This is a genomic window from Pseudomonas sp. GW821-FHT02H09 (genome assembly GCF_059421425.1).
The window spans coordinates 90,467-147,306 of record NZ_JBWKVA010000018.1 but is presented as its reverse complement, the minus strand read 5'-3'; the positions used below and the strand labels follow the sequence as shown (position 1 = coordinate 147,306).

The window sequence follows — 56,840 nt, the reverse complement described above, 5'->3', positions numbered from 1 at the left end:
TGATGCTGGTCAACGAGGCCGCGCCGCGTATTCCACCTATCGAACTGTTCTGGCGCGTGCATTTCATGCTGGGTGCAGCGGCGTTCAGCATGTCGGGTATCAAGGCCCTGCGGGCAATTGCCGAGACCGATTTTGGGGTCAATACCTCGATTGAGCAGGTAATGCGTTTGATGGTGCCGTTTCTGGCGGCCGGTATGCGCGCTGAAACCGGCGTCACCGATGATGGCATGGCCACCGCACAGCTAAGACCGCGCAGTAAATCGACCCCAGCGGTCGCCAAGGTTTAGCCGCACACGGGTGGGCGCGACTGCTTACATCCGCTAAGCTAGCCGCCCATGCCGACTCCAGTTTTAGATCCGCTCCATATCCTCTGCGCCGGCCCTCTGTTGCCGGGCTTTGCCTGTGGCGATCCGGTCGTGCGTCTGCATCGGGCCGGGCTCATCGTTGATGTGCCGTGCGCGCATCCCGTTATTAAGGAATTTCTATGACATCTGGCCTGCAAGGCTCCTTGATGGTGGACGTCGCCGGTACCTGGCTGACGGCTGAAGATCGCCAATTGTTGCGCCAACCCGAAGTGGGTGGCTTGATCATTTTTGCGCGCAATATCGAGCATCCGCGCCAGGTGCGTGAGCTGAGTGCATCGATCCGCGCCGTGCGTGCGGACCTGCTGTTGGCGGTAGACCAGGAAGGCGGTCGGGTACAACGTCTACGCCAGGGCTTTGTGCGTTTGCCGGCGATGCGGGCGATTGCCGATAACCCCAATGCCGAGTATCTGGCCGAGCAGTGTGGCTGGATCATGGCGACTGAAGTGCTGGCGGTCGGCCTCGACTTGAGTTTCGCCCCGGTACTGGACCTGGACTATCAGCGCAGCGCTGTCGTGGGCAGTCGTTCATTTGAAGGGGATCCAGAGCGCGCGGCTTTACTGGCGGGAGCTTTTATTCGCGGAATGAACAGCGCCGGTATGGCTGCCACCGGCAAGCACTTTCCCGGTCACGGCTGGGCGGAGGCTGACTCCCATGTGGCCATACCGACCGACGAGCGCAGCCTGGAAGACATTCGCGCCAATGACCTGGTGCCGTTTGCCCGTTTGAGCAAACAGTTGGCGGCGGTGATGCCGGCCCACGTTATCTACCCTCAAGTCGATTCTCAACCTGCTGGTTTCTCTCGCCGTTGGTTGCAGGACATCCTGCGCGGTGAATTGCAATTTGATGGCGTCATCTTCAGCGATGACCTGTCCATGGCCGGTGCTCACGTAGTTGGCGATGCAGCGAGTCGAATCGAGGCGGCGCTGTCGGCCGGTTGCGATATGGGGCTGGTGTGTAACGATCGTGCGGCTGCCGAGCTGGCCTTGAGCGCCGCCCAGCGATTGAAGGTCACGCCGTCTGCGCGTATCGCGCGAATGCGCGGCAAAGCGTTCGCGACTAGCGAATACCGCCAGGATCCGCGCTGGCTGGCGGCCCTTGGCGCGCTCAAAGATGCCCAACTGATTGATTAAGGATTTTTGCAATGACGGTTTACGCGATTATTGGTGGCACTGGTCTCACTCAGCTTGAAGGCTTGAGCATTCGCCAATCGTTGCCGCTGGATACGCCGTACGGGACGCCTTCGGCGGACATCCAGTTTGGCGAATACGCCGGGCGTGAAGTGCTGTTTCTGGCGCGTCACGGCCATCCTCACCGTTTTCCACCGCATCAGGTGAATTACCGGGCCAATATCTGGGCCTTGAAACAGGCGGGTGCCGAGGCGATTCTGGCGGTCAACGCAGTGGGCGGAATTCATGCGGCAATGGGCACAGGGCATTTTTGTGTCCCCCACCAGCTCATTGATTACACCAGCGGTCGTGAACACACCTACTTTGCCGATGATCTTGAGCAGGTTACTCACATCGACTTCAGCTATCCCTACAGCGAACCACTGCGAGAGAAGCTGATCGCCGCGCTGGCGGCTGAGGGTTGTGCCTACAGCAGTCATGGCGTGTATGCCTGCACCCAGGGGCCGCGTCTGGAAACCGTAGCCGAGATCGCCCGACTGGAGCGTGATGGTTGCGATATCGTTGGCATGACCGGCATGCCGGAAGCTGCACTGGCTCGTGAGCTGGATCTGGCTTATGCCTGCCTGGCATTGGTGGTGAACCCGGCGGCGGGCAAGTCCACCGCGGTGATCACCATGGCCGAGATCGAGCAAGCGTTGCAGGACGGTATGGGTAAGGTTAAATCGACCCTGGCGCGGGTGTTGGCGGGCTGAGTTGTAGGAGCAGAGCTTGCTCCGGGCCGCGTTCCGACGATGACGATCTCAAGGACGCCATCGCCGGCAAGCCGTGCTCCTACAGGATGGCGGTATAACCGGCGCCGCTATCCTTTTGACTTATGCGGCAGCGGCGCAAACAACGCTTCAATATCCTCGCTCTGCAATTTCCAGTCCCCGGTCTTGCGTCCATCCAGCACTCCCGCCGCCAGGTCGGATTTTTCCTTTTGTAGATGCTGAATCTTCTCTTCGACGGTTCCGCGAGCAATCATCTTGTAGACGAATACCGGCTTCTCCTGACCGATGCGATAGGCGCGGTCGGTGGCCTGGTTTTCGGTGGCCGGGTTCCACCACGGATCGTAGTGGATGACGGTGTCGGCCTCGGTCAGGTTCAAGCCCACACCACCGGCCTTCAGGCTGATCAGGAAGATTTGCAGCTTGCCACTCTGAAATGCCTTCACCGGCGTGCGTCGATCCCGGGTTTGTCCGGTCAACAGTGCATAGGCGACGCCGCGGCGTTTCAGTTCCTCTTCGATCAGGGACAGCATCGAGGTGAATTGCGAAAACAGTAGAATGCGTCGACCCTCTTCGAAAAGCTCCTCGAGCATTTCCATCAAGCTGTCGAGTTTGCCGGACGAGCTGCCGCGCGCTGGTGGGGCCTCATTGACCAGTCGCAAATCACAGCAGACCTGACGCAGTTTGAGCAGCGCCTCGAGGATGATGATCTGGCTGCGGGCAACGCCTTTGCGGGTGATCTCGTCGCGGACTTTTTTATCCATGGCCAGGCGCATGGTTTCATAGACGTCACGCTGCGCTTCGTTGAGCTCGACCCAGTGGATGATCTCGGTTTTCGGCGGCAGTTCGGTGGCGACCTGTTCTTTGGTCCGGCGCAACAGAAAGGGTTTGATCCGGCCATTGAGATGCTGCAGCCGTACTTCACTGGCGCGCTTTTCGATCGGCACGCGGTAATCGCGATTGAAGGTCTTCACGTCACCGAGCCAACCGGGCAACAGGAAGTGAAACAGCGACCACAGTTCGCCTAAATGATTTTCCAGTGGCGTACCGCTCAAGCACAGGCGTTGCCGGGCATTGAGCTCGCGCGCGGCATGGGCAGCCTTGCTGTTGGGGTTCTTGATGTATTGTGCTTCATCAAGGATCAGAACATGCAGCGGCAGGGCGGCGAGACGCTCGACATCCTTGGGCAGCAGCGCATAAGTGGTCAGGATCAGGTCGTAATCCGTCAACTCGTCGAAGTGCTTTTTGCGCCCGGCACCGTACAGCGCCAGAATTTTGAGTTGCGGGGTGAAGTGCGCCGCCTCATCAAGCCAGTTGGGGATCAGGCTGGTGGGCATCACCACCATGCATGGCCGGTCCAGGCGTCCCGCGTTCTTCTCGCTCAGCACATGGGCCAGGGTTTGCAGGGTCTTGCCCAGCCCCATGTCGTCCGCGAGGATCCCGCCGACTTCCAGTTGCCGCAGCGACTGCATCCAGCTCAAACCTTCCAGCTGATAATGCCGTAGTGTGGCGTTCAGTCCGTCGGGTGCGGTCGTTGTGTAGTCTTTGATGTCCCGCAGACGCTGGGCGAAGGTGCGGATGTGGTCGCCACCTTCCCAGAGCAGCGGCAATTCCTCCAGTGGGTTCAGGCGCGTTGCATCGGCGCTGCTCAAGCGCAGGGTGGTTGTGCCGGGCTCTTGCAGATAAAACTCGCCAAGGGTCGCCAGCACCGGCTTCAAACGGCCGAACGGCAGGGCCACCTGTAATGGGCCGTGCTCGGAGTTGGGGCGGTTGGGGATGTTCACCAGAATCAGCTCGTCGTCGCGACGTTTGGCAAGCCGTTCCGGGTTGAGCAATTCGGTGTGCGAGCGCATCAGATTGAGCAGGATTGGCAGCAGGCTCAGCCGCTCGCCATTGACGATAATTCCCAGCTCAAGGTCGAACCAGTCCCGCTCAGGTGCTTCTTCAACTGTGGCATACCAGTCATCGACGGCCGTCAGATCAAAGCCGAAGTCCTCATCGATCTGCAGCTCCCAGCCTTGGCTGCGCAGCTTTGGCAGCTCATTGAGGGTGAGGGTCAGCCAGGCGCTGTCGTTGACCATCTCAAACAGTTCGCCGGCGCTTTCCGGGAGTGCCTTGCTTTGTCGGGTAGCGATCTTGAAACCCAGGATTCGAAGCTGTTCGCGATAGGCGTTTTCGACTTCGGGATGGCGTTTGATCCGCAGTGTTTGCTGCTCCTGGCGAATCAGGATGTCAGCATTCTTCTGGCCACTGACGTATTCATCCAGATAGTTGAAAGAGAGGGCGGCGCGATGCTGGATGTAGCGCTGCATTTTGCCGTTGCGCGGCTCGAAGGCGCTGAACTCAATGCTCGCAAGCCACAGACGCGGAACCGGTTGCACGTTATCCACTAACAGTTGTGGCAAGGCGGCCGGGCTACGGTTTTCCAGAACAGCCTGAAGCTTTTCCAGCAGTTCGGCATCTTGTGCGGCGGCCGGGTAAGCGAGGGTTTCCTGCACTTGCAGCAACACCGCCGCGCAGTGCTTGCAGTTGCTGCGGACCGGGCAGGTGCAGGTGGCATCGACCATCAGCAAGGTGCCTTTGGCTGACTCGCGCAAGCGAATGGTCTGACGGTAAACGTTGCCACCTGAGCCTTCGCAGCTGGCGGTGATCGTACTGTCGCCGGCCTGGATGATTCTGGCGCGCTTTTCCAGGGCGTAGCGGCGTCCACGCTCCAGGCTTTGTTCTTTGAATCGACTGACCCAGGAAGGTGCCAGAGGTTTGGTCAGGGTCGGGGACATAGGGACTTCAGTCAGTCCGGAATTTCAAGAGGGATTGGTGGCTTGGCCGGCGCCGAAAGCGAAGTGATCTTGATCAGCAGGCCCAGATGCCCGTTGTCGAGAAAGTTGAGTTGGCCATTTTTGGTGTGGCTGTTCTGCTTCAGTTGTTCGCTGGAGGTCACCAGGCCGTTGCTGTTGATCTGATTGATCCAGAACTCCGCGTCGACGTCGGTGAAACGTCCCAGTTTCAGGTTAAGCGTGCCCTCGATCGGGAATTGGCCGTATTGCTCCTTGCCAGCGCTGACCGCGATTTTGCTTGGCTCATCGTCCAGTTTTTGTTGCCAGGTTTTATGCAGCAGCACCGTGTAATCGCTGTTCGCCGCGAGCTTGGAGGCTTCGCTGTTGAGACTTGGCGAGCGTTCGTCTTGCGGTGCGATGCGCTGGGCGCCAGCTGCCCAGTCTTCCGGTGCGGCTCGGCTGGCGATCGCCGGCACTGCGTTCTGGCGGATCAGGATCATTTCAACCAGATACAGGTTGTCGGCAAACGCCATGGGTGCGACCAGTGCCAGAAGCAAGGTCAGTGAGCGAAACAGGCGCATTCGGCGTCCTTCAAGCAGTTTTCGGAATGAGGCGCTCGAACAGCGCCTCCAATGTATTGAAACGCTCTTGCGCAGTTTCCATCGGCACCATGAATTTGAACAGCGTGGCGCCTTCGAATTTGTAGCGGTTGGGTTGGCCCTGGATCAGCTTGATCAGCACCAGTGGGTCGACCGGAGTTTGCGCCGCGAACTCGATACGACCGCCTTGCGGGCCGCCGTCGACCTTTTTGATGCCGAGCTGTTCGGCCTGCAGTTTGAGCAGGGTCAGGCGCACCAGATTCTTGGTCGGCTCCGGGAGCAGGCCGAAGCGGTCGATCATTTCCACTTGCAGATCTTTCAGGCCTTCTTCGTCGGTGGCTGAGGCGATGCGCTTGTAGAGAATCAGCCGCGCGTGGACGTCGGGCAGATAGTCTTCGGGAATCAACGCAGGCAAGCGCAGGTTGATTTCCGGGCCGCCGCCTAGCGGCTGATCGAGGTTTGGCTGTTCACCCTTGCGAATGGCTTTGACCGCACGCTCGAGCATTTCCATATACAGCGTAAAGCCGACCGCTTGAATCTGGCCGCTCTGACCGTCGCCGAGCAATTCGCCGGCACCGCGAATTTCCAGGTCATTGGTGGCAAGCACGAAGCCTGCGCCGAGATCCTGGGTGTTGGCGATAGCTTCCAGGCGCTTTTCCGCGTCCGGAGTGATTTGCTGGCGTGGTGGTGTCAGCAAGTAGGCGTAGGCCTGGTGGTGACTGCGACCGACCCGGCCGCGCAGCTGATGCAATTGAGCCAGACCGAATTTGTCGGCGCGCTCGATGATGATGGTGTTGGCGCTTGGCACGTCGATACCGGTCTCGATGATGGTCGAGGCGATCAGGACGTTGAAGCGCTTGTGATAGAAGTCGCTCATCACTTGTTCGAGTTCGCGTTCACGCATCTGCCCGTGGCCGATGCCGATCCGTGCCTCCGGCACCAGCTCGGCGAGGTCGGCGGCGCATTTCTCGATAGTCTTCACGTCGTTGTGCAGGTAATAGACCTGGCCGCCACGCAGCAGCTCGCGGAGCAGGGCTTCCTTGACTGTGCTCTTGTTCTGCTCCATGACGAAGGTACGTACCGACAGGCGACGGGCCGGCGGGGTGGCGATGATCGACAGATCGCGCATGCCCGACACGGCCATGTTCAGCGTTCGCGGAATCGGCGTGGCGGTCAGGGTCAGGATGTCGACCTCACTGCGCAGGGCCTTGAGCTGTTCCTTCTGACGGACACCAAAACGGTGCTCTTCGTCGATGATCACCAGCCCGAGGTTTTTGATCTTCACGTCGTCTTGCAGCAGCTTGTGCGTGCCGATGACGATGTCGATCTTGCCTTCGGCGAGGTCGGCGACCGCGGCGTTCACTTCCTTGGTCGACTTGAACCGGCTCATCACTTCCACGCTCACCGGCCAGTCGGCGAAGCGGTCGCGGAAGCTGTTGTAGTGCTGCTGGGCGAGCAGGGTGGTCGGCACCAGGATCGCTACCTGACGACCGCCGTGCACGGCGATGAATGCCGCGCGCATCGCCACTTCAGTCTTGCCGAAGCCCACGTCGCCGCAGACCAGGCGATCCATGGGTTTGGGGGCGAGCATATCGGCGCGCACCGCGTCGATGGTGGTTTGCTGGTCCAGGGTTTCTTCGAACGGGAAACCGGCACTGAAGGTGACGTAATCGGCTTTCGGGTCAGCGAAGGCGTAACCCTCGCGCGCCGCGCGACGGGCATAGATGTCGAGCAGTTCGGCAGCCACGTCGCGGACTTGCTCGGCGGCTTTGCGTTTGGCTTTCTGCCAGGTTTCCGAGCCCAAGCGGTGCAACGGGGCCAGGGCATCGTCGCTGCCGGTGTAGCGGGCGATCAAATGCAGGTTGGCTACCGGCACGTAGAGCTTGGCACCTTCGGCGTAGGCGAGGGTCAGGAATTCGGCGACCTGATTATCGATTTCCAGCGTCGCAAGGCCCAGGTAGCGGCCGACGCCGTGATCGATATGCACGACCGGCGCACCGTCACGCAGCTCGGTGAGGTTTTTGATGACCGCGTCGTTGTTGCCGTCGGCGCGCTTTTCCCGGCGGCGACGCTGCATCACGCGCTGACCGAACAGCGGGCTTTCGGCAATCAGCGCCAGTGAAGGATCATCCAGCACCAAGCCTTCGTCCAACGGTGCGATAGTGATTGCCAAGCGATGTTTACTGGCGACAAAGTCCGGCCAGTTGTCGACGGTTTTCGGGCGCAGCTTCAGCCGTTCAAGCAGCTCCAGCAACACTTCGCGGCGACCGGCGGATTCGGCGGTAAACAGCACGCGGCCGGGAAACTCATCAAGGAAGCCGGCCAGCGCTGCCAATGGCTGATTGGCCTTGGCTTCGATAGCAAGATTGGGCAATGGCTGGGTCGGGAAGCGTTCGCGGCCGACTCCGGTTTCTATGTCCTGCTGGCTGGCGACGACGCGCGGCCAGTTTTTCAGGCGCGCAAAGCAGTCTTCCACCGGCAGGAACAGCTCGGCCGGTGGCAGCAATGGGCGCGACGGATCGACGCGACGCTCTTCGTAGCGGTTGCGCACATCGTTCCAGAAATTCTCGGCGGCCTGTTCGATGCCCGGCAGGGAAAACACCTGGGTGTCCTGGGGCAAATAGTCGAACAGGGTCGAGGTTTCGTCGAAGAACAGCGGCAGGTAGTACTCGATACCGGCCGGAGTAATGCCGCTACTCAGGTCCTGAAAGATCGGGCAGCGACGGAAGTCGACATCGAAACGCTCCCGGAAGCGCGCCTTGAAGCGCGTGACCGCATCCTTTTGCAGCGGAAACTCCCGCGCCGGCAGCAGCCGCACTGATTCGACCTTGTCGATGGAACGCTGGTTTTCCGGGTCAAAGGTGCGCAGGGTCTCGATTTCGTCATCGAACAAGTCGATGCGGTAGGGCAGTTTGCTGCCCATCGGGAACAAGTCGATCAGTGCTCCGCGGACCGCGAACTCGCCGTGCTCGTACACGGTATCGACGCAGCGGTAGCCACTGGCTTCCAGTCGTGTACGCATCTGCTCGACATCGAGCTTCTGGCCGATATCCAGTACCAGGCTGCTGCCGAGCAGGAATTTGGTCGGCGCCAGGCGATGTAGGGCCGTAGTGATCGGCACTACCAAAACGCCATGACTGAGCTCCGGCAACCGATACAGGCTGGCGATGCGCTGGGAAATGATGTCCTGATGCGGCGAAAACAGGTCGTATGGCAGGGTTTCCCAGTCCGGGAAATGCAGGACCGGCAAATCAGGCGCGAAGAAACTCAGCTCCTGTTCCAGCCGTTCGGCACTTTGGCTGTCGGCGGTCAGTAACAGGGTGAAGCGCTTGGCAGCGCTGGCAGCCTCGGCAATAGCCAGGCTCAGGGCCGCACCGGGCAGGTTGCCCCAGTGCTGTTTACCTGCGGCGGCAGGGAGTAGCGGTAGACGCAGAACGGGCACGGAAGGTTCAGCTCCAAGCGTTGCGACAAAGTCGACAATTGTAGCGGGCGAAGGTGCCAGCTGTCAGTTGCAGACTGCCAAACGAAGGGCGAAAACCACGTCGCGACAGGCGCGCATTGATCCGGCGGTGAGTCGGCGGCATAATGTAGCCCCTTTTTTCTGCCCCTACATGTGGAAGGTTCCCGTGACTCAGAAGCCCGACCAGTGTCTTGGTGAATGGATCGATCGTGAAGCGCTCGCTGAGGCGATGATTCCGCTTATCGGTCAGCTTTACCGCAATAACAACGTGGTGAGTTCGATCTATGGCCGCAGCCTGATCAATCGTTCAGTCATCGCGATTCTCAAAGCTCACCGCTTTGCTCGCCATCGCCAGTCCGACGACAGCGAATTGTCCGTCCACGAAACTTTCCCGCTGCTCAAAGCGATGAGCGAGCTCAAGCTCGGCGCCGCTTCGGTAGACCTGGGCAAGCTGGCCGTCAAGTTCAAGACCGAAGGCAATGGCCGTACTGCCGAGCAGTTCGTCCGTGACGAATTGGCCGATGTGGTTGGCAAGCAAAATGGTTCCGGGCGTAAAGGCACTGACGTTGTACTGTACGGCTTCGGTCGTATCGGCCGTCTGCTGGCGCGCATCCTGATCGAAAAAACCGGTGGTGGCGACGGCCTGCGTCTGCGCGCCATCGTTGTCCGCAAGGGCGCCGAGAACGATCTGGTCAAGCGTGCCAGCCTGCTGCGTCGTGACTCGGTTCATGGTCCGTTCGATGGCACCATCACTATTGATGAAGCCAACAACACCATCACCGCCAACGGCAACCTGATCCAGGTGATCTACGCGAAGAACCCTACTGAAGTGGATTACACTCAGTACGGCATCAACAACGCACTGCTGGTGGACAACACCGGCGTATGGCGTGACGCCGAGGGTCTGGGTCAGCACCTGTCCTGCCCGGGTATCGACCGCGTTGTTCTGACCGCGCCAGGCAAAGGCAAGCTGAAGAACATCGTGCACGGTATCAACCATGCCGAAATCACTGCTGACGACAAGATCGTTTCCGCCGCTTCCTGCACCACCAACGCCATTGTGCCGGTGCTCAAGGCCGTCAACGACAAGTTCGGCATCGTCAACGGTCACGTTGAAACAGTTCACTCGTACACCAACGACCAGAACCTGATCGACAACTTCCACAAAGGCGATCGCCGTGGTCGTAGCGCCGCGTTGAACATGGTAATCACCGAGACCGGTGCTGCCACCGCCGCTGCCAAGGCACTGCCTGAGCTGGCTGGCAAGTTGACCGGTAACGCGATCCGCGTTCCGACGCCAAACGTGTCGATGGCCATTCTCAACCTCAACCTTGAGAAAGCCAGCACCCGCGAAGAGATGAACGAGTACCTGCGCTACATGGCGCTGCACTCCGATCTGCATAAGCAAATCGACTACGTCAACTCGCAGGAAGTGGTTTCCACCGACTTCGTTGGCTCGCGTCACGCCGGCGTGGTGGATGCTGAAGCGACCATTTGCAACGATAACCGCGTTGTTCTGTACGTTTGGTACGACAACGAATTCGGTTACAGCTGCCAGGTAGTCCGCGTGATGGAAGACATGGCCGGTGTAAACCCGCCAGCGTTCCCGCGCTAAGCGATTGCACAAACAAAAACGCCCCGACTTGTCGGGGCGTTTTTGTTTGTGCGGGTTGCTTGGGGTTGAGATCGTCTGATCTGGCGTCTCGCGGGCAAGCCTCGCTCCTACAGGATTTGCGCAACCCATGCAGGAGCGAGGCTTGCCCGCGATCGATCTGTCAGGCGCCGCCGACTACAGACGCTTGCGCGGTGCGCAGCGCATGCTTGTTGCCACGGAACAACACCAGCGTTGCGACCAACCCAAGAACCGCTGCACCACTGAGCCAGATTCCCGGTGCCGCTTTGTTGCCCAGAACATGGATCAGGTAGGTGCACGCCGCTGGCGTGAATCCGCCAAAGGTCGCAGTCGCCAGGCTGTAGGCCAGGGAGAAGCCGGTCGTCCGTACTTCAACCGGCATGATTTCGGTCAGGGCTACCACCATGGCGCCGTTATACGAGCCATAAAGGAATGACAGCCACAACTCGACGATCAGCAAGTGGCTGAAGCTCGGGTTGGCCACCAGCCAGGACAGCGCCGGATAAGCCGTCAGCAGAGCCAGGATGGTCGCCGCCAACAGTAGCGGTTTGCGGCCGATCTTGTCGGAAAGCGCCCCCATGACTGGTAGCCAGAAGAAGTTCGATAGACCGATACAGACCGTGACCAGCAGCGCGTCCAGGTCCGACAGGTTCAGCTCGGCTTTGCCGAAGGTCGGGGTGTAGGCGGTAATCAGATAGAACGACACAGTGGTCATCACTACCAGCGCCATGCCACCTAGCACCAGTCCAAAGTTCTGACTGATCGAGCGAACAATGTCCTTTAGGGTCGGGCGATGTTGGCGTGCCTGGAACTCCGGAGTTTCTTCCAGCGAACGACGAATCACGAAGATGACCGGCACGATCATGCAGCCGATCAGGAACGGCACGCGCCAGCCCCAATCGCCCATTTGATCCGGGCTCAGCCAGTGGTTCAGGCCCACGCCGAGCAGACCGGCGAAGACCACCGCGGCTTGTTGGCTCGCGGATTGCCAGCTGACGAAAAAGCCTTTGCGGCCCACAGTGGCGATTTCTGCCAGATACACCGACACGCCGCCCAGTTCCACGCCGGCCGAGAAGCCTTGCAGCAGTCGACCGAACAACACGATCAGTGGCGCGGCGACGCCCAGTGTGGCGTAACCCGGCACACAGGCAATCAGCACGGTGCCCGCGGCCATCAGTGCGAGGGTGATGATCAAACCTTTGCGGCGGCCATGGCGGTCGATGTAGGCACCGAGGAAAATTGCACCCAGTGGGCGCATCAGGAAGCCGGCCCCGAAGGTGGCCAGCGACAGCATCAATGAAGCAAAAGCGCTATCGGCAGGGAAGAAGGTTTTAGCGATGGCCGTGGCGTAAAAGCCGTAGACCATGAAGTCGAACATCTCGAGAAAGTTGCCGCTGACAACGCGAAAAATCGCTTTGCCTTTGCCCGTATTCGAGGACATTTGAAGGTGCTCACTTTTGGCTGTCTTATTTGGAATCCCTGGTCTTGACGCTTCCTTTTGCCGAAGTCGGGCATTCGCCGTCCCATCGAGCAGTTTGTAACAATATGTGTATCCATGGAGGGAGGCAACAAATAGTTAGCTTGCTGCTTAAACGATAAAGCCACTTAAATGAGTTGATTAAAACGGGTTTAGCCTAAGCATGGTCTGGCGCAGGTGGGTATCTGTCGCATAATGCCCAGCCCTGAGAGGTGTGTATTTGCAGGGAGAGTCGATTCTCGGGAGGTGCAGGTTTGTTGCGCAAGAGCCGAATGCAGGTCGTCAGTCTTTTTGTGGTACTCGGCACGTTGTCGGGCTGTGGCAATGGCGACTCGCTGGAAAGTTTCGGCGGTCCGACCATGGGCAGTACCTATTCAATCAAATATGTGCGCCACAAGGGCGTCCCCGGGCCAGCCGAGGTCCAGCCGCAGGTCGAGAGGATCCTGGCCGAGGTCGATCAGCAGATGTCGACCTACCGCGGCGACTCGGACATCGAGCGCTTCAACGATTTGCCGGCGAACAGTTGTCAGCGAATGCCGTCCTCGATCCTGCAGTTGGTGCGTGTCGGCGAGCAGCTGTCGGTTACAAGCGATGGTTCGTATGATCTGACGGTGGAGCCGCTGATGAACCTGTGGGGCTTTGGTCCGCAAGCCCGCGAGGAGAAAGTCCCAAGTACCGAAGCGCTGGCTCGGGTCCGGCAGCGGGTAGGCCATGCTCATTTGCGAATCGAGGGGGATCAGCTGTGCAAGGATGCGCCGGTCGAGGTCGACTTCAACAGCATTGCCGCCGGTTATACCGTGGACCGGATCGCCGCGAAGCTGACAGCCATGGGCATCGACAGCTACCTGGCTGAAGCCACAGGCGAACTCAAGGCTGTCGGTAAAAAGCTCGACGGCTCGCCCTGGCGGATTGCTCTGGAAGAGCCTCGGGACGATCAACAAGTGGCTGAGCGAGTGATCGCGGTGGATGGTTACGGTGTTTCCACCTCTGGCGACTATCGTAATTACTTCGAGCAGGATGGGCGGCGTTATTCCCACACCTTCGACGCCCGTACCGGCGCACCGATCGATCACGCTCTGGCGTCAGTGACGGTGATTCATCCTTCGACGTTGATGGCCGATGGCTTATCGACACTGCTGCTGATTCTTGGCCCGCAACGAGGTTGGGAATACGCAGAAAAAAATGATATCGGTGCATTTTTTGTGATTCGTACCGATACAGGTTTTGTCACGCGTACCAGTCAGGCTTTTGATCGTCTGGTTGCCGGTAAAACCGAGTAATGGCGGTGGTGTCCGTGATTCGCGATAGCGATTTAGTGCAGGCAAAAGTAGCCTACGACGCGACCAAGGGTTAATGTGCGCGGCGTTGACGCTTCTATAGACTGTGTCCGGATTCGTAACCGACCCAAATTGTTCCTTCATGCCGCCGGCCGCGGCATGATTTAGCCGGAGACGCCAGAGTGGTGTCTCGGCCTGTTCTGAGGAGTACGCATGGCTGTCTACAACTACGACGTGGTGGTGCTGGGTTCCGGCCCTGCTGGAGAAGGTGCGGCAATGAACGCCGCCAAAGCAGGGCGCAAGGTGGCGATGGTCGATAGTCGTCGCCAGGTCGGCGGCAACTGCACCCACCTGGGGACCATCCCGTCCAAGGCTTTGCGTCACTCGGTACGGCAGATCATGCAGTTCAACACCAACCCGATGTTCCGGGCCATTGGTGAGCCGCGTTGGTTCTCTTTCCCTGACGTACTCAAGAGTGCGGAAAAGGTCATCTCCAAGCAGGTTGCTTCGCGCACCGGCTATTACGCGCGCAATCGGGTTGACCTGTTCTTCGGCACAGGCAGCTTCGCCGACGAGCAGACGGTCGAAGTGGTGTGCGCCAACGGCGTGGTCGAAAAACTGGTGGCCAAGCAGATCATCATTGCCACCGGCTCGCGCCCGTATCGTCCGGCCGACATCGATTTCCACCACCCGCGTATCTACGATAGCGACACCATCCTGAGCCTGGGTCACACGCCGCGCAAACTTATCGTTTACGGCGCCGGGGTAATTGGTTGCGAATACGCCTCGATCTTCAGTGGCCTGGGTGTGCTGGTAGAGCTGGTGGATAACCGCGAGCAGCTGCTCAGTTTCCTGGATTCCGAGATTTCCCAGGCGCTGAGTTACCACTTCAGCAACAACAACATCACTGTGCGCCACAACGAAGATTACGATCGGGTCGAAGGCGTGGACAACGGCGTGATCCTGCACCTCAAATCCGGCAAGAAGATCAAGGCCGACGCCTTGCTCTGGTGCAACGGTCGCACTGGCAACACCGATCAGCTGGGCCTGGAAAATATCGGGATCAAGGTCAACAGCCGTGGCCAGATCGAAGTGGACCAGACCTATCGCACCTGTGTGGCGAACATCTACGGTGCTGGCGACGTGATCGGCTGGCCGAGCCTGGCCAGTGCCGCCCATGACCAGGGGCGTTCGGCAGCCGGCAGCATTGTCGATAACGGCAGCTGGCGCTTCGTCAACGATGTGCCGACCGGTATCTACACCATTCCGGAGATCAGCTCGATCGGCAAGAACGAGCAAGAGTTGACCCAGGCCAAAGTGCCTTACGAAGTGGGCAAGGCGTTCTTCAAGAGCATGGCGCGCGCGCAGATCGCCGGTGAGCCCCAGGGCATGCTCAAGATCCTCTTCCACCGCGAAACCCTGGAGATCCTCGGGGTGCACTGCTTCGGCTATCAAGCTTCCGAGATCGTCCACATCGGTCAGGCGATCATGAACCAGAAGGGTGAGGCCAACAGCCTCAAGTACTTCGTCAACACCACGTTCAACTACCCGACCATGGCCGAAGCCTATCGGGTCGCTGCTTACGACGGCCTCAACCGGCTTTTTTAAGCGGCTCCGGCCGGTGGCCTGAGCCGGCCGGGGAGACCGATTTCAGCAATTCTCGAGAGTGGCGCTGGCCAAACCGGGAAAGTCTGTAATCAGGCTATCTACGCCGAAGTCGGCGAGCCTGCGCATCAGCGCGGGTTCGTTGACTGTCCACACCGACACATGCAGACCCTGGCGCTGGGCTTTCTGCAGGCGCTCGGGCGTGCACAGCGTCCAGTTCAACGCCAGAATCTCACAGCCATAGCTCTGCGCGACCTTCAGTGGGTCGAGCCAGGCGTATTCGGCTACCAGTCCGCGTGACACATCCGGTGTCAGATCCAGTGCAGCTTTCAGTACTTCCCTTGAGCTCGACGTGATGGTGACTTTGTCCAGCAGCCCGAAGCGCTGAGCCATCTCTCGAATGGCCAGCACGGTGGTTGCTGCGCGGGTTCGCGAAGCACTTTTGACTTCCAGTTGCCAATGCTCGAAGTCGCATTTTTCGAACAGCTCTTCCAAACGCGGAATCGGGCATGGTTTGATCCATCCCGGGCCGCCCTTGCGTGCGTCATAGGTCACCAGGTTGGCGGCCGAATGTTCGACCACCTTGCCGCGCCGGTCGGTGGTGCGCTTGAGCGTCGGGTCGTGAATCACCATCAACTCGCCGTCCATGGACAAATGCAGGTCCAGCTCGCAGCGTCGTACCCCGTGCTTGAGGCATTGTTGAAAACTGGTCAGGGTGTTTTCCGGTGCTTCGCCTTTGGCGCCGCGGTGGCCGTAGATAAGGGTCACGGTTGTTCCTTAATGATTGCCTGGTTCGTTCTGTTCGCGCGCAAGGCGTCGTTCTTGAGCCTGTTTGTGCAAGATATAGCGGGCCAGCAATTGGCGTTGCGCATCGGTGAGGGATTCGAACTCGGTGCCAATCTGGAAAGTGCCGAAGCTTTCCGGTTCACAGTGAGTGACCTTGGCCCGTAACAGCAGACCCAGCGCTTGCGGCATCAGCAATAGCTTGATCGCCAGATGGCTGCCGGTCGGGTAGGCGAGGTGATGCTCGAACTCGATACCGCCTTCGGACAGCACCACATGCCGTGGCTCTTCGAACTTGCCGAGCACGGTCTGCGCAACAACCTGGCCGAGCAGGTCGATACGCTTGTTCATGACTTTCAGGTAGCTGGCGGTGTTTCGATCACGCTCGCTGATCTGTCTGAGCAGGTGTTGCGACTCGAATTCGCTCAGATGCAGTTCACTGAGCAGATTGAACAGCGGTGACTCATCCTGCAACACTTCCTGGCCTGCGGCTTCGTGGGCAGACAGGGGCCTAATTTCCAGTGCGATCGTGTCCTTGATACGGTAGTATTCGCGGCGATCTTCTTCATCTAATGTCGACATGGCGAACCCATGGTAGCGGCGGTGGTCTGAGTGTAAAGCTGGTTACCGACCCCCGCCACAAGGACGTTCCTCTTTCCTCCGAACAAGCCCCGACATGTTCAGACCTCTCTTCGTATTTATCGGCACGCGTTATACCCGTGCAAAACGCCGCAATCATTTTGTGTCATTTATTTCCCTGACCTCGATGATCGGACTCGCCCTCGGCGTAGTCGTGATGATCGTCGTGTTATCGGTGATGAATGGCTTCGATCATGAGATGCGCACCCGTGTATTGGGCATGGTGCCTCACGCGACCATCGAATCCGATGAACCCATCGGCGACTGGCAAAGCCTGGCCGCCAAGGTCAAGCAAAACCCGCAGGTGCAGGCGGTTGCGCCGTTCACCCAGATGCAGGGTTTGCTGACCAACAACGGTCAGGTGCAGAAAGTCCTGCTCAATGCCGTCGACCCAGCCCAGGAGCGGAAGGTCTCGATCATTGACAACTTCATGACGCAGGGCAAGCTCGACGACCTGGCGCCGGGCAGCTTCGGCATTGTGATCGGCGACAAGGCCGCGACCAAACTCGGCGTGGGCCTTGGCGACAAGCTGACCTTCGTCGCTCCGGAAGTCACCGTGACCCCGGCCGGGATGTTCCCGCGGATGAAGCGCTTCACGGTGGTCGGCATTTTCCATGTCGGCGCCGGTGAGCTGGACGGTTACCTGGGTTTGACCAATCTTGACGATCTGGCACGCCTGCATCGCTGGAAGCCGGATCAGGTACAGGGTCTGCGCTTGAAGTTCGACGACCTGTTCCAGGCACCGCGCACCGCGTGGAACATCGCCCAGAAGCTCGGTGAGAACCATTACTTCGCTCGTGACTGGACCCGCACCCACGGCAACCTGTATCAGGCCATCCGCATGGAAAAAGCCATGATCGGCCTGCTGTTGTTGCTGATCGTGGCCGTTGCTGCGTTCAACATCATTTCCACGCTGGTGATGGTGGTGAATGACAAGAAAGGCGACATTGCGATTCTGCGCACCCTCGGCTCCACACCGGGACAGATCATGGCGATCTTCATGGTCCAGGGCACGGTGATCGGCGTCGTTGGTACGGCAATCGGTGCCGTGGTCGGCATGTTCGCCGCGTTGAATGTCAGTGCCGCGATTTCCGCCCTCGAAGGCCTGATCGGGCACAAATTCCTTAATGCTGACGTGTACTTCATCGACTACCTGCCGTCGCAACTGATGGCCGAAGACGTGTTGATGGTCTGCGGCGCGGCGTTGGTCCTGAGTTTCCTCGCCACCCTGTATCCAGCCTGGCGTGCTGCGCGCACCCAGCCTGCGGAGGCGCTACGTTATGAGTGATTTGGGTATGAGTACTAAAGCAGTCTTGAGTTGCCGCGATCTGGGTAAGTCCTACGAGGAAGGCCCGGAATCGGTGGTGGTGCTGTCCGGTTTGCAGCTGGAGCTGCACCCGGGTGAGCGTGTGGCAATTGTCGGCACCTCCGGTTCCGGCAAGAGTACCTTGCTCAACCTGCTTGGCGGCCTCGATACACCCACCAAAGGCAGCGTCTGGCTGGCCGGTGAAGAGCTGTCGGCACTCAACGAAAAGTCCCGCGGCCTGTTGCGCAACCGTTCGCTGGGTTTCGTTTACCAGTTCCACCACTTGCTGCCCGAGTTCACCGCTCTGGAAAACGTCTGCATGCCGCTGTTGATCGGTCGCACGGCGATTCCCGAAGCCCGTCAGCGGGCCAAGGCCTTGCTGGATCGCGTCGGTTTGGGCCATCGCCTGGAGCACAAACCGGCCGAATTGTCCGGTGGCGAACGTCAGCGCGTGGCCATCGCCCGTGCTCTGGTGAACAAGCCGGGGCTGGTGATGCTCGATGAGCCGACCGGCAACCTCGACTCCCACACCGCCCAGGGCATTCAGGATTTGATGCTGGAACTCAGCACCTCGATGCGCACCGCGTTCCTGGTGGTGACCCACGACATGAACCTGGCCCGCCAGATGGATCGCGTCCTGCACCTGCAGGAAGGTCGCCTGACGCCCATCTGATTGGCCGAAACCCGGCACGCCTGAAAAGCGCGTCGGGTCTTTTATTTTTATACGGTGCCCCAGCGAATGTTCAGACCGTTATCGATCTTTATCGGCACGCGCTATACCCGCGCCAAGCGCCGCAATCGCTTTGTTTCCTTCATCTCGATGACCTCGATGATCGGCCTCGCCCTGGGTGTGTTGGCGATGATCGTGGTGCTGTCGGTGATGAACGGCTTTCAGCGCGAAATGAGCTCGCGCATCCTCGGTATGGTGCCCCACGCGACCATCGTCGGCGTCAATCCGATCAATGATTGGCAGCCGGTGGCGGCTGCCGCCATGAAGAATCCCGAAGTGACGGCTGCGGTGCCGTTCACTGAGATGGAAGGCATGCTGTCCTACAAGGGCTCGATGCAACCGATCCAGATCAGCGGCGTCGATCCGGCTCAGGAAGGCAAGGTGTCCATCGTTGCCCAGCACATCGTGCAGGGTCGTCTGGACGACCTGAAGCCCGGTGAGTTCGGGGTGGTGGTCGGTGAAATCACTGCGCGCCGTTTCCGCTTGAACGTCGGCGACAAGATCACCCTGATCGTGCCGGAAGTCAGCACCGCGCCGGGTGGCATCACACCGCGCATGCAGCGGCTGAATGTGGTCGGCGTGTTCAAGGTCGGCGCGGAGCTGGATGGCTCCATGGCGCTGATTCACGTCGCCGACGCCGCGCAAATGCAGCACTGGGAGCCCAATCAGGTACAAAGCGTTCGTCTGGCGGTGAAGGATCTGTATGCCGCGCCACAAGTGTCGACGGACATCGCCACCGGCCTGGGCGATAGCTACAAGGCCGATGACTGGACCCACACCCAGGGCAGCCTGTTCAGCGCAATGAAGATGGAAAAGACCATGATCGGCCTGCTGTTGCTGATGATCGTCGCCGTGGCTGCATTCAACATCATCGCCACCTTGATCATGGTGGTGAACGACAAGGGCGCGGACATCGCGATCCTTCGCACCATCGGCGCTACGCCACGGCAGATCATGGCGATCTTCATGGTTCAGGGGACCGTGATCGGGATTGTCGGCACCTTGATCGGCGGCGTTCTTGGGGTGATCGCGGCGTTGAATGTGAGCGAGCTAGTGGGTTGGCTGGAGCGGGTCAGTGGCCAGCATATCTTTAGTTCCGATGTGTACTTCGTCAGCAATCTGCCGTCCGAACTGCAAGGCGTGGATGTGGCGCTGATCTGCACAGCCGGTTTTGCCCTGAGCTTTCTGGCCACGGTGTATCCCGCCTGGCGCGCGTCGAAGATCCAGCCGGCGGACGCGTTGAGATATTCGTAAGGGCATCTGATCGTTCCCACGCTCTGCGTGGGCATGCAGCCCGTGACGCTCTGCGTCACAAGCGGACGCAGAGCGTAGGAACGATCAGATTCTCGGCAACTCAATCACAAACCGGGTCCATCCCTTATCCGACTCGCAATGAATCTGCCCGCCATGGGCGCGGATGATCGACTGAGTGATCGCCAATCCCAATCCCGCATGTTCGCTGCTGCCCTCACGGCGAGCCGGATCGGCCCGGTAAAAGCGATCGAACAAACGCGGCAATAACGCCTGGTCAATTGCGCTTCCGCTGTTCTCGATGCTCAGGCTCAAGCCCTTGGGTCGATCAACAACTCGTACCCGCACCTCTCCGTTCGCCGGGGTAAAACGTAGCGCATTGTCCAGCAAGTTGGAGAGGGCGCGGCGCAGCATGCTGCGGTCCCCGGTAAAGCGTGCGTTGCCTTCGCGGGTCAGACTGATTTGCGTTTCTTCTGCAAGCGGCGCGAAGAACTCCAGCAACAGGTCCGCCTCATCCCCCAGTTCCAGGGGCTCGCGTTTCGGGATCAGCAAGCCATGATCGGCTTTGGCCAGATACAGCATGTCGTTGACCAATTGCGCCATCCATTGCAGCTCTTCCAGATTGCTGTGCAACGCCTCGCGATAGTCCTCCAGCGGCCGTGGTCGGGTGAGGGTGACCTGAGTATGGGTGAGCAAATTCGACAGCGGTGTGCGCAGTTCATGGGCGATGTCGGCGGAAAACGCCGAAAGTCGCTGGAACGAATCGTCCAGGCGCCCGAGCATGGCGTTAAACGTGTGGGCCAGTTCGGCGAGTTCGGCTGGCATCTGATCGTGGGGCAGGCGCTTGGTCAGCGAACTGGCGGAAACACTGGCGGCGACTTCACTCATGCGTCGTAGCGGGCGCAAACCGCTGCGTGCGGCCCAGGCACCCAATAACGCCGTGGCGAGCGCCGACAGGCCAACGGTCAACCAGATCAAATGCTGCATGCGTTGCAGGAAGTGTTGATGGTGGGTGATGTCGAGCATCAGCGTCAGCTGTGGGGAGCCCGGCTTGCCCGGCTCCAGCGCCGCGTTGTAGACCCGGTAGGCAGTGCCAGCGCTTTGCAGGCTGTGCAAACCGGGCTCGGTTGGCAAGCCGGAGGGCAGGGTGGTTGAGCTATCGAACCAGACGCTGCCATTTGCAGTACTGACGCGCAGCGCCAGGTCTGGTTGATGATTGAGTTCATCCTGCAACGAGGCTTGGCGATCAGCGAAACGGGCCGGGTCATCGGCACCTTGCAAAGCACTGCGCAATGCGATCAATTTGCCATCGAGCAATTGCTGATCGAGTTCGATGAAGTGTCCTTCGCTGGCGCGACTGAAGAGCACGCCAGCCAGTAACGAAACCACTGCGGTGCAGGCGGCAAACAGCAAGGCCAGGCGGCTGCTCAGGGAAAGACAGCGCATCAGACAGGACGCTCTTCGAGGACGTAGCCCATGCCGCGCACGGTATGAATCAATTTGTTCGTGTAGTCATCGTCGATCTTCAGGCGCAAGCGGCGAATCGCCACTTCAATCACATTGGTGTCGCTGTCGAAATTCATGTCCCACACTTGCGAGGCGATCAGCGATTTGGGCAGCACTTCGCCCTGGCGCCGCAACAGCATCTCCAGCAGGGCGAACTCCTTGGCGGTGAGGTCGATGCGCTGGCCGCTGCGTTCGACCCGGCGACGGATCAAGTCCAGGCGCAAGTCGGCCAGTTGCAGGCTGGTTTCTTGAGGCGTGGCACTGCCTCGGCGCAACAGGCTTCGTACACGGGCGAGGAGTTCGGAGAAGGCGAAGGGTTTGACCAGGTAGTCGTCGGCGCCGAGTTCGAGGCCATGCACGCGGTCTTCCACAGCGTCGCGGGCGGTCAGAAACAGCACCGGCATGTCCAGGCCCGCGCTGCGCACGGCTTGTAGAATTTGCCAACCGTCACGACCGGGCAGCATCACATCCAGGATCAGCAGCGCGTAATCACCGGTCAGCGCAAGGTGCTGACCGGTGGTGCCATCGGCCACCAGTTCGGCGTTAAAGCCGGCTTCACTCAGCCCTTGGCGCAGATACTGCCCGGTTTTCAGTTGGTCTTCGACGATCAGCAGTTTCATGGGCGACTCATGGCAAACGGACGGGAGCTTTATACCGCGGGCGGTGGCAATGCGGCGTAACCTGACAAAGTTGTAATCTAGCAGTCAGCTGGCTGGCAGCGATGCAGCTTTAGAGTTTCCCACAGGCTGAACCTCATCTTGTGGGAGTGTGACTATGTTTTTGGGAAAACGGTTTTTGCGAAATCGACTGGTGCTGGCGGGTTGTCTGCTGGTATTGAGCTTCCCCGTCTGGGCCTCACCACCGGCACAGACCTACGCCTTCGGCGCGCCTGCGCCTGCAGCGAAAGCCACGCGGACAGTCGAAGTGGTAATGGACGATATGTCCTTCAGCTCCAAGTCACTGGATATCAAGGCCGGTGAGACAGTGCACTTTGTGCTGGTCAACAAGGGGCAGCTGCTGCACGAGTTCAACCTGGGCGACGCGGCGATGCATGCCAGGCACCAGCAGGAAATGCTCCAGATGCAGCAGAGCGGCATGCTGACTCCGAGCGCAATGAACAGCGCGCCGGTGTCGTCTGGCTCCATGGATCACGCAGCGATGGGCCACGGTTCGATGGCTGGTATGGATCATGGATCGAGCATGAGGCACGACGACCCGAACAGTGTACTGGTAGAGCCGGGTAAAACCGCCGAATTGACCTGGACCTTCAGCAAAGCGAGCAATCTGGAGTTCGCCTGCAACATCCCCGGTCACTATCAGGCAGGGATGGTCGGCAAGATTAGCGTCGCCCAGTAAGCGCTTCACACTCAAAGGCGGGAGCAAAGGCTGGTAGACTTGTCGGGTTTATTCAGTCAGGTTTCCGCCATGCATCCCGCAGCCGAACACTCGCCGCTGGGCAAGTCCAGTGAATACATTTCTACCTACACCCCGTCTTTGCTGTTTCCGATCCCGCGCGCGGCGAAATGGGCCGAGCTGGGCTTGAGCGCCGAGACCCTGCCGTATAAGGGCGTGGACTTCTGGAATTGCTTTGAGTTGTCCTGGTTGCTGCCGTCCGGTAAGCCGGTGGTGGCGATCGGCGAGTTCAGCATTCCGGCAGATTCGCCGAACATCATCGAGTCGAAGTCCTTCAAGTTGTACCTCAACTCGCTGAACCAGACGCCGTTTGCCGATCGCCAAAGCCTTGAAGCAACCTTGCAGGAAGATTTGTCCATTGCGGCCGGCAAGCCGGTGGGCGTGCGGATTCGCAGTCTGAGCGAAGTCCAGGCTGAAGGCGTGGCCGGGTTGCCGGGCGTTTGCATTGATGAGCTTGATGTCAGCGTCCGCGACTACGAGCAGCCGCGGCCAGAACTGCTGCGCTGCGACGATTCGCAGGTGATCGAGGAGAGTGTGCACAGCCATCTGCTTAAATCCAATTGCCCGGTGACCGGTCAGCCAGACTGGGGCAGCGTTGCCGTGCACTATCGCGGCGCAGCGCTGGATCACGCGAGCCTGCTGGCTTATCTGGTGAGTTTCCGTCAACACGCGGACTTTCACGAGCAGTGCGTGGAGCGGATATTTCTCGACCTGCAACGCCTGTTGAAACCGGAGACACTCACGGTCTATGCGCGTTATGTGCGCCGTGGCGGTCTGGATATCAATCCGTACCGCAGCACTGAGGCGGTGGAGCTGCCCAACCTCAGACTGGTTCGCCAATAAAGATCTGGTGTGGGTTGGCGGTGTTCGCTAGACCGCGTTCATTACCGCAAAATGAAAAAGCCCCGCTTTAAAGAGCGGGGCTTTTGTATGTGGGGTGTCTAGATTCCCATGTTACCTAGCGCGAGCACGATATTGCGCAAGGTGCCGGCGATCGCGGGATGATCAACTTCGAAGCGTTCTACGGCGAGGTTTACGCCATCGGCCAGGTTGGTGCCCTGAGTTTTTTTCTCAAGTTCGAGCTCAAGCTCGATCTGTTGCATCAGCAATTGCAGATCGGCGCGTTCTGCTTCCGAAAGCGGTGGGTTTTGCTCCAATTGCTCGCGCAGGGTATTGAGCTGTTCTTGCAATTCGCGGGCAGGCATGGCGTTCTCCCTTTATTGATAGGCACAGGTATGGATCGCGGCACAGGCCTAAAGATCCATACCCTGACCTTAGAGTAATCCACTCCATCGCCGCGTGCATGATCTCGATCAAGATCGCTCGATCAGGGTTTTTCACCCTTGAGTCGCCGCAGGCCGATGTCCGCCAGGCAGGTGGTGAGTTCGCCCAGGTGATCAATCACCGAATGTACGCCGAGACTGAACAGTTGCAGCGTTGCCTTGCCGCGTTTGCGCTCGCGCTCTTGCTGGCTCAAAGCCTGCCATTCGCTGGGTGCCAGCCCGCACAGTGAGCCGCATGATGCCAGGCCGATAGTCCAAAGCCCGGCGTTGAGTCCTGACTGCAGCAAGCGTGGTTCACCGCTGACCAGTACACAGCCATCCAGGCGACTGACATTCAGCGTCATCAACGCCTGCCAGCAAGCGTTAGGGGCCGGCCATTGACGGGCTGCTTCGGTGTTGTGGGTGGGTTTGATCCAGTCCGGCAGCGATGCCGCGAGGGAGTGGCTGACCCCGGGCGGCAGCTCATCCAGCCAGGCGCAGGGGACGCCCTGGCGTTGCAAGCTGTGCAGGATATCCAGTGCTCCCGGGGTGGCATTGGCGGGTTCGTGGGGCGGCTGGTCGGCGCTGTGTTGGCGCGTCCGGGCGCCGAAATCGACCAGGCAGCCACTGAGGCCAAAAAGTACGGCAGTCAGGGCTGGAGCAGCTACGGGTAAGGCTTCAGCGTGCGGCATATCAACGTCCCTGAAATAGCATCGCAGGCTAGCCGTTGCCGATGACAGTTGAGTGACATCCGTATGAATGGGAAAAGGCAAAACCGAGTCCTGTTGCAAGACTCCTCTGGAGGGATGCTGCCTAATCAGGCAGTTCCACCTTATACTAGCCCGATTACCGCCAGGGCATAGCGCCCGCGACAGAACCATCCAAGGAGTTTTTGCTATGCGCTGGAGCAATCGTCTAGCTCAGCTTTGTGTGTGTACCAGTATCATGTTGGTTCCATTTGTGGCTCAGGCCTCGGAAGAAGACCCTTGGGAAAGCATCAACCGGCCGATTTTCCGGTTCAACGATTTTCTTGATACCTATGCCCTTAAACCCCTGGCGCAGGGCTATGAGGCAATCACGCCGCAGTTCCTCGAAGACGGCATCCACAACATGTTCCGCAACATCGGTGACGTTGGCAACCTGGCCAACGACGTCTTGCAGGCCAAGCCTCGCGCCGCTGGCGTCGACACCGCGCGCTTGTTGATGAACACCACGCTTGGCGTGGCCGGGTTCTTCGATCTGGGCACCAAAATGGGCCTGCAGCGCAACGATGAGGACTTCGGTCAGACCCTCGGCCACTGGGGCGTGGGCAGCGGTCCATTCGTGATGCTGCCGTTCTTTGGTCCGAGTACTCTGCGTGATGCACCCTCCAAGTACGTGGACAGCTACACCAAACCCTACCGTTATATGAATGACATTCCGGCGCGCAATATGGCATACGGCCTGGATGTGATCGATACCCGCGCCAGCCTGCTGTCGGCCGAGAAGCTGATCAGTGGCGACAAATACGTGTTTATCCGCAATGCCTTCCTGCAGAACCGCGAGTTCAAAGTCAAGGATGGCAAGGTCGAAGACGATTTTTAAGCCTGACTCTGCAAACACAGAAGGCGGCCACGTGGCCGCCTTCTGTGTTTGTGTCCCGGATTAACTCATCTCCAGGATCGTAAAACCAAGTTTCTGACTGCCGCCGTCCTGTTCTTTAATCCAGACGACCTCTGTGTCGGCTTCCAGACCTTTGAGGGCGGCATGTTCAGAGTCAATCCGTACCTTCAGCCTGTCGCCCACCTTGAATGAGCGTGGAGCCTGGACTTGCATACCGCTGCTGGAAAGGTCCACGCAGACCGCTGGAATCACCTGGCCAGCGTGGATCAGGGTGACCTCGGCATCCACCCGCATGCGGATGTAGTCACGTTTTTCGCTGTAGTCACGGTCATTTTGACTCATGGGCTCTGTCCTTCGATTCTGTTACGGATTTGCTTGTTCTTATAACTCCCGGTGATTTGCGGTGTAAAGACGTCAAGCGACCATCCGCATGAGCTTGAAACGCCCCGCGGATGGGAGTACCGTCTGCGCCTTAGAAGGGCACCTCTGATTAACGCGCGAGTAGGGCAACAGCTCAAAAGTCTGCGACCCGGAGAGGCTAGAAAGCGAATCCAGTAGTGTGAGCCCGGCCAATGCCTCGCCACCTACGCCAACCTAATTCTGGCGCCGTTTGCCCACATGCAAAAAACCAGTGCCACGCTGCTGATAATCGATGACGACGAAGTAGTACGCGCGAGCCTCGCGGCCTATTTGGAAGACAGTGGATTCAGCGTCCTTCAAGCCAGTAATGGCATGCAGGGTCTTAAGGTATTCGAGCAAGCAAAGCCCGACTTGGTGATCTGCGATCTGCGTATGCCGCAGATGGGCGGACTCGAGTTGATTCGTCAGGTGACTGACCGTGCTCCCCAAACACCGGTGATCGTTGTCTCGGGCGCCGGCGTCATGAACGATGCTGTCGAGGCCTTGCGTCTCGGGGCGGCGGATTACCTGATCAAGCCCCTGGAAGATCTGGCAGTGCTCGAGCACTCAGTGCGCCGGGCACTGGATCGCGCGCGTCTGTTGCTGGAAAACCAGCGCTACCGCGAAAAGCTGGAAGCCGCCAATCGCGAGCTCGAAGCCAGCCTGAATCTGCTGCAGGAAGACCAGAACGCCGGGCGCCAGGTGCAGATGAACATGCTGCCGGTCAGCCCTTGGTCGATCGACGAGTTTCAGTTTGCGCACCAGATCATTCCGTCCTTGTACCTATCCGGTGATTTCGTCGACTACTTTCGGGTCGACGAGCGTCGGGTAGCGTTTTATCTGGCAGACGTTTCCGGTCATGGCGCGTCTTCAGCATTCGTGACGGTGCTGTTGAAATTCATGACCACGCGGTTGTTGTTCGAGTCCAAGCGCAACGGCACCCTGCCGGAGTTCAAGCCTTCGGAAGTCCTTGGTCATATCAATCGAGGCCTGATCAGCTGTAAGCTGGGCAAACATGTCACGATGGTCGGTGGCGTCATCGACGAGGAGACGGGTTTGTTGACCTATAGCATTGGCGGTCACCTGCCATTGCCTGTGTTGTACACCCCAAACAGTGTTTGCTATCTGGAAGGGCGTGGTCTGCCGGTGGGCTTGTTCAATGAAGCCACCTACGAAGATCGCGTACTGGAATTGCCGCCGACATTCAGCCTGACGTTGATGTCCGATGGTATTTTGGACCTTTTGCCCGAGCAGACACTCAAAGAGAAAGAGGCCGCCTTACCTGAAAGGGTGAGAACGGCGGGCGGCAGCCTGGATGGTCTGCGGCAGGTTTTTGGATTGGCCACGCTAGGGGAGATGCCGGATGATATCGCCCTGTTGGTGTTGAGCAGGAATCTTTAATGAGTACCGGTAGAATCCAGTTCGCCGAGCAGGACGGCACCTTCGTCCTGAAGTTCATCGGTGAAGTTCGCCTGACCCTTTGTTCGGCGTTGGATGCGACTATTGAGAGGATCTTCACCGCGCTGAATTTTTCAGCGATCGTGATCGATCTGACCGAAACCCGCAGCATCGACAGCACGACACTTGGCCTGCTGGCCAAACTGTCGATCCTTTCGCGGCAAAAGGTCGGCCTTTTGCCGACTGTCGTTACCACCCACGAAGACATCACCCGGCTCTTGCAGTCGATGGGCTTCGATCAGGTGTTCAACATCGTTGATCGCCCGATTCCGTGCCCGGAATGCCTGACCGACCTGCCATCCCAGGATCAGTCGGAAGAAGTGGTGCGGATCAAAGTGCTCGAAGCGCACAAGATCCTCATGGGCCTGAACGACTCCAATCGCGAAGCTTTCCACGACTTGGTGAACGCCCTGGAGCGTCACTGATCCCCTGAAGCGGTGAGCGCTGGTCCGGCCCCGTCGCAAGCAAGCCCGCTCCCACACGAGTCCTGCGTCGATCACACCAGCGCGATCCGACACCGATCCCCTGTGGGAGCGGGCTTGCCCGCGATAGCGGCATAACACTCGACAAATCCCTCAGCGCGAAGCCAGCAGTCTTCGCCGCCAAACCGCATAAAAAAGGGCGAACCCACCAGGGTTCGCCCTTTTTGCATCACGCTGAATCAGATCAAAGCTTGGCTTGCAGCAGCGCTTCGAGCTTTTCCTGGTCGCGAGCGAACTGACGAATGCCTTCAGCCAGTTTTTCGGTGGCCATGGCGTCTTCGTTGGAAGCCCAGCGGAACTGCGCTTCGGTCAGGCTCTGACGCGCTTCGCCAGCATGGCTCGGCGCCAGTTTGCGTTCCAGCTTGCCGTTATCGGCGGCCAGTTTCTCGATCAGGTCAGGGCTGATGGTCAGGCGATCACAGCCGGCCAATTGCTCGATCTGGTTCAGGTTACGGAAGCTGGCGCCCATGACCACCGTCTTGTAGTCATTGGCTTTGTAGTAGTTGTAGATGCGGGTGACCGACTGCACGCCCGGATCATCGGCGCCGGTGTAGTCGTTGCCGTTGGCCTTCTTGTACCAGTCGTAGATGCGGCCTACGAACGGCGAAATCAGGAACACCCCGGCCTCGGCACAGGCAACGGCCTGAGCGAAGGAGAACAGCAGGGTCAGGTTGCACTGAATGCCTTCGCGTTCCAGCTTTTCGGCGGCGCGGATGCCTTCCCAGGTAGAAGCGATCTTGATCAGTACGCGATCGCGGCCAATGCCAGCCTTTTCATACAAATCGATCAGACGGTGCGCGCGTTTCAACACAGCGTCGGTATCGAACGACAGGCGCGCATCCACTTCAGTGGAAATACGCCCTGGAATCACTTTCAGAATCTCTTGCCCAACCGCCACGCCAAAGCGATCACTGGCCAGACCGACATCGCCCTTGCAGTCGCTGACGCAGTCGTTCAGCAACTGGGCATAACCTGGAATGGCCGCGGCTTTGAGCAGCAGCGAAGGGTTGGTGGTAGCGTCCACCGGTTTGACGCGAGCGATAGCTTCAAAATCGCCAGTATCGGCAACAACGGTGGTGAACTGCTTGAGTTGATCCAGCTTGGAAGTCATTGGCGTGCTCTGTCCTGTGAGTCTGTTGACATTACCCGAGCGCTGACAGCCACTCAAGGGCAGTTATGCTTAACGACGGCCCCGACCGCAACAACCTGAAAACAGATGTTTGAATAGCGGGGCATCATTCAGATAATTTCGATGCCAAATCAGCCGGCAGGTTCAACATGCCTGAGATCTACCGACCTTCGAGCAGCTGCGCAGCCTGATCCAGCAACGCCAAAGGCTCCTTGGCCTTATGGATATCTACCGACAGCAACTGCCGAAAACGCCGGGCTCCCGGAAAGCCCGTGCCCAGCCCCAGCACGTGCCGAGTGATATGGTGCATCGCCCCGCCAGCCGCCAGATGCTCAGCAATATAAGGACGCAAACGCGCCAAAGCCTCAGCCCGGGAAATCACCGGTGCCGTACTGCCGAACAACTGCTGATCCACCTCAGCCATCACATAAGGGTTGTGATACGCCTCGCGCCCCAGCATCACCCCGTCGAACCGCTGCAAATGCTCGTGACACTGCGCAAGGGTCTTGATCCCGCCGTTGAGAATAATCTCCAGCTCCGGGAAATCCGCTTTCAACTGTGCCGCCACGTCATACCGCAAAGGCGGAATATCGCGGTTCTCCTTCGGCGACAACCCCTCCAGAATCGCAATCCGCGCATGCACGGTAAAACTCGTACAACCGGCATCCCGCACCTGACCGACGAAATCACACAACTGGGCATAACTGTCGCGACCATTAATCCCGATCCGATGCTTCACCGTCACCGGAATCGACACCGCATCGCGCATCGCCTTCACACAATCCGCCACCAAAGCAGGATGGGCCATCAAACACGCGCCGATCATATTGTTCTGCACCCGGTCGCTTGGGCAGCCCACGTTGAGATTGACCTCGTCGTAACCGTGTTCCTGAGCCATGCGAGCGCACGCCGCCAAATCCGCCGGGACGCTGCCGCCCAGTTGCAGGGCGAGCGGATGTTCGGCTTCGTTGTGACGCAGAAAACGGTCATGGTCGCCATTGAGGAGCGCGCCGGTGGTGACCATCTCGGTGTAGAGCAGGGCATGCCTGGAGAGCAGGCGTAGGAAAAATCTGCAATGGCGATCGGTCCAGTCCATCATCGGCGCAACGCTGAAGCGGCGGGAGAGGGACTGGGGTGTGGCTGGCGTGGTGTGTAAGGGCATGGGTATCTGGATGGGTGGGGCGAGGCAGCAGTTTATCAGGAATGGAGTGGGATGGCTGAAAGGGGTGAGCTGAGTCAGGTGTCTCGGTGAGTCTTCAGCTCTAGACTATTATGAACTGTCAGGAAGGCAGTCTTGGTTGACCAATGCCTGCGTGCTCAATATCCCCGACCTCGTTCAAACCGCTCTGAGGAGAATACGATGAACAACAAGCTCGCAGCGTTATCTGTTGTCCTCGCGATGGGGTGCCTCGGGTCTTCAATGGGTTGGGCTGAGCCTGGCGATTACATCATGGTTACCCCAAATGACATCAAATGGGCCGATAACCCTGCTTTACCAAAGGGGGCACAAACCGCCGTCCTCCAGGGCAACCCCAACGTTGGCCCCTATATCGTGCGAGTAAAACTCCCGCCGAACTATATTATTCCCGCCCATACTCATCCCGACGAGCGCACAGTCACGGTGATCTCGGGTACGTGGTATCACGGCGATGGGGATAAGTTCGATGCGACAAAATTGCATGAATTTCCGGCCGGAAGCATTTTTGGCGAGGGTCACGTGAGGCACTTTGGGGCAAGCAAAGGCACAGAGGTAATCCTTCAGGTGCAGGGCCCCGGCCCAATCGGGATTGACTACGTCAACCCTGCAGACGATCCAAGAAAAAAATAGCGTTCACTCTGACCGGTTGCCCAGTCTAGTGGGGGGGTTGTTAGGGGTAAAAAAAAAGACCTCCGCACTGCGGCGGGTGGCAGGTGACTGCCATTCCTGCCGCGACCTTTAGTCGTATCCAGACGCTCCTACCAACGCAACTCGAAGGCATTTTTCGCGCCTGGCTGGATGCTGCTGCCCAAGCGTGCGCACTCGCGAGAAAGGGTGTCGTGCAGCCATTGACGGTCATCCCCTTCGGCGCGACAGAGACGAAAGCGACGCAGGCGCATGGGTATCAGGTCCAGCGACTGCAGGTGCCCGCCCGGGTCCAGCGAGGTAAAATATAGAAGCCCCAGGTCACCGCGAAAGGCTGCGTGGTCCTCGATGCCTTCGTAATCGTTCAGGAGATCACCGCAGCCATAGAGAATCAGGCGTTCGCGGTACACCTCGATGCCCTTGATGTGGTGCGAGGAGTGCCCGTGCACCAGGTCAACTCCGGCCTCGTCGATCAAGGCATGGGCGAACCGGACCTGCTCGCGCGGGATCTCGAACCCCCAGTTGCCGCCCCAGTGAATGGAGGCGACCACCAGGTCCCGCGGATTTTTGCCCTCGAGAATCCGTTTGGCGACAGGGCGCAGGCTTTGCATCGACAGATCCTCCAGCCGCGCGACGCCCGCGCGCCTATCCGTGGCGGCCCAGTCCGGCGCAATACCGCTGTCGGGTGCGCCGAGGCCAAACACCAGCAAGCGCCGCCCACCTGGCTGCGGCAGCACGGCGGGCGCTTCGGCAGATTGCCGGTTGTGCCCGGCGCCGGCGCTGCACATACCGTTGCTCGATAGGGTATCCAGCGTATCGGCCAGGCCGGCTGCCCCCCAGTCCAGCACATGGTTGTTGGCCAGCACGCAGCAGTCGATGCCGGCTGCGCTGATGACCGGGAAGTTCTCCGGGCTCATGCGGTAATTGATGCCCTTTGGTTCCGGTCGTCCGCGGCGGGACACCGCAGTTTCCAGATTGATGATGCGTGCGTCTGGCTGGCGAAGTTCGAACTCATCCAGCGCAGCGCCCCAGACATAGGTGAAATCGACTGGGCGGGGAATCGAGCCATTGAGTCTTTCTGCCAGCCGGACGTAATCGCCGGCATTCTTGACGTAAGCTTCGTAAAGCCGCGGATCGCCAGGATGCGGCAGTACTGAGTCGATGCCGCGGGCGGTCATGATGTCGCCGGCGAGAAACAGCTTCAGCGTATCGGTAACAGCTGCCATGGCACCCTCCCGGATATCCCGAATAACGTAAACCGGGGACAGGCCCCGATCAGCTCACCTGCGGCCCCATCACAACCATCATCACGCCTCGACAATAGCCAGGTGGTGTTCTCAATCAGGCCAGCCAGATGACGGCTGACACCAGGCTCGGCATCGACTGATAGTTTCTTGCCAGTCGTTCATACCTTGTTGCGATCCGGCGAAATTGCTTCAGCTTCTGGAAAAAGCGCTCCACCAGGTTGCGCGCTTTGTAGAGATGCCGATCCAGCCGGCGAGGTTTCAGGCGATTTCTTTTCGAGGGGATGACCGCTACCGCGCCCCTGCACTGGATAACCTCAATTATGCGTCCTTTTTGTGCGGTCTTGTCAGGCGCGGAGGCGGGCCTGGGAGTTGGATGTTAAAAAATGTTATTCTAAAAAAATACTTCACATAATGTGATCATTGGTGGATTATCTCTCCAGCCGGTATGACCGCCTGATAACAAGACAAAAGCAGGATTGTCTCGATGTTTGACAAGATCCCGACTCAGGTGCCGAGCGATAGCGCCGCTCAACCGGGTGATCCGTTTGTCATGCCCGCGCTCATTTCTACAACGCGGTCCGCCTTCTGCACCTTGCTTGCATGGAATCGGCCGCTGCTTTCCTCTGGAGTACCCCATGAATAACAAGAATGTCGGTGTTGTCGGTCTGGGCGCGATGGGCCTGGGCATTGCCCGTTCACTGTTGCGCAGCGGTTTCAATGTGCATGCCTGTGATGTGCGCGCGGCGGTGACGGAGCAGTTTGCCAGCGAGGGCGGCGTGGCTTGCTCTTCGCCCGCGCAGATGGCTGGCGAGTGTGACGTGATCATTACTGTTGTGGTGAATGCCGAGCAGACTGAAACCGTATTGTTTGGCGAGGGTGGTGCCGTGGCGGCTTTGCGTCCGGGCAGCCTGGTGATCGGCTGCGCCACCGTGGCCCCGACCTACGCCGTAGACCTGGGGCAGCGTCTGGCCGAGCAAGGCCTGCTGTATCTGGATGCGCCGATCTCCGGTGGCGCGGCCAAGGCTGCCGCTGGCGAGATGACCATGATGACTTCGGGCCCGGCCGATGCCTACGCCAAAGCCGAAGCGATCCTTGCGGGCATGGCCGGCAAGGTCTATCGCCTGGGTGACGTCCATGGCCTGGGTTCGAAGGTCAAGATCATCAACCAGCTGCTTGCCGGGGTGCACATCGCTGCATCCGCCGAAGCCATGGCGCTGGGCCTGCGCGAAGGGGTCGATGCCGATGCGCTGTATGAGGTTATCACTCATAGCGCCGGTAATTCCTGGATGTTTGAAAACCGCGTGCCGCACATTCTCAAGGCCGACTACACGCCGTTGTCCGCGGTGGATATTTTCGTCAAGGACCTGGGCCTGGTGCTGGATACCGCACGAGCCAGCAAATTCCCGCTGCCACTGTCGGCCACCGCCCACCAGATGTTCATGCAGGCTTCCAGCGCCGGCTTCGGCCGCGAGGACGACTCGGCGGTGATCAAGATTTTCCCGGGCATCGAGTTGCCAACTGCCAAGCCTGAGTCTGTTTGAGGAGCGCTCCATGACTACATCCACCGCCCGCCCGCTGCTGGGCTGCATCGCCGACGATTTCACCGGTGCCACGGACCTGGCCAACATGCTGGTGCGCGGCGGAATGCGCACCGTACAAAGCATCGGCATCCCGAGCAGTGAAGTGGCCGCAGGGCTCGACGCCGATGCGATCGTCATTGCCCTTAAGTCGCGCACCATTGCGGTCGCCGACGCAGTCGAACAATCCCTCGCGGCACTCGCCTGGCTGCGCGAGCAAGGCTGTGAGCAGATCTTTTTCAAGTACTGTTCGACGTTCGATTCCACCGCGGCCGGCAATATCGGCCAGGTCAGCGAAGCGCTGCTGAGCGCACTGGGCAGCGACTTCACCCTCGCATGCCCGGCGTTCCCGGAAAATGGTCGGACGATCTTTCGCGGCCACTTGTTTGTTCAGGATCAGCTGCTGAGCGAGTCGGGCATGCAGCATCACCCGCTGACGCCGATGACCGATGCCAATCTGGTTCGGGTTCTGCAATCGCAGACCCGCCTGAATGTCGGCCTGTTGCGCTACGACAGCATTGCCCAAGGGGCCGGGCAGGTTCGTGCGCGAATCGCCGAATTGCGGGCTCAAGGCGTCGGCATGGCGATCGCCGATGCCTTGTCCGACAGTGATCTTTACACCTTGGGTACCGCCTGCGCCGATCTGCCGTTGTTGACCGGTGGCTCGGGGCTGGCCCTGGGCTTGCCGGATAATTTCCGGCGCGCTGGCAAGCTGCGTGATTTCGATGCCTCCAGGCTCCCAGCGGTGTCTGGCGGCGAAGTGGTGTTGGCCGGTAGCGCCTCCGTGGCCACCAATGGCCAAGTGGCGGCCTGGCTCGAAGCCGGTCGGCCCGCGCTGCGGATTGATCCGTTGGCCCTGGCTGCTGGCGAGCCGGTCGTTGCGCAAGCCATGACCTTCGCCCGTGAAAATGAACAAACCGTATTGATCTACGCCACCAGCTCGCCGGAGGAGGTCAAGGCCGTGCAACAAAAGCTGGGTGTCGAACAGGCCGGCAGTCTGGTGGAAAACGCCTTTGGCGAAATCGCCCAGGGTCTGCGCCAGAGCGGCGTGCGTCGTTTCGTGATCGCCGGTGGTGAAACCTCGGGCGCCGTGGTTCAGGCACTGGGCGTGCAGTTGTTACAGATCGGTGCGCAGATCGATCCTGGTGTGCCGGCGACGGTCAGCAGTACTGATGAGCCTTTGGCGCTGGCACTCAAATCGGGCAACTTCGGTGGCCGGGACTTCTTCAGCAAAGCCTTGAAGCAACTGGCCCAGGCCGGAGGTGCACAATGAGCTGCGCAATGAGTCGCGAAAACGCCTTGCGCGAAGAAATCTGTGAGGTTGGTCGCAGCCTCTACCAGCGCGGTTACACCGTCGGCAGCGCCGGCAATATCAGCGCCCGCCTGGACGACGGCTGGTTGATCACGCCGACTGATGTCTGCCTCGGTCGCCTCGACCCGGCGACGATTGCCAAGGTCAATCTGGCCGGCGAATGGGTGTCCGGTGACAAGCCTTCAAAGACCCTGGCGCTGCATCGCCAGGTCTACGACCGCAACCCGAGTGTCGGTGGTGTGGTGCATACCCATTCCACCCATCTGGTGGCGTTGACGCTGGCGGGTGTCTGGCAGCCAGACGACATTCTTCCGCCGCTGACGCCGTATCAGGTCATGAAAGTCGGGCACATCCCGTTGATTGGCTACCAGCGACCCGGCTCGCCAAAGGTCGCCGAGCAGGTCGCGCAACTGGCCAACAGCGTTCGCGGCGTGATGCTCGAACGGCTTGGCCCGGTGGTCTGGGAGAGTTCGGTGTCCAGGGCCAGCTACGCCCTGGAGGAGCTCGAGGAAACCGCACGGCTCTGGCTGATGAGCAATCCCAAGCCCGAACCGCTCGATCAAGCAGCGCTGGACGAGCTGCGAGAGACCTTCGGCGCGCACTGGTAGAACGCATTTTCGAGCACGATAGAACACAACAGATCGATTACGCAGGCCCGGTCCGGGAGACGCGCAGCGACTCTCGATAGCCGCGGCTTGCCTAAAAATACAATAACAAGAGGAAATCCAGGCATGACTCACGTTCACTGCGGCATTTTCAGAAGAACCGTTTCGTTCACCCGGCGTGGAGGGTTTCTGAAATGAGCCCGTTAATCCTGATGGTTACCGCAGGGGTGGGCATCGCGCTGTTGTTGTTCCTGGTGCTCAAGTACAAGTTCCAGCCCTTCGTGGCCTTGATGCTGGTGAGCATTCTGGTGGCACTGGTGGCCGGGGTGAAACCGGCCGATCTGGTTGCCACCATCGAAGGCGGCATGGGCAAGACCCTGGGCCATATCGCGATCATCATTGCCCTGGGCGCGATGATCGGGCGGATCATCGAGCTCTCCGGCGGTGCCGAGGCTCTGGCCAAGACGTTGATCACCCGTTTCGGCAACCGACGCACGCCGCTGGCGCTGACGATTGCCGGCTTCATGGTCGGGGTACCTGTGTTCTTCGAGGTCGGTGTGATCATCCTCATGCCGCTGGCCTATGGCGTCGCCCGCAGTGCGCGTAAGCCGTTGCTGGTGTTCGCACTGCCGATGTGCGCTGCCTTGTTGACCGTACACGCCTTCCTGCCGCCACACCCGGGCGCAGTGGCTGCTGCCAGCCAGTTGGGCGCCGACCTCGGTCGCGTGCTGATGTTCGGTCTGCCGATCACCGCGCTGCTCTGCTATGTCGGTTATCGCGTGGCCGGGCGCATGACCCGCCGGGTGTACCCGATGACCGACGATATTCGTGCCGAGGTCTACGGCCCGCATGTCACCAACGAAGATCTGGCTGCCTGGGCCAATGGCAACGGCAAGAGCACTGAACAAGCCGCTGTGGCGGTGTCACACATGGGCCTGGAAGAGGCCACCAGCAGCATTGTCGCGAAGTTGCCGCCGGCACCCCCACCGGGTTTCGGTCTGATCGTCAGCATGATCCTGCTGCCGATCATTCTGATTTTGCTGGGGACTCTGGCCACCTCGTTGCTGCCGGCTGAATCGACCCTGCGCAGCATCATGACCGTGCTCGGCGCGCCATTGGTGGCGCTGCTGATCGACACCTTGCTGTGTGCCTGGTTGCTGGGTTCGCGTCGGGGCTGGAGCCGTTCTCAGGTGTCCGACGTGATCGGCTCGGCGTTGCCCGGCGTGGCCATGGTGATCCTGATTGCCGGCGCTGGCGGTGTATTTGGCAAGGTGCTGGTGGATACCGGTATCGGCGCCGTGGTCTCCGACATGCTGCGCACCACCGGTCTGCCGGTGCTCGCGCTGGGCTTTCTGCTGACTATGCTGTTGCGCGCGGTCCAGGGCTCGACCACTGTGGCGCTGGTGACCACCGCCGGCATCATCAGTCCGCTGATTGCTACCCTCAATCTGACCCCGAACCACATGGCCCTGCTGTGCCTGGCCATGGGCGGTGGCGGGCTGGCCATGTCCCATATCAATGATGCCGGTTACTGGATCTTCACCAAGCTGGCCGGGCTGAATGTGGCCGACGGCTTGCGCACCTGGACGGTACTGACCACCTTGCTTGGTACATTGGGTTTCGGTATTACGTTGCTGATCTGGCCGTTTGTCTAACGAACTGTCGACCTGTAGGAGCACGGCTTGCCGGCGATGGCGTACTTGAGATCGCCATCGTCGAAACGCCGCCCGGAGCAAGCTCGGCTCCTACAAAAAGCCATCTGTTTCAATGAACTATTTTTAGTTCTTATAGGAGCTAACATGCCTCGTTTTGCTGCCAACCTCAGCATGCTCTATCCCGAACATGAGTTTCTGGATCGCTTCGCCGCCGCTGCCGCCGATGGTTTCGAAGCGGTGGAGTATCTGTTTCCCTACGACTACAGCGCTCAGGAACTCAAGCAGCGCTTGAGCGACAACGGCCTGGTACAGGCGCTGTTCAACGCACCGCCCGGCGATTGGGCGGCTGGCGAGCGGGGCACGGTGTCGTTGCCGGGCCGTGAGAGTGAATTTCGCAGCGGTTTTGATCGCGCCCTGGAATACGCCGCCGTGCTGGGGAACTCACGAATCCATGTCATGGCAGGCCTGCTGCCCCGCGAGAGCGATCGGGCACGGCATCACGGCATTTACCTGGAAAACCTCGCTTACGCTACCGCTCAGGCGGCCAAGGTCGGGGTCACGGTATTGCTCGAACCGATCAACACGCGGGACATGCCGGGCTTTTTCCTCAACCGGCAGGATCAGGCCCAGGCCATTTGCAAGGAGGTGGGCGCCAGTAACCTGAAGGTTCAGTTCGACTGCTACCACTGCCAGATCGTCGAGGGTGACCTGGCCAGCAAACTGCGTCGGGACTTCGACGGTATCGGCCATATCCAGATCGCTGGCGTACCGGATCGCCACGAACCGGACCTGGGAGAAATTAACTATCCTTATCTGTTCGAGCTGATCGACCAGTTGGGGTATGACGGCTGGGTAGGGTGTGAATACCGGCCGCGTGGCAATACCTCGGCAGGCTTGCAGTGGTTGCGGGACTGGAAGAGCCGCTAGCGCTCAAAACCCTGCGCGCCACTATCGGAAGGCAACAGCAGTTCCACACCCTGCTTGCGGATGCTATCGACCGCGGCAGGGGTCAGCGCATCGTCGCTGAGGATGATATCGAACTGCTCGAGCCCGGCGATCTTGTACATGCTGAACGTGCCGTACTTCGAACTGCTGGCCACCAGCACCACTTGCGAGGCCGATTGCATCGCGACTTGCTTGACCTCAACCTTCAGTGCCGAAGGCGTAGTGAGGCCGCGACGCAAATCCCAGGAACTGGTCGATATGAAGGCGATATCGGTGACGACCTGGCGCAAGGTGGCAACCGCCAAACCGCCCACGCACGATTGATTGGAGTGATCCAGCTGCCCGCCGGTATGAATCACCGTGACATGGGGCGCCTCGATCAACGCCTGGACAATGCCGAAGTCGTTGGTCACCACCGTCATGCCCGACAGCGCCTTGATGTAGGGGACGATCTCCAGCGTGCTGGTTCCCGCATCCAGATAAATCGTCATGTCGGGGTGCAGTAAGCGCGCGGCGAGTTTCGCCATCGCCTGCTTCTGCGGCAACTCGACCACCGCCTTGAACTGATGGCTGGGCTCACTGTGGAGCTGGCTGGCGATTCGCACCCCACCGGTTACCGAGTAAGCACGTCCTTCCTGTTCAAGCAGCGCGATATCGCGGCGTATGGTCATGTGCGAACAGTCGAACATTTCCATTAACTGATGAACGCTCAGCACCTGATGCTTGCGCAACTGTCGCAGCATCAATTCACGGCGCTGCTCAGGAATCATCGGTGCGCCGCTTTGCGCGGCGATGTCCTTTTGACTAGGCATTCAGGCTCCAAAGTGAGGAAAGCTGAGGGTAAAGGTGCGGTCAAACATAGTAGCGAATCTGTGACTGGATCAGTAGCGCAACGCTGTAATGGATCCAGGGACCACGGCGGTCATTCAGGTTTGATGGCCAGCCCGCCGGCCGACGAGAGCTATGACAACACTGAGGCGATTCTCGCTCGATTGGCCGATGACCCGGCCGGGGTCGCGGTCGCTGCCGTCGGCCTGTCCAACGAGCGGATCAAGCGTCCTCTCCCGCGAGGGACAGACGATCATCAAGGCGCAGAAGGCTACGGTCGAGGGTTATGTGCCGTTGAGTCCGTCGGGTCTGGCGCTGGAAAGGTCCAAATTGAACGTGTTGTAACCCTGCTGGCTCTGGCTTTTTCTGCAAAAAAAACACATCCGCGAAAAGAGCTTGCCTCTTGAGGGGATGTGTTCTTTTTTGAGGGCCGCACGTAAATGGCCTCTGGTACGAAAATGGTACAAAGAAAATTTTGAGGCTTTTGCTTCTACTGGGTGGAGCGAATCGCCCCGCCGTCAATCAATAGATTCTGTCCCGTCAGGTAGCTAGCGTGAGCGCTGCAGACAAAGGCGCACAATGCACCGAACTCTTCAGGCGTGCCGAAGCGTTTGGCCGGAATCTCTCGGCGGCATTCGGCGAGGAAAGCCTCGCTGTCCTGCCCCAGATCCTGCGCGGCGGCGACCAGGTTGTTGCGCAGCCGATCGGTGTCGAAGGAGCCCGGTTGCAGGTTGTTGATGGTCACGTTGCGGCTGGCGATGTTGTCTTGTCGGGCCAGCCCAGCGATGAATCCGGTCAGCCCGCTGCGCGCACCATTGGACAGGCCCAGGCTCTCGATGGGGGATTTGACCGCGCTCGAGGTGATGTTGACGATACGGCCAAACCCGCGTTCGGCCATGCCGTCCACCGTTGCCTTGATCAGCTCGATGGGGGTGAGCATGTTGGCGTCCAGGGCCTTGATCCAGGCCTCCCGGTCCCAGTCGTGGAAATCCCCCGGAGGCGGCCCGCCGGCGTTGTTGATCAGGATGTCGAAATGCGAGTGAGCCGCCAGCGCAGCGGTTCGACCCGCTGGCGTCGAGATGTCGCCCACGACCGCTATCACGGTTACAGCGGGGTTCAACGCGCGTAGCTCAGAGGCCGTAGCCTTGAGCGTGTCTTCGCCGCGAGCGGTGATCACAACGTTCACGCCTTCGCTGACCAGCGCTTGCGCGCAGGCTTTGCCAAGCCCTTTGCTGGCGGCACAAACCAGTGCCCAACGCCCCTCGATGCCGAGATTCACAAGCGGTCTCCTTCAGTGGTGTTCAATAGGAATGTAAAAAAACTGGCGACAAGGTAAGGCCGGTATGACTCACCCACATAGCTAACAAAACAGTTCAAGCACATAGGTAACAGTTTTTAACTGGCACTGGTCGATTCCGAGGATCTGACCATGCTGTGGCGGGTCGCAGAGAGTCCATTAAGGTGCAGGAATATAGCAGCTCCGCAGTTTGGCTTCGAGCCGGTCCCGATCCGGAGTTTGCCTTGGGCCCGGCCGGGTCTGGCTGCCACCGCCAGCGTAATTTTCGAGAAATAAAAATGCCGACAGCATGACTGTCGGCACTATTCAGACACCCATGCCCCCGGCGCTGCCGAAGGCACACAGGTTTATGTGATCAGGCCTGGGCGAGGAGCGCTGAATTGATCTTCCCGCCGGCAGAAGTCGTGGCCAAGGTCGAGAAACAGGCCGAAGTCTTCAAGAGTGGCGACGGTCCGGTCTTGCACGGCATCGGGACGCGCTGATCCGGCAGCTGGAACGCACCGATACGGCCTATAAAGAGTGAGTTGAAGGGTTTCTCACATGGCGACTTTCATCGGTGGCTTCCAGCCGCCGCCCAAGGCCTTGTACAGGTTCACCTGATTGATTTCCCGCGCCAGTTCCAGTGCGAACCACTGCTGTTGCGCAGAGAATAACGAACGCTGGGCGTCCATGGTGGAGAAATAGCTGTCCAGACCCGCTTCGAAGCGAAGGCGAGACTGGCGATAGGCTTCTTGATAGTCAGCGACCAGGTGTTTCTGATTGTCGACCTGGGTCAGCATCTCCTGGCGCGCATTGAGCGCGTTGGCCGCTTCGCGAAAGGCATTCTGCACGGTTCCTTCGTAAGCGGCGGTTTGTCCATCGTAGCGGGCATGGCTGGCATCCACCTGAGCGCGTCGAGCCCCGCCATCGAACAGCGTCAAAGACCCGGCTACCGCGACTGACCATAACTCGGCCGGGCCGCTCATCAGATTGGCAAACTCTCCAGACAGACTCCCCAACGCAGAGGTGAGTGAAAGTCTGGGGAAGTAGGCGCTGCGCGCAGCGCCTATATCAGCGTTGGCGGCCCGCAAAAGCGCTTCGGCTGCCATGATGTCCGGCCTGCGCTCGATCAGCGATGACGGCAGCCCGGCAGGTACATCGGCGGTCGCAAGGGTTTTGCCCAGTTCGCCTTCCGGTAACAGTTGGGTGGGCACGGGTTGACCCACCAACACGCGTAACGCATTCATATCCTGCGCCACTTGCATGCGATAGGTGTTGATCTGTACTGCCGCGGTGTTGGTTTGGGCATCGGCCTGGTGGACATCGATCCGTGCGGTAGAGCCATAGTTGTAACTGGTGCGCAACAGCTGTCCGTAGTGATTTTGCGAGTCGTAGGTGTTTTGTGCCAACGCCAACAGATTCTGGTTGGCTTTCAGGCTCAGCCAGGTGCTGGCGACTTCACCGATCAATGCCAGTCGGGCCGTCTGGTAGTCTGCTTCGGAGGCTTCGAAACGGGCCTGCGCCGAATTTCTCTGGCTGCGGATACGGCCGAACAGGTCCAACTCGTATGAAGTGAAACCGGCCGTGGCCTGAAAGGTGTTGGCCACGCTGCCTGTGCTGTCGCCTCCGGTGGGCGTCCTGACGATCGATGGCATCTTGCTGCGCCCGGCATAGGTGTCGATGCCAATGGCGGGAAACAGCTTGGCCCGGGCTCCGGCATAACCCGCTCTGGCTTCCTCCATGCCGGCGGCGAACTGACGCAAGCCACGGTTGTTATTCAGGGCCAGCTCGATCAATTGCCGGAGCCGGTCGTCAAGAATGAAGCCGCGCCAGTCCTGTTCGAATGCCTTTTTGGCGCTGCAACAATCGGCTGACGCGGATTGCGGCCACTGTTGATCGATCGGTGCGTCCGGCCGCTCATAAGTGGGTTCCATCGAGCAGCCGCTCAGCATGAGCAGGGATGCCAGACAGGTCGTGGATAAGGAGTTATTCATGATGGCTCTCCTAAAGGCGTTGACCGAGCAATGCTCGCAGCTGGGAAACAAGGAGGGATAACAAGCTGCCTCTGCTGCCGGATCCTTCAGGGCCGGACACCTGCGGCACAGGCTTTTTTATCAAACTGCCCTTAAAGGACTTGAAGCGAACCATAGAAGGCCTGGACGGTTGGCTGGTGCGTCGTGGCAGTACCGGTCTGGCTGCCTTTTCACCCAGTAACGAGCGGCGCAACAGGCTATTGAACGCCATCAATGGCCTGGCCTTGCCGGCAACATTGGCCGTCGCGTCGCTGAACAGCCGCGCGATGAGCCGATGGCGAAGTGCATCGGACAGGTCGATGAATTGCAGTCCCAACTGATCAATGCGGGGGTGGCGCATGACTTCCACGCCGATCCAGCCAACCTTGTCGACCCATATTTCACCGCGCATTCCCTGCTTTATCAATTTCGCTAACGTGCAGGAGAAAGCGGCCCCGCTAATGGAAATGTCGACCATTCGGCCCGGCAAGGTCACCCCGGCGATACGCAAGCCGGCGGGCTTGTCGAAAGGGAATCGCTCTTCACCGTGCAGGCGGGGCCTGTCGACGCAGGCCACCAGGGTCGCGAGGTTGTAGACCAATGCGACCACGGTCCAGCAAAGATTGAACAGCATGTTGCCGTCGAATGCGGCAGCAGTCGAAATGGCGGTATAAGCGCCGATCTGTGAGAGCAAGGTCAGCGCACAGAAGAACCCGAACAACTTCCAGTGAATCACCGTTCTGGAGCGATCGAGTCCTTTTGCCGTCACTTTGAACGGCCGGCCGAAGGGGCGGATCATGGCGCTGATGAGGGTGGCAGTCACCGCCAGCGAAGCCACGATTTGGGTGACTTCGGTAAAAATCGGTAGCGTTCGCCGGTCGGTGACCCAGGTGCCGTAACCCCAGAAGGCAATCAGCGCGGGCATCCCGTGGGCGAGAAAATCAACAGGGTTGGCATAAAATCCGGCGATACCGAAGTACCAGTACAGCACCGGTGAGATCAACAGCATCAAGATGAATGGCTTGGACGCCCAATGCGTCAGGCCGTGCAGGAAGTGCAGACGATCATTGAGCGTGTAGCCCTTGCCACGTAAAGGACCGTCCTTGAGCAGTGCGACCTGAATCGTACCCAGGCACCATCGCCCACGCTGATTGATGTACTCGGTCAAGCCCTCGGCCGACAGGCCGATGGACAAGCGTTCGTTCAGCCAGCGAGTGACATAACCTTGTTGCAGTAACCGGTAAGTGGTGTTGATGTCTTCGCAAATCGACTCGGTGGGAAACCCGCCGAACTCGGTGATGAGGTCGCGGCGGATGACGAACGACGTACCGACGCAGAACGCAGAATCCCAGCTGTCCTTCGCCGGTTGGTAGACGTCGAAGAATACCCGCTGTTCGTCTACCCAGCAGGTCGAGGAACCGAGGTTGTGCTGGATTGGATCGGGGTTGTAGTAAAACTGCGGTGTCTGCACCAACCCGACTCGAGGGTCTTCAAACAGCCCCAGGGTGCGCAACAGAATGGGTCGCTGCGGTGCGAAGTCCGCGTCCAGCACCAGAATGTAGGGCGCATTGGTGCTGGCAGCCGATTGCCGTAAACCATTGTTGAGATTACCCGCCTTGGCGTGCGAATTGTCCCCACGACGTGCGTAATTCACACCGACCTCGCAGCAATAGTCGCGCAACCAGTCACGCCGGGTATCGTCCAGCACCCAGACAGCGAAGTTGGGGTAGTCGATGGCTTGAGCGGCGGCGATGGTTTTCTCCAGGATATTGAGCCCCTCGTTATAGGTCACGATGAGCACATCTACTGCGGGCACATCCTGGCCCGCGGCTCGCAGGCGACGCTCCCCGGCATCGGCGCTGGCGTGGTGATCCGAGCGACACAGCATCACAATGATTGAAAACAGCGTGTAAACGATCGCCAGCAGCTCAAAGAATAGAAAGCTGTATGACCAGACCGTGGCAGCACCGGCATGGGCGTCAGGCAGGGTGTCGCGGATCCGCCAGACGGCATAGTTGATCAGCAGCAGCGCGGTCATTGCGCCGAAAGCGCTTCGCGCCGCCCATTGGTCGCGGTGCGTCAGACATCCGAACAGGATGACCATGGCCAGCGTCCAGAAATTGATTTGCAGCAGTTGTAACGTGTCCAATGTATGCATGTCAGTTCGCCTCGCGAGAACCTGTGAAGGGGTTGATGCCGGTTGCGGCGATCGCCGCCCATGCGGTGGCTCCCAAATGAGGTAGGTGGTAATAGTAAAAATCATCGATGACCGAGTCCGGACCTATGGCCAGTCCGGTACTGATGCGCGCCTGGGGTGTTGCAAACAGCCAGCCGTCGCCGGTTTGCTGCGCGGCCAGAACCGCCCATAGCGGCTGTGCTTTTTCCGGTGCTCCACTCAGCCGAGCAACCGCAGCAGTCTGCGCAGTTCCTTCGGTCCACAGACCATCCGGATTGCGCTTGAAGCCGTAACCGGCCCCGGAACGATGCGCCTGATCGATGAAACTGAAGACCCGCTGCCAATCGGCAGGGGGATGGTGCAAGGCAATCAACGGCCAGATCTGCGCGTCCAGCCCTGAGCGCGAGCGATCGGATGTTCGCCCGTCGCCCAGTGTGCCGATCAGAAAGCGGCCTTCACGTGCGTCCCACTGACTGAAGACGAACTGGCGCGCAATCTTCGCCTGGCGCGCCGCATGTTCATCCGCATGTAACTGGTCAAGCGCGGTCCAGGCGGCAGCCAGATCGGCATTGTGTTCGGTGGACTTCCAGTCCTGCCTGGCTTGCTCCGGGGGATAGCCGTAGTAGCCGCCGATGAATCCTTCGGGAGGCCGACTATCGTAGGTTTTCTGTTCGGTCCAGCGCAGAACCCTTTGGGCCGCCTTCAGATAAGGCTCCTCGCCGGTTTGGCGAAATGCCTCCAATAGCGCCAGTGCCCCCCAGGCTTGATTGCCGGTAGCGCTACTGATCTGGTACGCATCCTGATTCCAGGCGTTGCGTTGCGTGCTCCAGTAGCCAGGTAGCGTCATCGGTCCGCTTTTGAGTGGTCCGGCAGCGTAGGCGTTGCGCAATCGGCCGTCCTGATAGTCAGGGTCGTGCAAGGTCGCGTATGCCAGCGCATCCGCGATCCGGCGTGCCGATTGCGCTTTGCCGCAGGCGAACAGAGCGATGCTGGCCAAGGCGTTATCGTAAGTGAACGCGACCCCGCGCAAGGCCTGGATCTCAGGCTGCTGACCGGCCACGGGTGGATAGCTGGCCAATAACAAAGGGCCCGCCGCTTGCGCTTGTACCGCCTGGTCGAGCGCTGTGCAGGTCATCTCGGCCAGGCGTGGCATCGGGTCCGCAGCCAGTGCCGGGCTCGCGCCATGGCTGGCTGCCAGGAGACCGAGTGTCAGCACCCAGCGCCTGCGGGCATAGCTGGAAGTAATCATCAGCGTGACACCTCGGCAGTGACCCAATGCCCCGGGTTGCAGACCGCGGCTCGCTGACTTTTTGTGAGATTGCTGCCGAAGGCGCCGACCACATAGACCGAATTCTGTTCGGCATAGGGAAATGGAACGCTATAGCTACTGGCCTGAATATCCGAGGGGCTGGACAGCAGTTGCACGACCTTGGCTGTCAGGGTATGGCTCAAACCGCGGATACTCACCCGCAAAACACTGTCGCGTTCGATCTTGCTCGCCATTCGCTCCGGGAACACTGCAATCACGTAACTCTCATTGCAGTTGGTGGCGCGCAGCAATGTCGCACCCGCGCGCACCTGTGTCCCTTGCGGTGCCACCAATTCCTGGACGGTGCCGGGTGAATAGGCAATCACGTCGTACCCGCTCATCAGCTTGATTCTGTCTTGCTCGGTGGCAATCAGGTTATTGAGGTTGTCCAGTTCCTGTTGTTGTGTCGCCTGATTCTTGGCCTGATTGGCCAGGCTCAACTGCAGAGTGGTTATTTTCGCCTTGAGTTCGAACAGGCGCAGCTGCTCAGGGTCCAGATACACCTCTTTGCTGGCAGCGCTGAGGTCACCATCGTTGATCCGCAGTTGCGACTTGACGGACTCGGCGGCGCCTTGCAGTGATGCCAGTTGCGCCTTGGAGGAGGCCACCGCGGCCTGGCTGATGGCGCCTTGGCGAAACAGCTCCAGGTTACGATCGACCGTCTCCTGGGCGTCCTCCAGGCGCACACTGGCAGCACTGCTCTCGGCTTTCAGGGCTTTCTGGGCATAGAGCTGTCGGGTATGGAATGCCGATTGATATTGCTGACTGGTTTTCTCCAGCGCGTTGAGAAACTGCTGATCGTGCTCTGCCTGGCTGGTCAATGAAGACAGTTGCTGTTCCAGGGACAAACGGCGCGTTTGCAAGGTCAGCAACGCCTCTTGATTGGCCCGCGGATTATCGATGGTGGCGATTTTTTGCCCTGTGGCAAAGCTCGCTCCGGGTTCGATCGTGAGCGAACTGACCACTCCATCGATAGGCGTCGTCAGCAAAATCACAGGTGCGTTCAACACCGCCCGCGTCGCGGAGGAAGACATCAAGGGCATGAACAGTGTCGAAAACAGCAGCCAGATAATGAATGCCAGGACGCCGAATCCGACCAGTCGCGGCAGGAAGGAAAATGAAAAGCGTTTTGAGCGAGTATCAGCCATTCTCCAGCACTCCTTGAAAGAGCAATGAATTAGTTCGGCACGTGGCCGGTCCGACCCGACAGTCAGGTAATAGAACCCATGACTGCACAGGGCAGAAGTCAGGTGGAACTCAAGTTGAATCGCCGTTCATTTGCTGGGCGATATGTCTCTGACCCAGCGATGGTTTGAAAGTTGTTTTTTGGTGCGCAGGAATTTTGCCCTGTCTTGTTGGTGTAATTAGATAATAAACTACGCGTAATTTATTACTTATTTACATATCGAAGCGGCTGCGGTAAAGCCGGTCGAAGTCTGCCATGAATGAGGTGCCGGGCTTCTGCGTTCAGATGTACGGCTCATTCAAAGCCAGTGTTTGTCTACGTCTCGAGCTTGCGACGGTAAATGTGCTCTCGGCGACTGTCAACATCTGATGTTCTAAGGTTTTAGATTGCCGACAAACTGAGGGTGTTCTTCTGGGTGCTGTTTCTTGTCCTGTTTAAAGAAGTATTCAGCACGAAAGCGGGGAGGATATAAGGCAAAAAAAATATAAGGATCCATATGTTCATATATTTGAATAAGGCCGAAACATACCAGGACTGGTTTATAAGGGGACGCACCCGCAGGCTCGCCCCAAAGCGCACGGACATCCGCATCGATCCGCTCAAACGAAAGGCGGTCAACGATGTGTTGCGGCGTTTCGCCAAGGCGTTCGAGTGGGGCCGGCAAAATCCCGACGAGTACGCTCGGGTCTTCGCCAGGGTCAACGATATACCGCTTGATGTCTCGCAACGCCTGCGCAGTTGGGGCGACGAGTCCCCAAGCCAAAGCCTGTGGCTAAACCGGTCCGCAAACCCGTGGCGCAGGCACCGGCGCCAACTGCGCCAGCACAACCGGTCGCCGCGCCGGCACCACCGGCACAGCCTGCGCCCAAGCCGGTGACACCCGCGTGCCCATTGATTTCAAAATCCGGTAAGCCTGGCTCCAGCAGACCCGGACCAGACAGTTATTGCCCCGTCCTGAATAAGGTTTACACCCTCTGATCTATTTTCAGGAGGGTGTAATGGATGCGGGAAAAGGCGATGAGGTGAAGGGAGATGAATTGCACGACTCTCCCGAACCAGACTACTTAAAAGCTTGTACTCGGTTTGGACGCGTCAGCCACGGTGGAGCGGTCGCAATTTATAAATGAAGACGAATTCAGCCAGCGTTGATCAGGATAATAAGAAAACAGTAACTGGCCGTCTTTCATTGAGTCGATGAGTTGATGAGCAATAGCGGGGCGCACGGCCGGGCAACCTAAACTTCTGCCAATACGGCCGTTCAACTGGGCCAGGTCGCGACTGACATAGGCTGCCCCGTGGATGACGATAGCCCGGTCGAGTGCATGATCGTTGAAGCCAGGCTCCAATCCCTCCATGCGCAAGGAATAGCCGTTATGACCGACATAGGTCGAACTCGTCCGATACAACCCAAGGCTGGTGGCCATGCTTTCATTCTGGTTGGAAAATTGACTGGCCATGTTTTCGCCGCTGTTACGGCCGTGCGCGACCAGTTCGTGAAAAAGTAATGTGCGGTGTTGCAGGTCAAACACCCACAGTCGTTGCTCGGTTGAGGGGAGAGAGTAATCAATCACTGCAAGTCTTTGGACAGGTGCCGCGCCTTGCGCCATTCGGCACTGAGACGCACGTACAGCCAGCGCGATAACCTTGGCGTTAGCGTCTGGTGCCGCTTTGACCAGCGCGGCCTCAAGCGAATCGGCGTAGGCGGCCTCTGCAGACATGGACATCACAAGCATGGCTGCCATTAAAAAGCCCGAGCGGTCTAGCGTCATGTGCGTATCCCATCACTATTTATACGAGTCTAGCAGTGTCAGTGGGTCTGAGTGACGATGCTCGAGTGGCTTTTAAACCCGAGGTGCAGGGGGAAGATTGTGCAGTGCTGCGAGCACTGAATCTAGTTCAGAACTGTCCATTTCATATTTGCCGCGAGCAGGACTTTCCGCTGTGGCGATGAGGCAAAACAAACAATAAAACTCTTTTCATAACCCTTGACGGGACGTGTGACAGGTTTATATTCGCCACTTCTTCGGCCGGTATCACGCTTTACTGGTTATTGTCTTTAAAGCGTGCAGTTCAAGTCATGTTGTTGAAACGTCAAGGTGACAAGAATCTTTCCTGGTCTAGACTGACTCATCAACTATATGAAATAGCCGGACGAACCGGTATTCAAAGAGAGGGAAAATGAGAAAACTTTATGTACTGGGCGCGCTTATTGCGCTGACGATTTGCAGTATTGGTATGAGCGATGCTCGCGAGGGGCGAAACGGCAAGCATCAGTCTGACTCGGTTGCGGGGGTATTTGACTACTATCTGTTGACGTTGTCTTGGTCGCCCACGTTTTGCCTGACCCATCGCGACAATGAGCAATGCTCGGGGAAAGGCTATGGCTTTGTGCTCCACGGTCTCTGGCCTCAATACGCCAAGGGCGGCTGGCCGCAGTCGTGCCCGCCGATGGTTCCTTTAACGCAAGCGGAGCAGGCGAGGGGGCTGACGTTGTTTGCGACGCGCAAGTTGCTGGAGCATGAATGGACAAAGCACGGCACCTGCAGTGGCCTGGGCGCCTCGGGTTATCTGGACACAGCGGACAAGGCCGTGGGCGCTGTCCGGATCCCGGAGCAACTGCAACCCTTCAGCACCGCCCATTACTTTGAAGCGCAAGAGATTGCGCAAATGTTCCGGAAGAGTAATCCCGGTATCCCTGCTGATGGCATCGCGATTCTGTGTAGCGGGCCCGAACTCTCCGAGGTTCGTGTCTGCATGGGCAAGGACTTGGCATTCGGGGCCTGCGGCAAGGGCGTCAAAACTCAATGTCGGTCCGGAGAGATTCGCGTGCCGCCTATTCGATAAGCGAGCCGGTTGGAGTCGTCAGCACTCTCGGCCAAAGGAGGTGCTGACGATAGTTCAAGAAAAGATTTACCCTTGAACAGGTACACTGGAAGCGACGTCTACTTGAGCGTTATTTAATAGTGCTGCGACTGTAATAAAAAATATTATTATCAGCAGCGCCAACAAGAGTAATCATACTCAACAGTATTCATCACATTCTCCTGATTTTTTGAAGAGGATTGAGATGTTGAGCTGGATGTTTAAATATAACCAGTCAGTCTATGAATAATGACGGTTGGTTTATGTTGCAATGCTGGATTCTCAGGGTCTTTATCGTCTTTAGCCTGGCAGACCGAGGTTACTGTGAGGCTCGCCATGCAGGAATTGATTATGAGAAACATAAAAATATATCTGTCCCATTTTTCAATGTGATCGAGCTGGATGGAGCGCCGCCGAATTGAGTCTATATTTAATGGCGGATTACGTGTAACGCACCGAAAGGATCCCCCGCGTGTTTTATAAAAGGCTACGCTGAACACTCAAGCTCAATCAGAGGGAGCCGGCCATGCAGTTGCACGAAGCGCAAACGATCACCGAGGTATACACCTCACAAGAGGTGAACAAGGCCTTGCGGGAGGGTTGGAAACTGCTGGCCGTGACGCCGGTAAGCAGTCCTCACAACCCCAACTGTATTACCACCTGTTATGTACTGGGTAAGAAAAAGCCCGCTGAACCGATTCGGCCATAAATCCCTCAGGCCGAATGGATTCGGATGCTCCGGGAGCGGGGCGGATCACCGCTCGGCCATTACACTGTACCCCTGTGCAGGCATGAGCAATGAGGCTGTCAGCTTATTTCATCGGGATGAAGCACATGAAAAAACAGGTCATGGCGATAATTATCCTTCTCGCTCTATCTCCCTATTCATGGGCAGGCGATAAATTTGGGGCGTTGGCTGTAGACAAAAATAATGGTTTCTATTACGGCTGGTCGCACGATCACTGAACCATGGAGCAGGCCAATACGAGGGCACTCGATGAGTGCGCGCAACGAGGCGGAAACTGCAGTGTTGTATTGGAATTATTTGGCGCTGACAGGTGTGGAGCATACCGCACGATAGACGGCGCGGTAGGAACAGCTTATGGCTGGGGAAAAGGCTCGGATCAATCAGTGGCAGATCGTATGGCCAATGAACAGTGTCTGGGGCGCTCAAATGGAAATAGTTGCAATAATCACGTTTGGGCGTGTAATACAAATGTAAAAGGTGCTGATTCAAAAAGTGCACCCGCTGACTTGACCGCTATTCGTAATGCGGTTGTCGATTACTATGATAATAATGGTGAGTGGGCTGGAAAGTTCCGCATGAGCGTTGAAAAGATCAGAGTGGATGGGGCCGGGTCAACGATCAAGGCGCACGTGAAGTACATATACTTCCCCATACCTGGAAACAATAGTTCGTCAGGTTATGATCAGCGGATTTTTACCATCAATGTTAATGGCAATGCATACACCGTAACTCATATGGATGGGTATATGTCTGCAAAATTTTAACCAGGGCATGACAAGGCCTGTATGACACGGTGTGTTGGTATTGTGATGGCTCATGTCAGCCTGGGGGAAGTGGCTGAACCACGTCCCCCCGCTTGGCACTATTTAAAGTGCTGCTCGTAAGTCGCCACCAGGTCCGGCGTGATCAGCTTGAAGGGCACCCAGACATTCGCTTCGACCGGTTCGCCTTTGATCATTTTGATGGCGGCTTGCAGGGCGCTGGTCGCCTGGGCTTTGGGGTCTTGAAACACCGAGGCCGCCAACTGGCCGCGCTTGATGGCCGCCAGTCCGTCAGGCAAGCCGTCTATGCCGACCACCGGAACCGAGCCTTTGGCCTTGCCGGCCTGTTGCAGGGCCATGGCTGCGCCGATGGCCATCTCGTCGTTGTTAGCGACGATGGCATCGAAGTTTGAGCCTGCGAGCACCCAGTTGCTGGTCAGGTCCATCCCTTTGTTGCGCTGCCACTCGGCACTTTGCTGCTCGACGATCTTGATCCCGGGATAGTCCTTGAGCACATCTTTGACCCCATCGGTTCGGCCTTGGGTGGCGTTTTGCGCCAGGTCGCCCATGATGATCGCCAGGTTGCCTTTGCCACCCATCTTGTCGGCCAGGTAACGCATCTGCAGTTGTCCGGCCTCGATGTCGTTGGACGCCACAGTGACCACACCTTTGGGCAAGACGCGCTCGTCCGGGCGGCGGTTGACGTAGACCAGTGGCGTTTTCGCCGCGACGGCGGCGCGGGTCATGTTGGCGGTGGCGGCAGTGTCCACGGGCAGGACGATGACCGCGTCCACTTTCTGGTTGAGGAAGCCTTCGATCTGATTCAGCTGACGCACCACGTCACCCTGAGCGTCCTCGAACTGGATCTGCACCTTCTCCTGTTTGGCGGCCGTTTCCAGGCCGCTGCGCACATAGGTCATGAAGTTATCGTCCACCCTGGCAATGCTCACGCCGATGCGATAGTCGGCGAGGGCCCATTGGCTGCTGAGGAGCAGCAGCGAGGCAATAAACAGTGTGCAACGTCGCATGATGGTTTTCCTTTTGTTGTTATGAGTTGAAATTCATCAAGGGTGAGGCGTTTCTGGCGCTCTCTGCATCAAACCTGCCAAGAGCGCCAGTGAGGTCCCAGGCGTTGCCGGCCTCGTCAATCAAACGTGAAGGCTTGCCGAAAGCGCTCAAGTGCCTGTTCGGAGTCGCCAGAGGCCCAACCCTCTAGCCCGACGACGCCGGTGTATCCCATGCGCAACAAAGCTCTGGCAATGGCTGGATAATGGATTTCGCCGGTGCCAGGCTCCATGCGTCCGGGGACATCGGCGACCTGGATTTCTCCAATGGCCGAGCCGGCACGCTGGATCAGTTCGATCAGGTTCCCTTCGCCGATCTGGGCATGGTAAAGGTCCAGGTTCATCTTCAGGTGCGGGCTGCCCACGGCTTCGATCAAGGCCAGGGTTTCTTCGGCGCGAGCGAAGGGAGTGCCGGGGTGGTCAACCTGGGTGTTGAGGTTTTCCAGCAAGAATACCCTGCCAGCCTCTTCCCCCAGCCTGGCGATTTTTTCCAGGGTCTTGCAGGCGCTCAGCCACATACGTCCGTTGGTGTGGGCCACAGGTTTGACCGGCAGGCCTTTGTCGTCCAGGCCGCTGCCATGCAGGTTGAGACTGGGGCAGTTCATCTGTGCGGCCACGGCCAGCGATTCTCGTGCGCTGTCGAGCAGATGCTTGATGTCCTCGGGATCGGTCAGGTTGCCCGAGATATAGCCGGTCATGGAGGTGAAGTCAGCGCCGGTGGCGACCAGGGCCGCAATGTCCTTCGTGGTCCAGTCCCAGAGTTCGGCGCTGAAGCCCAGCGCATGAATACGTTTGACGCGCTCTGTGAACGGGAGATCCAGGAAGACCATCTCGGCACTGATCGCCAGTTTGAAGGGTGTAAAGCTCATGCGTGTGCTCCTTACAGGCGGACAGGTTTGCCCTGCTGGACGGACTCGATGCAGGCGCGGGCAATAGCCAGTGCGGCCCGGGCATCTTCGCCGCTGGCGAGTGGTTTTTCACCAGTGCGCAGGCAGTCGACAAAGTGATTGAGCTCGGCAATGTAGGCATCGCGCAGCAGGTCGGTGTCCATGCGCTGGGTGTCGGCCTGGATGCCGTCAGCCAGGTAGCGAACCATGTCGGAGTGATTGATGCTGCCCATGGTCAGCATGCCGGCACTACCGAATACTTCCCCACGAACATCGTAGCCATAGACCGCCTGGAAATTGGCCTCGGCCGTCGCGATGGCACCGTTGTCGAAGCGGATCGTGACAACAGCGGTATCCAGCAGGCCCTTGTCCTTGTATTGCGGTGCAACCAAGGCATCGGCCATGACATAGACCTCGACAGCCTTGGCGCCTGGATTCAGATAGCGCAGGGTATCGAAGTCATGGATCAGGGTTTCCAGGAAAATCACCCACTGTGGCGAGGCGGCCGGGTTATGCAGCGCTGGATCGCGGGTCAGGGAGCGCAGTAACTGAGGCGTGCCGATGCGACCGGCTACCACGTCCAGATGGGCTGCCCGGAAGCTTCTGGCAAAGCGGCGGTTGAAACCGACCTGCAGCGGCACTCGTGCTTCGGCGGCCGCGGCGATGGCGCGGTCGGCCTCGTCAAGGGTGATGGCCATGGGTTTTTCACAAAAGACGCCTTTGCCGGCCCGGGCAGCGCTGATCACCAATTCGGCATGGCTACGGGCCGGGGCGGCGATCAATACACCGTCTATTTCCGGGTCTTCGAGCAGTTGCTGTGGATCGGTATAGACCCGTTGCACACCCAATTCTGCCGCCAGGCGTGCGGCTTGACCGGGTGTGGGGTCGGCAATGGCGGCCAGGCAAGCACCGGGAATGTGTCGAGCAGCGGTCTGGGCGTGAAAGCTGCCCATGCGGCCGGCGCCGATGAGTCCAAGGCGGATGGTCTTGGGTGTATTCATGAAGTGACTCCTTTTTATTGTTGTTCAAGTGGCTGAGCAGCAAGAACTGTCCTCGCTGGTATGAGCTCCTGAGCAAGGCCTGTGCCAATCTTTAACTACTTGATATTTATATAAATATTTCAAATTGAAAGAGGGGAGGTGTTCATTTGAATGACATGTCTATAATTACATGTCAAAAATATGAACATTGGTGCGGATCTCAATGATGGCTAACCAACCGCTCATGGCCTTCAGCCTGGAAGACCTCGATTACATTACGGCCATCGGGCCGGCGTCCTTGAATGAAGGACCCATCGCCGAGCTGGACCAGGCTTGGCTGGCTTGCCTGAAGGGTCGCACTGATCGACCTGCCGGGGTCAGACAGGCCATTTGGGACTCCTGGCTGCGCAGCGTCAGGGCCGGCCTCAACCCTGATGATTTTGCATACCGTTTTGTCGATCCCGACGTGTTGGCTGCAACACTTGCGGTCAATCGCGTATTGATCGGGGTGGCGGCAGAGGTCATGAGCGGGCTGCTGGCTTACAACCCCAGGGGGCATATCAACCTCACCGATGCCGAAGGGACGACCCTTTACTTCTGCGGTCTGGACCTTACGCCGGTGGGCAGCCGGCTGCTGGAGTCGGTGCAGGGCACCAACTGCACGGGACTGGCGATTGCCGAAGACCGATTGGTGTATGTGCTGGCGCAGGAAAATTTCGCGACTGGCCTGCGTCAGCGACGCATGCATTGTGCCGCCGCGCCGATCAGGGATGCCAAGGGCACGACCCTGGCCATTCTGACGTTGACCGCGGAGCCGGGCTGGTTCCATTTCCACACGCTGGGGACTGTCCAGGCGGCGGCCGAAGCCGTCTCGCGACAGATGGCGCTGCAGACGCTGCTGGAAGAACAGCAGACCGTCCTTGAAGTGCTGAACGAGGGGCTTGTGGTGCTGGATGAGCGGGGCTGCATCAAGGCGCTCAACCGCTATGCCCGTCAATTGTTCCGGGTGGGTCGGGATCTGTTGGGGTGCCCGTTCCAGCGTCTGGGGCAGAGCGAGCTGACTGACGAGATTCTGCTGCGCAGCGGCGAGGGGCTACGGGATCTGGATTGCACCTTTGAGCTGCACGATGGTAGTCACCTGGCATGCCTGGTGTCCGTATGTTCCCTGGAGCAGGGCGGGCACATTATCTCGTTGCGGGAGAACCGGCGTATCCGGGAAATCACCCGGCGGATCATAGGGACTCAAGCCAGCTATACCTTTGAGACCATTCAGGGAAGCTCGCGCGTCATACAGGATGCGCTGCGTCTGGGACGGATTGCCAGTCGCAGTGACTCGACCACGCTGATCCTGGGGGAAAGCGGGACCGGCAAGGAGTTGTTCGCACAGGCCATCCATAACGCCAGTGACCGTTCCAGCGGTCCTTTCGTAGCCGTCAATTGCGGGGCTATTCCGCGAGATCTGGTGCAAAGCGAACTGTTTGGTCATGTCGAGGGCGCCTTCACCGGGTCGGCCCGCGGAGGGTCTGCCGGGAAGTTTGAATTGGCCGATGGCGGAACGATCTTCCTGGACGAGATCGGTGACATGTCTTTCGATGCCCAGGTCAGCCTGCTGCGAGTCTTGCAAGAAGGCGAGGTGACTCGCGTTGGCGCGAAAAAGTCGCAGCATGTGGATGTACGCATCATTGCAGCCACGCACCGCAATCTGAGCCGGGCGGTTGCCGATGGCGCCTTCCGCGAGGATCTCTATTACCGGCTCAATGTACTGAACCTTACGGTTCCGCCGCTGCGGATGCGCCGGGAGGACATTCCATTGCTGGCGCGGCATTTTCTCAATCGCTGTGCCCAGTCGCTGCGCAAGCCTGTGCAGGGGATCTCGCCGGCGGCATTGGATATTCTTTCAGCCCACACTTGGCCGGGTAATGTTCGCGAGCTGGAAAACACGATCGAGCGCGCGACCAATCTGGCGGTTACCGGGCTGATCCAGCCGGGTGATCTTCCTCTCGACATCATGCAGGGGCTGCGCCGGCCGGCGTTGGGAAGTTTGCCAGAGCCCAGGGCTGCCCTGGACTTGGGAACCCATGAGATGAATGCGATTATCACGGCCCTCAGGGATACTCGCGGTAACATTCGGCTGGCCGCGAAGCAGCTGAATGTTTCTCGTGGTGGGCTGTACAACAAGATGAACCGGTTCGGACTCAGTGCCGATGCCTTTCGTTCGGGACCAAACATCTGATTGTCTTCTGTAGCGCCTTCTCAAGGTGCTCCACCACAGTGGCCTGGCGCGCGACGGCGTTGCAGGGCTGCTTGAATCAAGTCAGCGTGAGCCTCCTGTCTCACTGAATGATCGCCAGTTCGTCACCCTGTGTCAGTAACCAAGCCTGATCACCTCCTCGACGCTATCGAGCAAACAATCCAGCCCCCTCGTCATCAAGAGCGGTCATCCGACCGCTCGGTCACCCTGCGATAAAAAATTTTCGACGACGGTTGAATTCGCCCATTATCGGCGCGGCGAGCACCACA

Annotated in this window: 51 protein-coding genes and 2 pseudogenes (2 of these 53 running past the window's edge); 28 read left to right on the top strand and 25 right to left on the bottom strand. The window is 58.9% G+C overall.

The genetic code is table 11. From position 1 onward, the window contains the following. The 3 genes from AC07VR_RS22825 to AC07VR_RS22815 all read left to right on the top strand — a co-directional run. Positions 1-287 carry the final stretch of a TetR/AcrR family transcriptional regulator gene (locus AC07VR_RS22825; RefSeq protein WP_494992301.1) on the top strand. It extends 421 nt beyond the left edge of the window, so 287 of the gene's 708 nt are visible here — the last part of the coding sequence; its start codon lies beyond the left edge, outside the window; it ends in the stop codon at positions 285-287. A 209-nt stretch (positions 288-496) separates the two neighbouring features. Beyond that, positions 497-1,495, top strand: a complete 999-nt coding sequence (gene nagZ / locus AC07VR_RS22820) for a beta-N-acetylhexosaminidase (protein ID WP_494992475.1) — start codon at positions 497-499, stop codon at positions 1,493-1,495. Positions 1,496-1,506: 11 nt separating this feature from the next. After that, complete coding sequence (locus AC07VR_RS22815) at positions 1,507-2,244, top strand: S-methyl-5'-thioinosine phosphorylase (protein ID WP_495012613.1); 738 nt, start codon at positions 1,507-1,509, stop codon at positions 2,242-2,244. A 107-nt stretch (positions 2,245-2,351) separates the two neighbouring features. Here the strand turns inward: AC07VR_RS22815 and AC07VR_RS22810 are convergent, their stop codons facing one another. The 3 genes from AC07VR_RS22810 to mfd are packed head-to-tail and all read right to left on the bottom strand — an operon-like array spanning position 2,352 to position 9,077. Continuing rightward, positions 2,352-5,039 (bottom strand): DEAD/DEAH box helicase, encoded by a 2,688-nt coding sequence (locus AC07VR_RS22810; protein WP_495012612.1) that lies wholly within the window; start codon positions 5,037-5,039, stop codon positions 2,352-2,354. A gap of 11 nt (positions 5,040-5,050) precedes the next feature. Further along, positions 5,051-5,617, bottom strand: a complete 567-nt coding sequence (locus AC07VR_RS22805; protein ID WP_495012611.1) for a CsiV family protein — start codon at positions 5,615-5,617, stop codon at positions 5,051-5,053. A gap of 10 nt (positions 5,618-5,627) precedes the next feature. Further along, complete coding sequence (gene mfd / locus AC07VR_RS22800) at positions 5,628-9,077, bottom strand: transcription-repair coupling factor (protein ID WP_494992297.1); 3,450 nt, start codon at positions 9,075-9,077, stop codon at positions 5,628-5,630. A gap of 169 nt (positions 9,078-9,246) precedes the next feature. Here mfd and AC07VR_RS22795 point away from each other — a divergent pair, with 169 nt between their 5' ends. Beyond that, on the top strand, positions 9,247-10,710 hold the full coding sequence (locus tag AC07VR_RS22795; protein WP_494992296.1) for a glyceraldehyde-3-phosphate dehydrogenase: 1,464 nt from the start codon (positions 9,247-9,249) through the stop codon (positions 10,708-10,710). A gap of 160 nt (positions 10,711-10,870) precedes the next feature. On the opposite strand, the gene AC07VR_RS22790 is transcribed toward AC07VR_RS22795, so the two are convergent. Continuing rightward, the gene (locus AC07VR_RS22790) at positions 10,871-12,169 is read right to left on the bottom strand and encodes an MFS transporter (RefSeq protein ID WP_495012610.1); all 1,299 of its coding nucleotides are present in this window, start codon (positions 12,167-12,169) and stop codon (positions 10,871-10,873) included. A 308-nt stretch (positions 12,170-12,477) separates the two neighbouring features. Here AC07VR_RS22790 and AC07VR_RS22785 point away from each other — a divergent pair, with 308 nt between their 5' ends. Next, a complete protein-coding gene (locus AC07VR_RS22785; RefSeq protein WP_495012620.1) occupies positions 12,478-13,485 on the top strand; it encodes an FAD:protein FMN transferase in 1,008 nt (335 codons plus the stop codon). A gap of 210 nt (positions 13,486-13,695) precedes the next feature. Beyond that, the gene (sthA, locus tag AC07VR_RS22780) at positions 13,696-15,090 is read left to right on the top strand and encodes a Si-specific NAD(P)(+) transhydrogenase (RefSeq protein ID WP_494992293.1); all 1,395 of its coding nucleotides are present in this window, start codon (positions 13,696-13,698) and stop codon (positions 15,088-15,090) included. Positions 15,091-15,132: 42 nt separating this feature from the next. On the opposite strand, the gene AC07VR_RS22775 is transcribed toward sthA, so the two are convergent. Beyond that, a complete protein-coding gene (locus AC07VR_RS22775) occupies positions 15,133-15,855 on the bottom strand; it encodes a glycerophosphodiester phosphodiesterase (protein WP_494992292.1) in 723 nt (240 codons plus the stop codon). Between the two features lie 9 nt (positions 15,856-15,864). Beyond that, the gene (locus AC07VR_RS22770; protein WP_494992291.1) at positions 15,865-16,452 is read right to left on the bottom strand and encodes a PilZ domain-containing protein; all 588 of its coding nucleotides are present in this window, start codon (positions 16,450-16,452) and stop codon (positions 15,865-15,867) included. A 94-nt stretch (positions 16,453-16,546) separates the two neighbouring features. On the opposite strand from AC07VR_RS22770, the gene AC07VR_RS22765 reads away from it, so the two are divergent. The 3 genes from AC07VR_RS22765 to AC07VR_RS22755 all read left to right on the top strand — a co-directional run bounded on the left by AC07VR_RS22765 (position 16,547) and on the right by AC07VR_RS22755 (position 19,799). Continuing rightward, on the top strand, positions 16,547-17,797 hold the full coding sequence (locus AC07VR_RS22765) for a lipoprotein-releasing ABC transporter permease subunit (RefSeq protein WP_495012609.1): 1,251 nt from the start codon (positions 16,547-16,549) through the stop codon (positions 17,795-17,797). A gap of 7 nt (positions 17,798-17,804) precedes the next feature. After that, positions 17,805-18,488 carry a lipoprotein-releasing ABC transporter ATP-binding protein LolD gene (lolD, locus tag AC07VR_RS22760; protein ID WP_494992289.1) on the top strand — a complete coding sequence of 228 codons (684 nt, stop codon included), beginning with the start codon at positions 17,805-17,807 and terminating at the stop codon, positions 18,486-18,488. 66 nt (positions 18,489-18,554) lie between these two features. Further along, positions 18,555-19,799 (top strand): lipoprotein-releasing ABC transporter permease subunit, encoded by a 1,245-nt coding sequence (locus AC07VR_RS22755; protein ID WP_494992288.1) that lies wholly within the window; start codon positions 18,555-18,557, stop codon positions 19,797-19,799. Positions 19,800-19,883: 84 nt separating this feature from the next. Here the strand turns inward: AC07VR_RS22755 and AC07VR_RS22750 are convergent, their stop codons facing one another. After that, complete coding sequence (locus tag AC07VR_RS22750) at positions 19,884-21,242, bottom strand: heavy metal sensor histidine kinase (RefSeq protein ID WP_494992287.1); 1,359 nt, start codon at positions 21,240-21,242, stop codon at positions 19,884-19,886. After that, positions 21,242-21,922 (bottom strand): heavy metal response regulator transcription factor, encoded by a 681-nt coding sequence (locus AC07VR_RS22745; protein WP_494992286.1) that lies wholly within the window; start codon positions 21,920-21,922, stop codon positions 21,242-21,244. The genes AC07VR_RS22750 and AC07VR_RS22745 overlap by 1 nt, the downstream gene beginning before the upstream one ends. A 154-nt stretch (positions 21,923-22,076) precedes the next feature. Here AC07VR_RS22745 and copI point away from each other — a divergent pair, with 154 nt between their 5' ends. Beyond that, positions 22,077-22,658: a copper-resistant cuproprotein CopI gene (gene copI / locus AC07VR_RS22740; RefSeq protein WP_495012608.1), complete on the top strand. Its 582-nt coding sequence runs from the start codon at positions 22,077-22,079 to the stop codon at positions 22,656-22,658. 69 nt (positions 22,659-22,727) lie between these two features. Beyond that, positions 22,728-23,558, top strand: coding sequence for an NADPH-dependent 7-cyano-7-deazaguanine reductase QueF (queF, locus tag AC07VR_RS22735; protein ID WP_495012607.1), 831 nt, complete (start codon positions 22,728-22,730; stop codon positions 23,556-23,558). A gap of 98 nt (positions 23,559-23,656) precedes the next feature. Here queF and AC07VR_RS22730 read toward each other — a convergent pair whose 3' ends face one another. Together AC07VR_RS22730 and pcrP are read right to left on the bottom strand one after the other, a co-directional pair. Beyond that, the gene (locus AC07VR_RS22730; protein ID WP_489075281.1) at positions 23,657-23,920 is read right to left on the bottom strand and encodes a DUF4404 family protein; all 264 of its coding nucleotides are present in this window, start codon (positions 23,918-23,920) and stop codon (positions 23,657-23,659) included. A 122-nt stretch (positions 23,921-24,042) separates the two neighbouring features. Further along, complete coding sequence (pcrP, locus tag AC07VR_RS22725; protein ID WP_494992283.1) at positions 24,043-24,669, bottom strand: HAD superfamily inactivated hydrolase PcrP; 627 nt, start codon at positions 24,667-24,669, stop codon at positions 24,043-24,045. Positions 24,670-24,874: 205 nt separating this feature from the next. Between pcrP and AC07VR_RS22720 the strand changes: the two genes are divergently transcribed. Continuing rightward, on the top strand, positions 24,875-25,561 hold the full coding sequence (locus tag AC07VR_RS22720) for an MlaA family lipoprotein (protein WP_494992282.1): 687 nt from the start codon (positions 24,875-24,877) through the stop codon (positions 25,559-25,561). A 60-nt stretch (positions 25,562-25,621) separates the two neighbouring features. Here AC07VR_RS22720 and AC07VR_RS22715 read toward each other — a convergent pair whose 3' ends face one another. Continuing rightward, positions 25,622-25,921, bottom strand: a complete 300-nt coding sequence (locus tag AC07VR_RS22715) for a PilZ domain-containing protein (protein ID WP_494992281.1) — start codon at positions 25,919-25,921, stop codon at positions 25,622-25,624. Positions 25,922-26,197: 276 nt separating this feature from the next. Here AC07VR_RS22715 and rssB point away from each other — a divergent pair, with 276 nt between their 5' ends. Together rssB and rssC are read left to right on the top strand one after the other, a co-directional pair. Then, entirely contained in the window at positions 26,198-27,379 is a 1,182-nt protein-coding gene (gene rssB, locus AC07VR_RS22710; RefSeq protein WP_495012606.1) for a two-component system response regulator RssB, read from the top strand. Next, a complete protein-coding gene (gene rssC / locus AC07VR_RS22705) occupies positions 27,379-27,861 on the top strand; it encodes an anti-sigma factor antagonist RssC (RefSeq protein WP_016968051.1) in 483 nt (160 codons plus the stop codon). The genes rssB and rssC overlap by 1 nt, the downstream gene beginning before the upstream one ends. 241 nt (positions 27,862-28,102) lie before the next feature. On the opposite strand, the gene tal is transcribed toward rssC, so the two are convergent. Together tal and dusA are read right to left on the bottom strand one after the other, a co-directional pair. Continuing rightward, entirely contained in the window at positions 28,103-29,029 is a 927-nt protein-coding gene (tal, locus tag AC07VR_RS22700) for a transaldolase (RefSeq protein ID WP_495012605.1), read from the bottom strand. A gap of 178 nt (positions 29,030-29,207) precedes the next feature. Further along, on the bottom strand, positions 29,208-30,209 hold the full coding sequence (dusA, locus tag AC07VR_RS22695) for a tRNA dihydrouridine(20/20a) synthase DusA (protein WP_494992278.1): 1,002 nt from the start codon (positions 30,207-30,209) through the stop codon (positions 29,208-29,210). A 198-nt stretch (positions 30,210-30,407) separates the two neighbouring features. Between dusA and AC07VR_RS22690 the strand changes: the two genes are divergently transcribed. After that, positions 30,408-30,875 carry a cupin domain-containing protein gene (locus AC07VR_RS22690; protein WP_494992277.1) on the top strand — a complete coding sequence of 156 codons (468 nt, stop codon included), beginning with the start codon at positions 30,408-30,410 and terminating at the stop codon, positions 30,873-30,875. Positions 30,876-31,003: 128 nt separating this feature from the next. Here AC07VR_RS22690 and AC07VR_RS22685 read toward each other — a convergent pair whose 3' ends face one another. Both AC07VR_RS22685 and AC07VR_RS22680 read right to left on the bottom strand, forming a co-directional pair. Beyond that, on the bottom strand, positions 31,004-32,116 hold the full coding sequence (locus AC07VR_RS22685) for a CapA family protein (protein WP_495012604.1): 1,113 nt from the start codon (positions 32,114-32,116) through the stop codon (positions 31,004-31,006). Between the two features lie 115 nt (positions 32,117-32,231). Then, positions 32,232-32,447: a transposase gene (locus AC07VR_RS22680; RefSeq protein WP_495012619.1), complete on the bottom strand. Its 216-nt coding sequence runs from the start codon at positions 32,445-32,447 to the stop codon at positions 32,232-32,234. A gap of 325 nt (positions 32,448-32,772) precedes the next feature. Between AC07VR_RS22680 and ltnD the strand changes: the two genes are divergently transcribed. The 5 genes from ltnD (at position 32,773) to otnI (ending at position 38,213) form a co-directional block, all read left to right on the top strand. Continuing rightward, complete coding sequence (ltnD, locus tag AC07VR_RS22675) at positions 32,773-33,678, top strand: L-threonate dehydrogenase (RefSeq protein ID WP_495012603.1); 906 nt, start codon at positions 32,773-32,775, stop codon at positions 33,676-33,678. Positions 33,679-33,688: 10 nt separating this feature from the next. Continuing rightward, entirely contained in the window at positions 33,689-34,987 is a 1,299-nt protein-coding gene (otnK, locus tag AC07VR_RS22670; RefSeq protein WP_494992273.1) for a 3-oxo-tetronate kinase, read from the top strand. An 8-nt stretch (positions 34,988-34,995) separates the two neighbouring features. Continuing rightward, entirely contained in the window at positions 34,996-35,634 is a 639-nt protein-coding gene (gene otnC, locus AC07VR_RS22665) for a 3-oxo-tetronate 4-phosphate decarboxylase (protein WP_494992272.1), read from the top strand. Positions 35,635-35,825: 191 nt separating this feature from the next. Continuing rightward, positions 35,826-37,286, top strand: a complete 1,461-nt coding sequence (locus AC07VR_RS22660) for a GntT/GntP/DsdX family permease (protein WP_494992271.1) — start codon at positions 35,826-35,828, stop codon at positions 37,284-37,286. Positions 37,287-37,430: 144 nt separating this feature from the next. Further along, positions 37,431-38,213: a 2-oxo-tetronate isomerase gene (gene otnI / locus AC07VR_RS22655; RefSeq protein ID WP_494992270.1), complete on the top strand. Its 783-nt coding sequence runs from the start codon at positions 37,431-37,433 to the stop codon at positions 38,211-38,213. Here the strand turns inward: otnI and AC07VR_RS22650 are convergent. Beyond that, positions 38,210-39,043, bottom strand: a complete 834-nt coding sequence (locus tag AC07VR_RS22650) for a DeoR/GlpR family DNA-binding transcription regulator (protein ID WP_494992269.1) — start codon at positions 39,041-39,043, stop codon at positions 38,210-38,212. The two genes, otnI and AC07VR_RS22650, sit on opposite strands and share 4 nt — an antisense overlap. Before the next feature lie 506 nt (positions 39,044-39,549). After that, complete coding sequence (locus tag AC07VR_RS22645; RefSeq protein ID WP_495012602.1) at positions 39,550-40,338, bottom strand: SDR family oxidoreductase; 789 nt, start codon at positions 40,336-40,338, stop codon at positions 39,550-39,552. A 389-nt stretch (positions 40,339-40,727) separates the two neighbouring features. Between AC07VR_RS22645 and AC07VR_RS22640 the strand changes: the two are divergent. Beyond that, positions 40,728-40,879: pseudogene (locus AC07VR_RS22640) on the top strand (class II aldolase/adducin family protein); the annotation flags it as partial. A 13-nt stretch (positions 40,880-40,892) separates the two neighbouring features. On the opposite strand, the gene AC07VR_RS22635 reads toward AC07VR_RS22640, so the two are convergent. From AC07VR_RS22635 to AC07VR_RS22620, 4 genes are read right to left on the bottom strand one after another with little or no spacing between them, the layout of a single operon-like run. Then, on the bottom strand, positions 40,893-42,329 hold the full coding sequence (locus AC07VR_RS22635) for an efflux transporter outer membrane subunit (RefSeq protein WP_494992267.1): 1,437 nt from the start codon (positions 42,327-42,329) through the stop codon (positions 40,893-40,895). 10 nt (positions 42,330-42,339) lie between these two features. Continuing rightward, a complete protein-coding gene (locus AC07VR_RS22630) occupies positions 42,340-44,505 on the bottom strand; it encodes a glycosyltransferase family 2 protein (RefSeq protein ID WP_495012601.1) in 2,166 nt (721 codons plus the stop codon). A gap of 1 nt (position 44,506) precedes the next feature. Continuing rightward, positions 44,507-45,772, bottom strand: coding sequence for a hypothetical protein (locus tag AC07VR_RS22625; RefSeq protein WP_495012600.1), 1,266 nt, complete (start codon positions 45,770-45,772; stop codon positions 44,507-44,509). Then, complete coding sequence (locus AC07VR_RS22620; protein ID WP_495012599.1) at positions 45,772-46,980, bottom strand: HlyD family secretion protein; 1,209 nt, start codon at positions 46,978-46,980, stop codon at positions 45,772-45,774. The genes AC07VR_RS22625 and AC07VR_RS22620 overlap by 1 nt, the downstream gene beginning before the upstream one ends. Before the next feature lie 618 nt (positions 46,981-47,598). Between AC07VR_RS22620 and AC07VR_RS22615 the strand changes: the two are divergent. Further along, positions 47,599-47,772, top strand: a pseudogene (locus AC07VR_RS22615) (ABC transporter substrate-binding protein); the annotation flags it as partial. Between the two features lie 310 nt (positions 47,773-48,082). On the opposite strand, the gene AC07VR_RS22610 reads toward AC07VR_RS22615, so the two are convergent. After that, positions 48,083-48,787, bottom strand: coding sequence for a murein L,D-transpeptidase catalytic domain family protein (locus AC07VR_RS22610; protein WP_495012598.1), 705 nt, complete (start codon positions 48,785-48,787; stop codon positions 48,083-48,085). A 409-nt stretch (positions 48,788-49,196) separates the two neighbouring features. Here AC07VR_RS22610 and AC07VR_RS22605 point away from each other — a divergent pair, with 409 nt between their 5' ends. From AC07VR_RS22605 to AC07VR_RS22590, 4 genes are all read left to right on the top strand, one after another. Further along, positions 49,197-49,862 (top strand): ribonuclease T2, encoded by a 666-nt coding sequence (locus AC07VR_RS22605; RefSeq protein ID WP_495012597.1) that lies wholly within the window; start codon positions 49,197-49,199, stop codon positions 49,860-49,862. A gap of 544 nt (positions 49,863-50,406) precedes the next feature. Further along, on the top strand, positions 50,407-50,589 hold the full coding sequence (locus tag AC07VR_RS22600; protein WP_494992261.1) for a hypothetical protein: 183 nt from the start codon (positions 50,407-50,409) through the stop codon (positions 50,587-50,589). Positions 50,590-50,714: 125 nt separating this feature from the next. Beyond that, positions 50,715-50,846, top strand: a complete 132-nt coding sequence (locus AC07VR_RS22595) for a hypothetical protein (protein WP_495012596.1) — start codon at positions 50,715-50,717, stop codon at positions 50,844-50,846. A gap of 3 nt (positions 50,847-50,849) precedes the next feature. Then, a complete protein-coding gene (locus AC07VR_RS22590) occupies positions 50,850-51,392 on the top strand; it encodes a DUF4189 domain-containing protein (RefSeq protein WP_495012595.1) in 543 nt (180 codons plus the stop codon). A gap of 98 nt (positions 51,393-51,490) precedes the next feature. Here the strand turns inward: AC07VR_RS22590 and AC07VR_RS22585 are convergent, their stop codons facing one another. The 3 genes from AC07VR_RS22585 to AC07VR_RS22575 all read right to left on the bottom strand — a co-directional run bounded on the left by AC07VR_RS22585 (position 51,491) and on the right by AC07VR_RS22575 (position 54,341). Then, a complete protein-coding gene (locus AC07VR_RS22585) occupies positions 51,491-52,417 on the bottom strand; it encodes a sugar ABC transporter substrate-binding protein (RefSeq protein WP_495012594.1) in 927 nt (308 codons plus the stop codon). Positions 52,418-52,533: 116 nt separating this feature from the next. Further along, complete coding sequence (locus tag AC07VR_RS22580; RefSeq protein WP_495012593.1) at positions 52,534-53,322, bottom strand: TIM barrel protein; 789 nt, start codon at positions 53,320-53,322, stop codon at positions 52,534-52,536. A gap of 11 nt (positions 53,323-53,333) precedes the next feature. Next, positions 53,334-54,341, bottom strand: coding sequence for a Gfo/Idh/MocA family oxidoreductase (locus tag AC07VR_RS22575; protein ID WP_495012592.1), 1,008 nt, complete (start codon positions 54,339-54,341; stop codon positions 53,334-53,336). Positions 54,342-54,546: 205 nt separating this feature from the next. Between AC07VR_RS22575 and AC07VR_RS22570 the strand changes: the two genes are divergently transcribed. Both AC07VR_RS22570 and AC07VR_RS22565 read left to right on the top strand, forming a co-directional pair. Continuing rightward, positions 54,547-56,553, top strand: coding sequence for a sigma-54 interaction domain-containing protein (locus AC07VR_RS22570; RefSeq protein ID WP_495012591.1), 2,007 nt, complete (start codon positions 54,547-54,549; stop codon positions 56,551-56,553). A gap of 251 nt (positions 56,554-56,804) precedes the next feature. Next, a protein-coding gene (locus tag AC07VR_RS22565; protein ID WP_495012590.1) for a hypothetical protein crosses the window boundary here: on the top strand, positions 56,805-56,840 show its 5' end (the start). Its footprint extends 159 nt past the window's final position; 36 of the gene's 195 nt are visible here — the first part of the coding sequence; the start codon lies at positions 56,805-56,807; its stop codon lies beyond the right edge, outside the window.

Excerpts from the sequence above, each read along its gene's own strand:
- AC07VR_RS22815 (WP_495012613.1), top strand. The coding sequence starts at position 1,507 with ATGACGGTTTACGCGATTATTGGTGGCACTGGTCTCACTCAGCTTGAA.
- AC07VR_RS22810 (WP_495012612.1), bottom strand. The coding sequence starts at position 5,039 with ATGTCCCCGACCCTGACCAAACCTCTGGCACCTTCCTGGGTCAGTCGA.
- AC07VR_RS22805 (WP_495012611.1), bottom strand. The coding sequence starts at position 5,617 with ATGCGCCTGTTTCGCTCACTGACCTTGCTTCTGGCACTGGTCGCACCC.
- AC07VR_RS22795 (WP_494992296.1), top strand. The coding sequence starts at position 9,247 with ATGTGGAAGGTTCCCGTGACTCAGAAGCCCGACCAGTGTCTTGGTGAA.
- AC07VR_RS22790 (WP_495012610.1), bottom strand. The coding sequence starts at position 12,169 with ATGTCCTCGAATACGGGCAAAGGCAAAGCGATTTTTCGCGTTGTCAGC.
- AC07VR_RS22785 (WP_495012620.1), top strand. The coding sequence starts at position 12,478 with ATGCAGGTCGTCAGTCTTTTTGTGGTACTCGGCACGTTGTCGGGCTGT.
- sthA (WP_494992293.1), top strand. The coding sequence starts at position 13,696 with ATGGCTGTCTACAACTACGACGTGGTGGTGCTGGGTTCCGGCCCTGCT.
- AC07VR_RS22770 (WP_494992291.1), bottom strand. The coding sequence starts at position 16,452 with ATGTCGACATTAGATGAAGAAGATCGCCGCGAATACTACCGTATCAAG.
- AC07VR_RS22765 (WP_495012609.1), top strand. The coding sequence starts at position 16,547 with ATGTTCAGACCTCTCTTCGTATTTATCGGCACGCGTTATACCCGTGCA.
- lolD (WP_494992289.1), top strand. The coding sequence starts at position 17,805 with ATGAGTACTAAAGCAGTCTTGAGTTGCCGCGATCTGGGTAAGTCCTAC.
- AC07VR_RS22755 (WP_494992288.1), top strand. The coding sequence starts at position 18,555 with ATGTTCAGACCGTTATCGATCTTTATCGGCACGCGCTATACCCGCGCC.
- AC07VR_RS22750 (WP_494992287.1), bottom strand. The coding sequence starts at position 21,242 with ATGCGCTGTCTTTCCCTGAGCAGCCGCCTGGCCTTGCTGTTTGCCGCC.
- AC07VR_RS22745 (WP_494992286.1), bottom strand. The coding sequence starts at position 21,922 with ATGAAACTGCTGATCGTCGAAGACCAACTGAAAACCGGGCAGTATCTG.
- copI (WP_495012608.1), top strand. The coding sequence starts at position 22,077 with ATGTTTTTGGGAAAACGGTTTTTGCGAAATCGACTGGTGCTGGCGGGT.
- queF (WP_495012607.1), top strand. The coding sequence starts at position 22,728 with ATGCATCCCGCAGCCGAACACTCGCCGCTGGGCAAGTCCAGTGAATAC.
- AC07VR_RS22730 (WP_489075281.1), bottom strand. The coding sequence starts at position 23,920 with ATGCCTGCCCGCGAATTGCAAGAACAGCTCAATACCCTGCGCGAGCAA.
- pcrP (WP_494992283.1), bottom strand. The coding sequence starts at position 24,669 with ATGCCGCACGCTGAAGCCTTACCCGTAGCTGCTCCAGCCCTGACTGCC.
- AC07VR_RS22720 (WP_494992282.1), top strand. The coding sequence starts at position 24,875 with ATGCGCTGGAGCAATCGTCTAGCTCAGCTTTGTGTGTGTACCAGTATC.
- AC07VR_RS22715 (WP_494992281.1), bottom strand. The coding sequence starts at position 25,921 with ATGAGTCAAAATGACCGTGACTACAGCGAAAAACGTGACTACATCCGC.
- rssB (WP_495012606.1), top strand. The coding sequence starts at position 26,198 with ATGCAAAAAACCAGTGCCACGCTGCTGATAATCGATGACGACGAAGTA.
- rssC (WP_016968051.1), top strand. The coding sequence starts at position 27,379 with ATGAGTACCGGTAGAATCCAGTTCGCCGAGCAGGACGGCACCTTCGTC.
- tal (WP_495012605.1), bottom strand. The coding sequence starts at position 29,029 with ATGACTTCCAAGCTGGATCAACTCAAGCAGTTCACCACCGTTGTTGCC.
- dusA (WP_494992278.1), bottom strand. The coding sequence starts at position 30,209 with ATGCCCTTACACACCACGCCAGCCACACCCCAGTCCCTCTCCCGCCGC.
- AC07VR_RS22690 (WP_494992277.1), top strand. The coding sequence starts at position 30,408 with ATGAACAACAAGCTCGCAGCGTTATCTGTTGTCCTCGCGATGGGGTGC.
- AC07VR_RS22685 (WP_495012604.1), bottom strand. The coding sequence starts at position 32,116 with ATGGCAGCTGTTACCGATACGCTGAAGCTGTTTCTCGCCGGCGACATC.
- ltnD (WP_495012603.1), top strand. The coding sequence starts at position 32,773 with ATGAATAACAAGAATGTCGGTGTTGTCGGTCTGGGCGCGATGGGCCTG.
- otnK (WP_494992273.1), top strand. The coding sequence starts at position 33,689 with ATGACTACATCCACCGCCCGCCCGCTGCTGGGCTGCATCGCCGACGAT.
- otnC (WP_494992272.1), top strand. The coding sequence starts at position 34,996 with ATGAGTCGCGAAAACGCCTTGCGCGAAGAAATCTGTGAGGTTGGTCGC.
- AC07VR_RS22660 (WP_494992271.1), top strand. The coding sequence starts at position 35,826 with ATGAGCCCGTTAATCCTGATGGTTACCGCAGGGGTGGGCATCGCGCTG.
- otnI (WP_494992270.1), top strand. The coding sequence starts at position 37,431 with ATGCCTCGTTTTGCTGCCAACCTCAGCATGCTCTATCCCGAACATGAG.
- AC07VR_RS22650 (WP_494992269.1), bottom strand. The coding sequence starts at position 39,043 with ATGCCTAGTCAAAAGGACATCGCCGCGCAAAGCGGCGCACCGATGATT.
- AC07VR_RS22635 (WP_494992267.1), bottom strand. The coding sequence starts at position 42,329 with ATGAATAACTCCTTATCCACGACCTGTCTGGCATCCCTGCTCATGCTG.
- AC07VR_RS22630 (WP_495012601.1), bottom strand. The coding sequence starts at position 44,505 with ATGCATACATTGGACACGTTACAACTGCTGCAAATCAATTTCTGGACG.
- AC07VR_RS22625 (WP_495012600.1), bottom strand. The coding sequence starts at position 45,772 with ATGATTACTTCCAGCTATGCCCGCAGGCGCTGGGTGCTGACACTCGGT.
- AC07VR_RS22620 (WP_495012599.1), bottom strand. The coding sequence starts at position 46,980 with ATGGCTGATACTCGCTCAAAACGCTTTTCATTTTCCTTCCTGCCGCGA.
- AC07VR_RS22610 (WP_495012598.1), bottom strand. The coding sequence starts at position 48,787 with ATGACGCTAGACCGCTCGGGCTTTTTAATGGCAGCCATGCTTGTGATG.
- AC07VR_RS22605 (WP_495012597.1), top strand. The coding sequence starts at position 49,197 with ATGAGAAAACTTTATGTACTGGGCGCGCTTATTGCGCTGACGATTTGC.
- AC07VR_RS22600 (WP_494992261.1), top strand. The coding sequence starts at position 50,407 with ATGCAGTTGCACGAAGCGCAAACGATCACCGAGGTATACACCTCACAA.
- AC07VR_RS22595 (WP_495012596.1), top strand. The coding sequence starts at position 50,715 with ATGAAAAAACAGGTCATGGCGATAATTATCCTTCTCGCTCTATCTCCC.
- AC07VR_RS22590 (WP_495012595.1), top strand. The coding sequence starts at position 50,850 with ATGGAGCAGGCCAATACGAGGGCACTCGATGAGTGCGCGCAACGAGGC.
- AC07VR_RS22585 (WP_495012594.1), bottom strand. The coding sequence starts at position 52,417 with ATGCGACGTTGCACACTGTTTATTGCCTCGCTGCTGCTCCTCAGCAGC.
- AC07VR_RS22580 (WP_495012593.1), bottom strand. The coding sequence starts at position 53,322 with ATGAGCTTTACACCCTTCAAACTGGCGATCAGTGCCGAGATGGTCTTC.
- AC07VR_RS22575 (WP_495012592.1), bottom strand. The coding sequence starts at position 54,341 with ATGAATACACCCAAGACCATCCGCCTTGGACTCATCGGCGCCGGCCGC.
- AC07VR_RS22570 (WP_495012591.1), top strand. The coding sequence starts at position 54,547 with ATGGCTAACCAACCGCTCATGGCCTTCAGCCTGGAAGACCTCGATTAC.